The following is a 57,671-nucleotide window of genomic DNA, read 5'->3' on the forward strand; positions in this document are numbered from 1 at the left end:
AATAGATTTAGCCAATCCACCAAGTTCTTTAAGATTTGTAGTTCCGACTCTTTCATAAAGAAAGCCAACCAGTAAAAAAAGCAAGGCGGCGATCAAGCCATGAGATACAACCTGAAATAAAGCACCCTGAATTCCTGCTGTATTTAATGCCCCCAGTCCCATAAGGACAATTCCCATATGAGAGATTGAGGAATAGGCCAGCACGAGCTTGAAATCCGTTTGTTGCAAAGCAAGCCAAGCACCATATAGGAAATTAATGACGCCAAGCAAAGCAATCCAAAAGGCCATCTCTTTAAACTCACCTGGGAACAATCCCATTCCAAATCTGATTAACCCATAAGCACCAATCTTCAGTAATACTCCGGCATGCAGCATAACAATTGCTGGAGGCGCCTGTACATGGACTCGCAGCATCCAGGAATGGAACGGAAAAATCGGCAGCTTGATTCCAAAAGCGATGACAATCCCCGTAAAGAGGATATATTTCAATTCTGTACTGATTGGAGCTAGAAGCGTCTGCCCGCCAACTGATAAGATTTGCCCCAATATCTCAATATTGGCTGTGCCGGTTCTCGCAAAAAGTACCATGATGACAAACAAGAGGATACAAGAGCCTAAGCCGTTATAAATCAAGAAGCTAAATGCGGCTTTTTCTTTGTCGAAATAACCCCATTTCCCAATCAAGAAGAACATGGCCACCAAGGTAACCTCAAAGAAGAGGAAGAATAAAATCAGATTCTGAGATAGGAAGACACCCAGCATACCAACCTCTAATAAGAGAAGAAGAATAAAATAGCCCTTCCATTCTTTTTTTATCTGAAGAACAGAGGCTAGTGCTGCCAATGTTGATAAAATCGCTGTAAGAATTACCATCACAAGGGAGATTCCGTTCAGGCTCAGTTCAAAGGGTATGGCATATAATTGACTTTGCCTAACTCCCCCGCCTCCTAATTGAAACCACTTATGAAAAACCGAAAACACCGTAAATTTCGTTCCAGATAGATATTCACTATATAGGTAGATTGTAAGAATCAATGGTGGAATGGTCCCCAATATACCTAATCGTTTCAGTGCGTTTTCATTGTTTTTCGAAACAAACAGTAATCCAGCTATCCCTAGCAAAGGGGAGAAAACGAGCAAACTAAGAATATATGGGTTCATCTGACATACCCTCCTGTCCATGCAAAGATCACAAGTACGGCAGCCAGGCCAATCAGAGCAATCGTCCCATATATCTGCATTTTGCCATTATGCGCATTGGCACCTTTAGTAGCGCTAAAATTGATCAAGTAAGAAACAGATGACACAATTCCCTGCAGGATATATTTTTCAACCCAGGAGAGAATCATTCCGAAGCCCTTCACCATCCGCACAATTGTAAACTCGTAAAATTCATCGACATAAAATTTATTCGCCAGCATTTGATAAAGCGGTCCTGGAACTTCCTTCTCCACACCGACACTTTTCCTTTTACCGTAGATCAGCCAGGCGGTGCCGCATCCAATTAAAAAGGCAAGTATAGCCACAATAGGAATCCAAATTGGTCCCTCTATATGTACATGGCCCAGATATCGGTTGCCTTCAGCCAGCCAATCTCCAAGAAAAGTTCCAAACCACGGGGTGTTAACATAGCCTGCAAAGATAGAAAGTACAGCAAGTATCATCATCGGAGCTGTCATGGAACCAGGTGATTCCTGCACATCCTTTGTTTCATTACGTGATGGTCCCCAAAATACGATAAAGAACAGGCGGAACATATAAAAAGCCGTCAAAATGGATGTTAGTAATGCAACTATAAATAGGACGATATGGCCGCTCTCCCAAACAGATACAAGAATCTCATCCTTACTAAAGAATCCTGATAGGAGTGGAAATCCGGTTAAGGCCAATGTCCCGATTAAAAACAATGGACCAGTTCGCCGTAATTTTTTCCACAAGCCACCCATCTCGTCGATATTTTGAGTATGAACAGCATGGATGACACTGCCGGCTGCCAGGAACAATAGTGCTTTAAAAAATGCATGAGTCGTTAAATGGAATACACCGGCCACATAGCCTGCTGTCCCAAGTGCAAGCATCATATAGCCGAGCTGGCTGACCGTCGAGTATGCCAAAATCCGTTTAATATCCTTTTGGACTGTGGCAATAGCAGCTGCAAAGATGGCTGTAAACGCACCAACAATCGCTACAGTCAGCATGGCTGTTTCACTCGCTGCAAACAGAGGAAACATCGTTGCGACTAAATAGACGCCGGCTGCCACCATGGTAGCGGCATGGATTAATGCCGATACAGGAGTCGGGCCTTCCATCGCATCAGGAAGCCATGTATGTAATGGAAACTGGCCAGATTTCCCGATAGCGCCAATAAAAATCAACAGCGCTGTGGCTGTGGCCCAGCCTGAAGTCAGGACTCCATTTTCTACAGCTGAGAAAATCGCTTCATACTCAAAGCTGCCTGTTTTCCAGAATAAGAGGATAATGCCGATTAAAAGTCCGATATCTCCAATTCTGGTCATAATAAATGCCTTTTTCGCTGCGCGCCTGGCAGCATCCTTGTAAAAATAAAAGCCAATCAACAGGAATGATCCCAATCCGACCAATTCCCAAAAGATATAGAGCTGCAGGAGATTCGGTGAAACCACCAAACCCAGCATGGCGAATGTAAACAGCCCCAAATAAGCAAAGAAAACAGGCACCCTTCCATCGCCTTGCATATACCCAATTGAATAAATATGTACCAGTAAGCTTACAAGTGAAACAATCACCAGCATCAACGCATTTAATTGGTTTACCTCTACCCCCATTGTCACTTGGTTCTCACCAATTCTTAGCCAATCCACTACAGAGCGATAGTCTGGTGATTGAAGGCGGCCAATGAGAACCAGGAGGGAGAAAAGGAAAGTAAGTAACGTGAAGCCAATCCCTATGTATGCACTCGAAGCCTTCAGCCTCTTTCCAACCACAAGCAGAAGCACAAATGACAGGAGCGGGAAAAGAGGAATGACCCATACAAGCTTCATCATATAAACATTTCCCCTTATGATTGAAGAGCAGCAGTTCCCCTCTTCAATTCGTGTTATCCATTGACGTTAATTTTTCAATGTGTCCATTTCATCTATATTGACAGTTTTTCGATTCCGATAAAGTGAAAATAAAATCGCGAGTCCTACTGCAGCCTCGGCAGCTGCTACTGCAATCGCAAACAAAGCAAATACCTGCCCGGTTATGGCAGGGGCCGGTCCAAGCTTACTGAAAGCTACTAGATTGATATTCACGGCATTTAGCATTAATTCAATCGATACGAGGACAATAATTATATTTCGCTTTGTCAGAGCACCATAAAGCCCAATACAGAATAGTGTCAACGCTAGTGTTAAATAGGCAGGAAGCGGAACTGAAGTCATTTCTCCTCCCCCTCCTTCTGATCATCTTTTTTCGCCAATACGACGGCACCTACCAAGGCAACCAGCAGCAATACGGATACAAGCTCAAATGGAATCACAAATTTCGTATAAATAGCAATCCCAATTTTCTCTGTATTATTTAAATGCAGAGTACTCGATTGGCTGACCAGATCTGTCTCGCCACCTGCTGTATTGACAGTCTCTGCAAAGTTTAAATTGTAGATGCCTGCATAGACTGCACCTGCAAAGCCCAAAACTCCTATTAGGACAAAGGCTTTCCTCCACATGCCTGCCTTTGTTACACTTGGATCCCGGTGATTGGTCAGCATAATTCCAAAAAGCATAATGATTGTGATCGCTCCAGAATAAATCATGATTTGGACTACCGCCACAAACTCTGCTGACAGTAACACATAGATTCCGGCAATGCTGATAAAGGTAAACACAAGTGACACCATCATATGCATGACCTTGGTTAGATGGATCATCAGCACAGCGCCGCAGATTGCTATTAATCCCAGCACAATGAATGCTGTCATTTCTCCACTCATTATTGATTCACCTTTCGAATATTTTCGTCATTTTCATCAAGCCACTCCAGATTCTTAAATAACTCATCCCGGCTATACTCCGCCAGTTCAAAATTATTCGTCATCACAATGGCTTCAGTCGGACAAACCTCTGTGCATAAATCACATAGTATACAAATCTCAAAATTTATATCATAGGTATCGATAATTTTGCCTTTTTTAGTAGAGTCAGGGTGTTTTTTACCTGTCAGATGAATACAATCTGTTGGACAAATATTCATACATTGATTACATACAATGCATTTTTCGGGATAAAATTTTTGAATGCCGCGGAAACGATCGGGTACCATAATCGACTCATTTGGATAATCGTAGGTCACTTTTTCACGAGATAAATTCTTCAGTGTGTACTTCAGACCCTTAGCTAAACCGAACATTTTTTTCTCCCTCCCTCTATTACTCTCTCTATCTTAGGCTATTATTTTTATGACTAATGCTGTTACAAAGATATTTAGTAAGGCAACCGGCAATAACACCTTCCAGCCAAACTCCATTAAATGATCTGCTCGTAAACGTGGGAACGTCACACGAATCCAAACTAGGAAAAACGTGACCGCAAACCATTTCAAGCTGAACCAAACGGCACCTGGAATCCAATCAAGGAACGGGAGAGGCTGCCACCCTCCAAAAAACAGGATTACAGTCAATGTGGCCATCGCAAACATGTACACATACTCTGAAAGCATAAAGAATGCCCATCTAAAACCCGAATATTCAACATGAAATCCTGCTACCAGCTCCGATTCAGCCTCGGATAAATCAAAAGGAACGCGATTTAATTCTGCTACTGCCGCTATCAGAAAGACAACAAACGCAATTGGCTGGCGGATAATATTCCAAACACCTGCCTGGGATTCTACAATATCATTTAAATTTAAGCTGCCTGTTAAGAGAACAATCCCAATCACAGACATGACGAGCGGAACCTCATAGGAAATCATTTGTGCACCTGCACGCATCCCGCCCATTAAGGAATATTTATTATTGGAAGCCCATCCTGCTGCCAATATCCCAACTGTACTAACCCCAGATACTGCAATATAATAGAGCAACCCTACACCCAAATCCGCAAATTGCAGAGCTTCTGTGAATGGCAATGTAGCTACAACAACCATCGCAGGTGCAAACGCAATAAAGGGAGCCAATTTAAACAATGGTTTATCAGCCTGATCCGGAATCGTATCTTCCTTAAGTAGCAATTTGAGGACATCTGCAACTGTCTGGAGTAAGCCCCATTTCCCTCCAAGCTGATTGGGTCCATGGCGCAGCTGCATATACCCCATAACCTTTCGCTCTGCTAAAATGGCAAATGTCACGAATCCCAGTATGACGAACATGAGTACAATTGCCGAACCAGCAAAGACTGCAAATGAACTCCAGCTCGGAGTTGAGGTAAGTAAATTTTGAATCATTACCCATCAACCTCCCCAAGGACAATATCAATTGCACCCAATATTGCAACCAGATTGGCGATATTTTCTCCCTTTAATAACTTCGGCAAAATTTGCAGGTTGTAAAAAGACGGGCGCCTGAATTTAAGACGGTACGGCTCTTTTTTTCCCTCGCTCGCTATGTAACAACCGATTTCTCCTCTTGGTGATTCAATTCGGACGTACCCTTCCCCTTTTGGCGGCTTTATTATTTTTGGAACCTTAGCCATAACAGGCCCATCAGAAGGAAATTGTTCAATACATTGTTCAAGAATCTTTAAGGATTCTTCGATTTCATCCAGACGAATTTCATATCTGGATAACACATCCCCTGTTTCACGTGTAACTATTTTAAAATCAAAACGGTCATAAATCGAATAAGGAGCCGTTTTTCGTAAGTCCTGTTTCACACCTGTGCATCTTAAATTTGGACCGCTTAATGAATAGGCAATCGCTTCTTCAGCGGAGTAAATTCCTATACCCTTCACCCGTGTCAAAAAGATCTCATTTCCGCTTACCAGTTGACGGTATCCCTGCAGCTGTTCACGCATATATGGAATAAATTCAGCCACCTTTTGAATCCATCCATCCGGTGCATCCCATTTCACACCACCAACACGCATATAATTAAATGTCAGTCGGGCACCAGATAGCTCATTCAGGAAATTAAGAATCATTTCCCTTTCCCTGAATGCATAGATAAATGGACTGGTCGCTCCCAAATCCAGCACGAATGTCCCCCATGCCACAAGATGGCTCGATATCCGCCCCAGTTCCATGGCCATAACCCTTAAATACTCAGCCCGGTCCGGCACTTCAATCTTCATCATTGTTTCGACCGCATGGCAGAGCACATAGTTATTGGTCATGGCAGATAAATAATCAAGCCGGTCGGTGTAGGGAATAATTTGAGTGTATTGCAGGTTCTCCGCCAGCTTTTCCGTTCCTCTATGTAAATAGCCAATAACCGGTTTTGCCTCGGTAATGATTTCTCCATCAATTTTAACGACAATCCGCAAAACCCCATGCGTACTTGGATGCTGCGGTCCTACATTCAAAAGCATTTCTTCCGTTCGAATCATGCCCTCCTACACCTCCACATCATCATACTGCTCATAATCCTTGCGCAGTGGATGACCAACCCAGTCTTCCCCGAGTAGTATTCGCTCTAAGTTCGGATGGCCTGTAAACGTTATGCCCAGCAAATCATATATTTCTGACTCTGCCCAATTTGCACCTATCCATAACGGCACGACAGATTCCAGCTCTGGCTGCTCTCGATCCACCTTGACCTTAATGACAATTTCACGCTGATATGGAAATGAATACAAATATAAATATACCTCGAAATGGGTGACAAAGTCTGTTCCGTGAATCTCAGATAAATAATTAAACTTCAGTTGCTCATTTTTTCGTAAAAATTCGAGAGTTCGATAGTATGCTTCCTTTTTTAAAACAATCGTTGGTACATCCTTAGAAAGCCTATTAATATAAGCATCTTCCAAAATTTCAGGTCCAATATTGGTTTCTAGTATCGTTCGATAGGTATCAAGCAGGGATTGATTTGGAGATGGCGCTTCTTCTGATGCAGGTGCGGATGTTTTTTCGGCAAGTTTTGATTTCGCCTTGGCTGCTGCCGCGGCTTTTGCCTTTGCTACTGCAATTGCTTTGGCTTTGGCTTTTTCTGTTTCTTCTAGTGGTTTGGTGGATTCGGTGTCTCCCTCTGTCCGTTTTTGCTTCGCTAATGCAGCTGCCTTTGCCTTGGTCGCCGCTGCCGCTTTTGCTTTCGCGATAGCGATTTCTTTTTCTTTTTTTGTTTCCTCTGGCGATGTGGTGGATTCAGAGTTTGCTTCTCCCTCTGTTCGTTTTTGCTTCGCCAATGCAGCTGCCTTTGCCTTGGCTGCGGCTGCCGCTTTTGCTTTCGCGAGGGCGATGGCTTTTTCTTTTTCTGTTTCCTCTGGCGGTGTGGTGGACTCAGAGTTTGCTTCTCCCTCTGTCCGTTTTTGCTTCGCTATTGCAGCTGCCTTTGCCTTGGCCGCGGCTGCCGCCTTTGCTTTCGCGAGGGCGATCGCTTTTTCTTTTTCCTCTGGCGGTGTGGTGGACTCAGAGTTTGCTTCTCCCTCTGTCCGTTTTTGCTTCGCTATTGCAGCTGCCTTTGCCTTGGCCGCGGCTGCCGCTTTTGCTTTCGCGAGGGTAATTGCTTTTTCTTTTTCTGTTTCCTCTGGTGGTGTGGTAGATTCAGAGTTTGCTTCTCCCTCTGTTCGTTTTTGCTTCGCCAATGCTGCCGCCTTTGCCTTGGCTGCGGCTGCCGCTTTTGCTTTGGCGAGGGCGATGGCTTTTTCTTTTTCTGTTTCCTCTGGCGGTGTGGTGGACTCAGAGTTTGCTTCTCCCTCTGTCCGTTTTTGCTTCGCTATTGCAGCTGCCTTTGCCTTGGCCGCGGCTGCCGCTTTTGCTTTCGCGAGAGCGATATCATCTTTATCTTGATGAGGATCTGCTTTAGGTGATTGCTCGGAGGATTGCTTTTCAGCAAGCTTTTGTTTGGCTGCTTCCTTCGCCTTTTCTGCTGCCTCTTTCTTTTGCTGGGATAAGTCTTTTTCGCTCAACTACAACACCTTCTTCCCAGTTTTCGCCTCATATTTAATCTTTTCCTTCAATTTATTGATTCCATATATGAGAGCTGCAGGATTGGGAGGACATCCTGGTATATAGACATCAACCGGCACTATTTGGTCGACTCCCTTCACTACACTATAGGAGCGCACATATGGACCTCCTGCGGTAGCACAGGAACCCATCGCGATGACCCACTTCGGTTCAGGCATTTGGTCATACAGTCTTCTTAAAATAGGAGCCATTTTCTTTGTCACAGTCCCTGAAACAATCATGACGTCTGATTGACGTGGAGATGTACGAAAAAAGGAACCAAATCGATCAACATCATAATGCGAGGAACCAACAGCCATCATTTCAATAGCACAGCATGCCAGTCCAAATGTAAGTGGCCATAGGGAATTTCCTCTCGCCCATCCCTTTACCTGTTCCAATGTTGCCAAAAATATCGTACGTTGCAGTTCATCCTTCTCCCTTGGAGAGAGCTCTTCCAATTTTAATTCCATTTCAGCACCTTCTTTTTCCAGGCATAAAGTAATCCAAGTACAAGCATCAACACAAAAATCAGCATTTCAATTAATGCAAATACGCCTAATTTTTCATAGGCTACCGCCCATGGATAAAGAAATACGGTCTCTACATCAAATAAAACAAACAGCAAGGCAAAGATATAATAACGTACATTAAATTGAACCCTTGAATCATGAAAGGGCTCCAAGCCACTTTCGTAGGTTGTACCTTTTGCGTCGGTAGGTTTGTGAGGTCTTAATAACTTCCCTAAAGACAATGCTACAATTGGAAGCAATATTCCAAGGCATAAAAAAACCAGAACGATTATATAATTGTTCTGATACCAATGTAGTGATGCCAATCTCATCCCCCCATTTTTCCCACTAAAATTTTCTAAATATTCAATATGTAACCGTATATATTATAACATTCTGATATATACGTGTCGATATGATATGGTGATTTTGGTCATACCACTTTTATCTCAATTTTATTGGATAGGTGGGGATGATAGGTGACTCATAGGTAGTTGATAGCAGAGCTTTCTACGACCTTTCACACACCTTTGACCGACCTTTACCCCGGTATAGGTGGGGTATAGGTGCCTGATAGGTACCCCAGAGCTCCTTTCCCCCACCTTTCACATACCTTTGACCGACCTTTACCCCGGTATAGGTGGGGCATAGGTGCCTGATAGGTACCCCAGAGCTCCTTTCCCCCACCTTCCGCATACCTATCACCGATCTTTCACCCATCTACCACCGACCTATGACCGACCTCCCACCGACCCAACAGCAAGAGACAAAGTCCTCTCATCCCACTTGTTCCATTCTTCCTTCCTCATTTCCTATATATATTTCTCATTTGCCAAGTTATGTACAAAAAAACTCCAGGGGCCCCTCTCCCCTGGAGTTTATTCAACGTTTAACGTTGTCTTTGTTCAGCAATATCTAGACGGTTTAAAGCACGCTTAAGTGCCAATTCAGCACGATGTGCATCAATTTCAACTTGTCTGTCTTGAAGTCGTCTTTCAGCACGTGCTTTAGCCTGTTTGGCGCGAGCAGTATCAATATCTTCAGCACGTTCAGCTGACTGTGCGAGTATGGTTACTTCTTCACCGTTGACTTCCATGAATCCACCGGATACAGCAACCCATTCTGTATTGTTACCCGTTTTTAAACGAACGGAACCGATATCAAGTGGAGCTACCATTGGAATATGTCCGGCAAGAATACCAAGTTCCCCCGTTTTTGCTTTCGTACTGACCATTTCTACTTCTTCATCCAACACAGGACCGCCAGGAGTAACTACAGAAACTTTAATCGTTCTCATATATGTGCCCTCCTATAAGATCCTTCGGTTAAGCCTCAACGCCCATTTGCTTAGCTTTTTCTACAACATCTTCAATGCGTCCAACTAGGCGGAATGCATCTTCAGGAAGGTTGTCGTATTTACCATCAAGGATTTCTTTGAAGCCTCTAACAGTTTCTTTAACTGGTACATAAGAACCTTTTTGACCAGTAAACTGTTCAGCTACGTGGAAGTTTTGAGATAAGAAGTTTTGAATACGTCGTGCACGGGCAACAACTAATTTATCTTCTTCTCCCAATTCATCCATACCTAGAATGGCAATAATATCTTGCAACTCTCTGTAACGTTGTAATGTAGATTGAACGCTACGGGCAACTTCATAGTGTTCTTCTCCAACGATTTCAGGAGAAAGCGCACGGGAAGTAGATGCCAACGGATCCACCGCTGGGTAAATACCCATTTCAGAAAGTTTACGCTCAAGGTTTGTTGTTGCATCTAAGTGGGCAAATGTTGTAGCCGGAGCCGGATCCGTGTAGTCATCGGCTGGTACGTAAATTGCTTGAATAGATGTAACAGAACCCACGTTAGTGGATGTAATACGTTCTTGTAATTGACCCATTTCTGTAGCCAATGTTGGTTGGTAACCAACGGCAGATGGCATACGTCCAAGCAGGGCAGAAACCTCTGAACCGGCTTGTGTGAAACGGAAGATGTTATCGATGAAGAAAAGTACGTCCTGACCTTGTGCATCACGGAAATACTCAGCCATTGTCAAACCTGTCAAGGCAACACGCATACGTGCACCAGGCGGTTCATTCATTTGTCCGAAGACCATGGCTGTTTTCTTGATAACACCGGAGTCAGTCATTTCGTGGTAAAGGTCATTTCCTTCACGAGTACGTTCTCCAACGCCTGCGAATACGGAGATACCACCGTGTTCTTGGGCGATATTGTTGATTAATTCTTGGATTAATACAGTTTTACCTACACCGGCACCACCGAACAATCCGATTTTTCCACCTTTGATGTAAGGTGCAAGTAAGTCTACTACTTTGATACCTGTTTCAAGGATCTCAACTTCAGTAGATAACTCTTCAAATTTTGGAGCTTCTCTGTGGATTGGATCTTTTTGATAGTTGCCTTCTAAAGGAGCATCTAAATCAATTTTTTCACCCAATACGTTGAATACACGACCAAGTGTTATGTCTCCAACCGGTACAGAAATTGGTGCTCCTGTATCGATTACTTCTGCATTACGGACTAATCCGTCTGTAGAAGCCATTGCAATCGTACGAACCGTATCATCGCCTAAGTGAAGAGCAACTTCCAAAGTAAGGTATTCTGCCTCATCAGCAGGCGCTCCTTTGGAAATGTTGATCTTCAGAGCGTTATAGATCTCAGGTAGTTTGCCGTTTTCAAATCTAACGTCGACAACCGGACCCATGACTTGAGTAACGCGTCCTATGTTCATTCCATTCCCTCCTATTTACTCTATGCCGTGTGAATGTTCGAATCTATATTTCCATTTTATCTATTCGAGTGCAGCGGCTCCGCCGACAATCTCGGTAATTTCTTGTGTAATTGCAGCTTGGCGTGCACGGTTGTATGTCAATGTTAGAGAGCCGATAAGCTCAGAAGCATTATCAGTTGCACTCTTCATTGCTGTCATCCGTGATGCGTGTTCGCTTGCCTTACCATCCAACAATGCGCCATATATTAAACTCTCAGCATATTGTGGCAGTAACACTTCAAGAATCTCTTCCTGGTTTGGTTCGAATTCGTAAAGTGTAGCTACAGCATCGCTTTCTACACTTCCAAGAGGTAAAAGTTTAGTTTCCGTTACTTCTTGGGAAATAGCACTAATAAAGTGGTTGTAGTACATATAGATTTCGTCAACAGTTTCGTCTGCGAATAACTTTACCGTACTGGCGGTTATTTCTTTAATGTCATCAAAGCTTGGCTGATCAGACAATCCGACCATTTCCTGGATAACGTTCATACCGCGGATACGGAAGAATTCACTTCCCACCCGCCCAAGAACGATAATACCGTATTCATCCGGGGATTTATGGCGTTCATTGATTGTCTGATAAACTTTTCTTAAGACACTACTATTATATGGTCCAGCTAATCCGCGATCGGAAGTGATAACCAGATATCCGGTTCTTTTCACAGGACGAGTGACCAGCATCGGATGAGATGCATCCGAGCTTCCATTCGCAATGCTCGCTACGACCTCTTGGATTTTCTCCATGTACGGTACAAAAGCTTTCGCGTTTGCTTCGGCACGATTCAATTTGGAGGCGGAAACCATTTGCATGGCTTTTGTGATTTGGCTCGTCTTTTTCGTTGATTTTATACGCGCATCTATATCACGTAATGATGCCATTTCTTCTCACCATCCTTTATTAAATGCCTATCCTGTTATTCCGATACAACAAATTGTTTTTTAAATTCAGCGATTGCTGCTTTCATATCCTCTTCTTTTGGCAGATCGCCAGTAGTGCGGATATGTTCAAATAATTCGTTGTGGTTACGTGCAGTCCATTCAATGATTTCAGCTTCAAAACGCCTGATATCAGCCAATGGAATATCATCTAAGAATCCACGAGTCAAGCAGTATAGAATTAATACTTGTTGTTCTACACGCAATGGCTTATGAAGATCTTGTTTTAATACTTCAACTGTACGTTGACCACGATTTAATTTCGCTTGAGTTGCTTTATCCAAGTCAGATCCGAATTGGGAGAATGCTTCAAGCTCACGGAATGATGCCAAGTCCAAACGTAGAGTACCGGCAACTTTTTTCATTGCTTTAATTTGCGCTGATCCACCTACACGGGATACGGATAGACCCGCATTAATCGCAGGACGTACGCCGGAGAAGAATAAATCAGATTGCAAGAAGATTTGTCCATCTGTGATGGAGATAACGTTTGTTGGGATATAAGCGGAGATATCTCCAGCTTGTGTTTCAACGAACGGTAATGCTGTGATTGAACCCGCACCAAGTGTGTCGTTCAATTTAGCAGCACGCTCCAATAGACGGGAGTGCAAGTAGAATACATCCCCTGGGAATGCTTCACGGCCTGGAGGACGACGAAGCAACAAGGAAAGCTCACGATATGCTGCTGCTTGCTTAGATAAATCATCATATACAACAAGGACATGCTTGCCTTGGCGCATGAAATATTCACCCATTGTTACCCCACTGTAAGGAGCCAAGTATAGCAATGGAGCTGGTTGAGATGCAGATGCTGAAACAACGATTGTGTAATCCAATGCACCATGCTTACGGAAAGTTTCAACTGTTCCACGAACTGTTGATTCTTTTTGACCGATTGCTACATAGATACAAATCATGTTTTCATCTTTTTGATTCAAAATGGTGTCAATCGCTACAGATGTTTTACCTGTTTGACGGTCACCAATGATTAATTCACGTTGTCCACGTCCGATAGGAACAAGGGCATCGATCGCTTTAAGACCTGTTTGTAAAGGCTCGTGTACAGACTTACGATCCATTACACCCGGTGCATTGTTTTCGATCGGTAATGTTGCAGTTGTAGCGATTGGACCCATACCATCAAGTGGTTGTCCAAGAGGGTTAACGACACGTCCGATAATAGCCTCACCTACTGGTACTTCCATGATGCGGCCTGTACGGCGTACTTCGTCTCCTTCTTTAATGTCGCGGAAAGGACCGAGGATAATAACACCGACGTTATTTTCTTCCAAGTTTTGCGCCATACCAACTACACCGTTTGAGAACTCAAGCAGCTCTCCGGACATGACGTTGTCCAATCCATGAACACGCGCGATACCGTCACCAACAACGATTACGGTGCCGACTTCACTCATTTCTATATCAGATTGATAGCCTTCAATTTGTTTCTTAATCAGCGCGCTGATTTCTTCAGCTCTGATGCTCATGAATTTCACCCCTAACTTCTAATATTAACCCAGCAAACGACGTTCCAAGCGTTCTAGCTTACCTGAGACCGTACCATCAAAAATACGGTTACCGATTCGCAGCTTGATTCCACCCAGAAGACTGCTGTCTACGATATTTTCAATGCGCAGTGCCTGTTTTCCAATTTTTTGGGCAAAAACCTTTGAAATGCCTTCTTGTTCCTGCTTCGTTAAAGGACGGACAGAATAAACTTTAGCATCGACTACACCTGTGTATTCGTTTACTAATAAAATAAACTCATCTGCCAAAGTAGCCACAATATCCTCGCGATGACGGTCTACAAGAATCATTAACAGGTTTTGAATAGATGGAGACATAGTAGCAAAAGCCGTTCTTATGGCGTCTTTTTTGCTCTCCATAGATACCTTTGGATGCTCAAGGAATAAAGTAAGCTCCTTGTTTGATAGAAATACTTCCTTCAAAGTCCGCATTTCGCCTTCCAAACGGTCTATTTGATTATCTTCCTTGGCAATTTGGAAAAGAGCATCTGCATAGCGTTTTGCTACAACTGTATTACTCATCGCTCTTCTCCTGCCTCTTGAATGTAATCGTTAATCAATTTTTGTTGATCAGCTTCACTAAGTTCTTTTTCAATCACTTTAGACGCAATTAGAACAGACAAGGATGCAACTTGCTCACGAAGTTGAACCATAGCTTGTTCTTTTTGCTGTTCAATTTCACGTTTCGCTGACTCTTTCACACGTTCAGCTTCCTGACGGGCAACAACGATGATTTCTTCGCGTTGTTTTTCACCATGTTTCTTAGCCTCTTCAATAAGAGATAAAGATTCCTGGCGAGCTTCTTTCAGCATAGTACGTTGTTCTTCTAACAAAGCAGCTGCTTCTGCACGATTCTTTTCTGCTACTTCAATTTCACTCGCAACATGTTCTTCACGTTGTTTCATAATGCCCATAAGAGGACCGAATGCGAATTTTTTCAGTAAAAGCATCAAGATGATGAAAGCGACTAATTGGAAGATGATATCTCCCGTATTTAGACCGCTATGCGCTGCAGCTCCAAGTACCAAATTATTAAATAACACCCCTATTTCACTCCCTTCAGAAGTCTTTACGGCTTGCTTTTTTATTGCATATACGTTTAAACCGTGAACTCACGGCCGGATTTTAGTAAACATAAAGGAATGGCGAAGATAATCCCTAGATTCTCCGCCATCAGTATTGTCAATTACATTACCATGAACGCGATAACAACCGCGATGATAGGAATCGCCTCAACTAAAGCTACCCCGATGAACATTGTAGTTTGAAGCATACCACGTGCTTCTGGTTGACGTGCAATTCCCTCTACTGTACGAGATACGATCAAACCATTACCAATACCTGCTCCAAGAGCTGCTAAACCGATTGCGATTGCTGCTGCTATAACTCCCAAATCCATTATGAAGTTCCTCCTTTAATTTGTATAACTATAGTTAAATTTTTTATATTATTAATGGTCTTCGCTGACTTTGTGGGCCATGTAAACCATTGTTAACATCGTAAAGATAAATGCCTGGATTGCTCCGATAAATATACTGAAACCTTGCCATACAATGGTTGGACCAATAGCAAGGGCACTGCTCCAGAAATCTGTTGCAAGAGATCCCGCCAGTAGGCTGAGTAAGATTTCACCCGCATAAATATTACCGAATAGACGCAAGCCCAGTGTGAGGGTATTCGCGAACTCCTCAATAATCTTAAGCGGAAATAAGAACGGCATAGGTGATACAAAGTTTTTACTGTACCCTTTAAAGCCTCGCATTTTGATACCATAGAAGTTTGTAAGGACTACGATCATTACTGCAAGGGTTAAAGCGACTACTGGATCGGCTGTTGGCGACTTCCACCATAGGTCTCCGTTATAAGTAACTGAGAATGGAAGACCAAGCATATTTGAAACAAATATGTACATGATAAGCGTCGTTCCAAGAACTAAAAAGCGCCCGCCAGTGTTCCAGTCCATATTGCTATTAATAATGTTTCTGACGAAGTCAATGACCCACTCCATAAAGTTCTGCATACCAGATGGCTTAACTGCCAATTTTCTTGTCGACAGTACGGCGATTAAAAATACAATCACACTTGCGACCGTAATCATCAGAACGTTACCAAGATTAAAAGTAAGGCCCATTAATTCGACTGTAGGTGCTCCATGATTCAATCTAAATTCACCTCTTTTCCCCCCGCCTTATGTTATGGATTGTTAAATCTATCATAATGACAAGGTAACCCGTCATTAATCCCAATACGACAAAAAATACATTAAATTGATCAGGATATCGCATAGCAATGGCGACAGCTAAAACTGCAGCTGCCATTCTTGAGATTGTCCCAAGTGATTTCATGCTGCTTCCCTCAAGCACTTTCTCACCTAATTGAGCAGTTTTTCTTGATAAAAGCCAAATATTATAAATACCAATTATACTGCCAAGTGTCATTCCCAAGGCTTCTGTTTTATAAGGGGTTACTCCCCATAGGATAACATAAATGGATAATAAGGTGAACGTGTACCTCAGATAGCGTCTGAAAACAATGTGGACTTCTAGCATTTGAATAGGTTTCTCCATTAAGAGTTATTTGAACGGATAGCATATACACCTTTCACTAACTAATCCGATCAGGAGACAATAAGGGGTTCCAATTGTTAGCGATTATGATTATATCCACCTACCAATAAAATTCCGATAGTATTGGGCCGATCAATTATAATAAACCGGCAGACATTGTAAATCGTTGCAGAAAAACACTGCGATTATTATTTTGTATCGAATCAACTCAGATATGTATATTAGAGGTGTATAATCAACACAATTGACAATATAAATGGAAAATTGTCTGTCAATTTGAAAACCCTACCATTTATACCCTATGTAAGAATACAATAGGCAAAAATGATTGTCAATTCAGATAGGTGTGAAATCCATTACCTATACTAGAATAAATTATCAATTATGTTAAAAATAAGTGTATAAATTTTATTCTAACTGAAATTTCAAGTAATTTGTATTCTTAAGCACTACTTTTTGATGGTCTTTTTCAACTTCTGTCACAATTTCGTAATAATTTGAGAGGATATTTTCCGGTAAGTCGACTTTTTGTTTAAGTACCCCTCTTTTAACACCTTTCACTTCTACTAGATCTTTTATGTAAAGAAGTGAATCTGCATTATACAAGGTAAATCTTACAGAATCGGCTCCAAACGGTAAATAAACACTTATTTCCATCTTGCGATCGCCTTTCTCTTGAACAACCTCTACCCCTTCAGCAATTGGGTAATCAGGTTTCGTCATTGCAAAAATGTAAGGGATCTTGCGCACCTTATTTCTTCCCGCTTCATTGAGGTATAGATAACCATCATCTAGTTCACTTTTCTCTTTCCAATTATCCAATTCAAGCTGAACTTCCAGTTTCTTCTTTTGGCCTCCTTCAAGTACAAAAGCTAACGGCAGTTTCCATGTCATAAATCTTTCCTTACGTGGAATAGAAAAATAATATCGCTTTTTTCTACTACTTCTATTTTCTACTACTATATTCGCTTTATACATTCGACCATTGGTTGCCATGCCAAAAGTTACAGATGACGGAGCTAAAAATGTATCCTCTTGCAGTGCATCCTTCACATTTACCCGACCAGCTCCCTGTTCAAATGTATGATATATTTCATCCTTATCATTTTTCAACGATATAGCACTGGTCATTAAAGCCGATTTGATTTTTTCTGGGCTCCAATCAGGATGAACCTCTTTAATCAATGCACACACACCCGCCACATAAGGAGCAGCCATACTCGTTCCTTGCAAAGAAAGATACGTTCCGCCCGGTATCGTACTTTCAATTCTCACACCCGGTGCTACTACATCCGGCTTTATCGCTATGCTATGAATAACCGGACCTCTTGAACTAAAGGAGGCTAATTTCTCTTTTTCTTCTATATCAATTGTCCTACAGGTGAGTTGTCCATTTTCCAGAGCCTTTTTCATTTTTCGCCCATCTTTTTGCGAAACGGTGATTACGGGAATTTTTGAATTCATTTCGAGAGAAGCGCTTAATTCACCAGGTTCATTATTAAAAATAATTACACCCAGAGCTTCGGCATTCACTGCATTTTTTACTTTATCTTTAAATGATATTACTCCCCGCTCCACTAACACAATTTTATTTTTCGCATTGATATTTTCGTAATTCTCCCTTTTACCAAGGCCTGCATAAGTCATGATCATAGAATGTGAAAAATCCCACTCGGGGGAGCCTGCTGTTAATTGAAAATCAATGTCCGCCCATGGTTTCGTAAAATTCAACCTCTTCGATTTACCTGCATCTGAACTCGCCCCTACACTGATCGCTCCCCCTGATGTCCCAGGCGTACCTACCGTCCAAATACCCGGTCCATCATTTCCATTTGCTACAACAGCCACTATTCCCTTTTTAACTACCTTATCGAGCGCTTTACTTGTAGGAAGATCCGGACCATTCATCGTATCTCCCAAGGACAGATTGATAATATCCATCTTGTCCTTTACCGCTCTTTCTATTGAAGCAATGACTTGATCAGTTGTTCCGTATCCTCCCGGCCCTAGTGCTCTGTATGCATAAATGCTTGCTTCAGGAGCTATCCCTTTCATTTTTCCATTAGCCGCAATAATTCCAGCCACATGCGTCCCATGAATGGTTGCTTTTTTAGAGCTCCCCATCGTCTCCATTGGGTCCTCATCTTGATCCACTAAATCATAGCCGCCTTTATAGTTTGCTTTAAGATCAGGGTGCCTATAATCAATTCCCGTATCAATCACTCCGACCTTTACACCTTTGCCCGTAGCCTGAATTGGCTGGTTGAATTGAAGTTGCGGCTGACCTTTTGGCAGAGAATTCTTTTTAATAGTAGCTTTAATTGGACCCGATAGAAAAATAGCTGAAACTGATTCTTCCTTTTTTAATCTCGGTATTAATATAGAAGGTACGCTAGCAGAAAAGCCGTTGCACACTAAATTGAAATAATAGCGCGGTTTGATTGCTGGATACTTTTCTATCAGCTCTTTCGCCACTCGATGAGCTGATGTGTCTTTTACTGTTTCAATCATCACCACCTCTATATCCTCAGCAGAACTATGTGGAGCATATACTATTAATTGAATAAATATGAAAGCTCCAATTAAAATTTGCTTCAATGATTATCACATCCTTGTTTTTAGAATGGATTAACGGCAGTCTCTTATGCATGTAAAAATAAATAGTGGTTGTTCTGTGTTCTCCATTTTCGGGTAATGGATTGATTCTCCTGATTACAAAAAAATGAATGTCCACATTCTTCCTGTTTGTATGTTAAATAGGTCTGGGTATGAGTGTCAGGTATATGAGTAATTTAAGTTAGGATGTGTAGAGTTATGTTTGGTCTGGCCGATCTTACGTCATTAGTGATTTCTGCCTTTATCATCTTGCCTGTCGTTGTTTTTCTTCGGGAGACAGGCTATCTGTTAGTCAGCTGGTTATTTGGCGTAATCAATCCGAGACTTACGATTGGTTCCGGCCCCCGTATCAAAAAAATTGGAATGATCGATATTCGCAAATACTACCACTTATATAGCTGGTTTTCGTATGATGAATTAAAGCGCAAGAGTAAGTTTGCTTACATCTGCATCTATCTAGGTCCGATTTTAATGAACCTATCCATCGCCCTCCTCATCAACTTTTTAATTGCCAACCATTTTATTGAGGAGTTCAAGACATTTTGGGATCGCTTTGCTTTCTATGCGATTTATTATGTTCTGTTTGACGTTATACCAATGCATACAATTAACGGAAAACCTAATAATGGTATGATCATTTATGAAATGATCCGTTACGGAAAAAGGGTTGATTATAATAATGAATCCTTCCTTCCGGCCACATCAGAAGTCGAGGAACAATATCAGGAAGAAATAAAGAGAATTCAAGAAATCAAAAAAGAGCGCGATGAACATTTAAAATCTTAGGCTTTTAATGAAATCAGTTCTGCTATCACAGCATATTTTTATGCCTGAATAGCATATGCTGGAATCCTTAAAGCGGTGTAGTTGAGGTATCGCCCAGAGAACTTACTTGATCTAAGACGAGTCAATTATCCGCAAAAAAAAGAGGTATTCATCAGTCAGAAACGGCTGATGAACACCTCTATAAATTATCTTTATTTTGTTCCGAACAATCTGTCGCCCGCGTCACCTAGACCTGGAACGATATAGCCGTGATCATTCAATTTTTCATCAAGTGCAGCGATGAAAATATCGACATCCGGATGGACTTCTTCCACTGCTTTAACGCCTTCAGGCGCAGCAACTAGACAAACGAATTTAATATTTTTTGCCCCGCGCTTTTTGATTGCGCTAATGGCATCGACAGCAGATCCACCTGTCGCAAGCATTGGATCAACTACAATAAATTCTCTTTCCTCTACGTCAGCAGGAAGTTTTACATAATACTCAACTGGTTTCAATGTTTCTGGATCTCTGTATAAACCTACATGTCCAACTTTTGCTGCCGGAATAATTTTAATCATGCCGTCAACCATACCAAGACCAGCACGTAAAATAGGGATAATGGCTACTTTTTTACCCGCAATTGTTTTAGATGTTGATTTGCTGACTGGCGTTTCAATTTCCACTTCTTCTAACGGGAGATCTCGGGTGATTTCAAAAGCCATTAAAGTAGATACTTCATCTACCAATTCTCTGAATTCTTTTGTACCCGTATTTTTATCACGGATAAATGTTAACTTATGCTGTATTAACGGATGGTCAAACACATAAACTTTTCCCATATGGATCTCTCCTCACTTTTATGTTCCTATTTTTGCACTCGTTTTATTGTACAGAAAATTCTCCATTAGTTCAATTAAGTTTCTGTATGCCAAAATCTACCGCATTCAAGGTTTATTTAATCTAGCTTCAACAGCTAGAAGCTCAGGACATAAGCATGACCTCTGCAGGAGGGAAGTACACCTCCTTCCGAGATCCTGTCTTATACTCCTCGCGGGCCTACAGGATGTAGGTCATGAAGACGTGGCCACAGGACGTGGCGATTTTAGTCTTCGTTCCCTAAATGAGTTTCAGCTTTTTATTCAATCTAGCTTCGGCTCCTAGCTCCTCGAGGTCATAAGTGTAGCCACTACGGGAGGAAAGAGCGCCTCCCTACGTGCCTCCTCTTATGCTTGTCGGAGCTGGGCAGTCGCCTCAGCTTTTTAGTCTTCATTAGTTTTTTAATAAAACATGATTCTATACCTTCTTCTCTATTATCCACTTTTTAAAGTGTTAAAATCGTTAAAGAAACGTAAATGGATGTGAAATTTCCGTGAATTGAGCGGAAATGAGAATTAATTGAGCCAATGCGGCAATTATTCCAGCCAATTTTAATATTAATTCAGCCGAACCACGGATTTTACCAGCCAAAACACTCCTCATTCCAGCCATTCCTAAATTTCCAGGCTCATTGATCCCCATTCAGCATCGTTTTGCCCAAACCATATAAAACGACATGTTATACTGCCAAACATCATAAAAAGAGGTGTCAATAAGTCCTATCAGACTCACCAACACCTCTTCTATTCACCCTTAATACTCAGGGTATAATTCATATTTTCCAGATAGCTTAGTCACTCGCTCTGCAGCTTCTTTCAGTTTCTCTTCGTCCTCATGGTTCTTGAGGGCGAGACTGATGATTGCCGCGATTTCATCCATATCCTCCAATTTGAATCCACGGCTTGTAACAGCCGCTGTTCCAATACGAACCCCACTCGTTACAAATGGGCTTTCTGGGTCAAATGGAATCGTATTTTTGTTCACTGTAATACCAATATCGTCCAGTACCTTTTCTGCTACTTTACCAGTTAAGTTGATGGAGCGGACATCGATTAATAATAAGTGATTATCTGTACCGCCTGAAACGAGCGTAAGTCCTTCCTTCTGCAGACTTTCACCAAGGCGTTTTGCATTCTCTATAATTTCCTTTGCATAATCTGTAAAGGAATCCTGAAGTGCCTCGCCAAATGCCACTGCTTTTGCAGCAATTACATGCATTAGAGGTCCTCCCTGAATACCAGGGAAAATGGACTTGTCTATTTTCTTGGCAAACTCTTCTCTGCAAAGGATCATTCCTCCGCGTGGTCCGCGCAATGTCTTGTGAGTTGTCGTCGTGACGAATTCCGCATAAGGAACTGGACTTGGGTGCAAACCGGCTGCAACAAGCCCTGCAATATGAGCCATGTCCACCATTAAATAGGCGCCTACTTCATCTGCAATTTCACGGAATTTCTTGAAATCAATTGAACGTGGATACGCACTCGCACCGGCAACAATCAATTTAGGCTTACATTGGATTGCTTTCTCTCTAACATCCTCGTAATTTATAAGATGGGTTTTTTCATCAACACCGTATTCAACAAAATTGTATTGGATTCCGCTGAAGTTTACAGGGCTTCCGTGAGTTAAGTGGCCTCCGTGGGATAGGTTCATTCCAAGTACCGTATCTCCTGGATTCAAAATCGTAAAGTAAACAGCCATATTTGCTTGAGCGCCTGAATGTGGCTGTACGTTTGCATGCTCCGCGCCAAATATCTTTTTGGCACGTTCCCTAGCCAAATCCTCAACTACGTCCACATATTCACAGCCGCCGTAATAGCGTCTGCCTGGATATCCTTCCGCATACTTATTCGTAAGCACGGATCCTTGAGCTTCCATTACTGCTTCGCTGACAAAGTTTTCTGAAGCAATCAGCTCAATCTTACCGCGTTGTCTGTCCAATTCTTGTTGAATTGCATCAAATACTTGCGAGTCTTGCTTTTGCAAATGCCTCATCTTATAGCTTCCTCCCTTTTCGTCAAAACGGACAAATCTTCAATTTAATCCCTTCAATTCTAGCACGAAAAAGGACAATAGTCATTTATTCCATTGACGTATAATTCTTACATTTCTCTAATATTTACTCTATCATATTGAGCTCTCGGCCCACCTATCAGTTTCGGCCGGGTCATAGCAAATGTTACATGCGCCTTCCCAATCTCTCTAATCGCTGAACGCAACGGGACTGCAACATGCTTCAGATGCATTCCAATCATTGTATCCCCAATATCGATGCCTGCATCAGCACAAATATGCTCAACCACAACTGCATTCTCGAAATTAGCAAATGCACAAGCGGCCAATGCTCCACCCGCATTCCGGGCAGGCACAACTGATACTTCATCCAGATTATATTGAATAGCTGTCTTTCGTTCAATAATCAGAGCCCTATTAATATGTTCACAACCCTGAAAAGCCAAGTAGACTCCCTTTTGTTTAGAAAAATCATATATGGCCTCAAAGATTGCTTGTGCCACTTCCATCGTCCCGCTTGTACCAATTCGCTTTCCGATTACTTCACTTGTACTGCAGCCAATTACCAACAAACGGCCATTCATCGGAAAATGAGCTTCCAAATCTTCGAGAATGGCAGTCACCTGAGTTTTTATTTCTTTTAAATTAATCTCACTCATTCTTCTACTGCCCTTCTAAGATTTATTTTTCTGCCTCAGCTATTTTTCCAATCCGTGTTTCATGGCGGCCGCCTTCAAATTCCGTTGTCAGCCAAACGCGGGCAATTTCTCTAGCTAAACCAGGACCAATTACACGCTCTCCCATTGTTAGTACGTTACTGTTATTATGAGCTCTTGTAGCTTGGGCACTAAACATATCATGTACCAATGCTGCACGAATTCCTTTTACTTTATTCGCCGCGATACTCATTCCGATTCCAGTACCGCAGATCAAAATCCCTCTGTCAAATTCTCCTTTTGCCACTCTTTCAGCAACAGGCAACGCATAATCCGGATAATCAACAGATGTTTCACAATCGCATCCAAAATCCTCATATTGAATCTCAAGCTCTTCCATTAGGTTCATAATTTCTTTTCTTATATTTATTCCACCGTGATCTGATGCAATGATAACTTTCATGGTAACATGGCTCCCTTCAATTTGAACTGCACAGTTTCTATCCTAAATCTAGTCTTTTAATTTTTCCACAAGCTTTTTAATCCATTTAGATAATTCATGGAAAGTTTGCTCATATACTTGTTCATTACCCCCGAATGGATCTGAAATATCTCTGTTCCCAGGATCGTCACTTACAAATTCCTTTAATGTAAACGTCTTTTCAATCGCCTGAGGGTAATGCGAAGCAATTAACTGCTTATGGCCTTCTGTCATCGTTAATACATAGGTTGCCCACTCGATGTCTTCTCCTTTTAATGGAGATGAGGCATGGTCCTGCACAATTTTGTGTTTATCAAGTACCGTAACCGTATACTCAGATGCCGTTTGACCCCCATAGGCATAAACCCCTGCTGATTTTACTTCTATATCAGACAGATTATAATTTCGCAAAATAGCTTCTGCCATAGGACTTCGACATGTATTTCCTGTACAAACGAATAAAATATTCTTCAACGTATTTTCCCTCCTGTCCCCATTATAGAATATTTACGGACAATAAAAAAATGTATCAGATTAATCTGATACACATCTTTATCCATGCAGGTGCAGGATGATCTTTAACCCAACCGCAAACATGATGCTCCCCCCAAAAACAAGGCTGTATTTGCCGAGATATGTATGTACTCTTCTCCCTAACAACAACCCTGACACCGTCAAGAAAAAGGCGGCAAAGCCAAAGCACAGGATGGTCATCAGCGCTCGGGATCCCAGCATTCCGAGGCTCAGTCCAACTGAGAAACTATCCAAACTGACACTTATCGCAAATAGAATCAATCCTGTTCCAACTGGAGCCACAACCGTTTCACCTTTACCCTGAATTCCAGTGAGCAGCATTTGCAAGCCAAGAAATAGTAATAAACCAGCACCGGCGTATGAGGCAAACAATCCAAACTGAGCGGATAATAACTTTCCTGAAAAGATACCCAAGAGCGGCATCCACACATGAAAAATACCAACAGTAAAACCAATGATGAGTACTTGCTTAAGCCTCAGCTTGTACGATCCCATTCCCAATCCAATTGAGAAGGCATCCATTCCGAGTGCGAAAGCCATAAAAAGCAGGCCAAAAAATTCAACCATCGTTTGTTCCATCCAAGTAACCTCCCGGGACCAGCCTAAATAAACATATGCCTGTCCCGGATCAATTAGAACTTGTCTTGTGTGATGATTCTTCCTCCTGCCGCTTTCTTCAAGCGATTCATGATTGCAATCCCAATCCCATCCTCCGGATACACTTCTCCGAAAATTAGATCTGGCTGCTCTTTATCAAATTGGCGCAGCACTCCATACATTTTTTCAGCCACAGTGTCCAGCTGCTCACGGCTTCCGCCAGTAATAATAACATCAGCTTCATACAAATGGGCATGTTCGTCAACCGTGTACACACCCACTCGCTTACCTAAGTCCCGCTCTTCATTTATTAATGTTTGGATAAACTGAGGGGTACCCTCAACCAAGGTCAATGGGGCTTTCGGTGCGTAATGTGTATATTTCATACCAGGAGCTTTCGGTGCATCACTGTCCTTCACCAAGCCAGGGTCCACAGACACTTCACCGACTACCTTCTCCAGTTGTTCACGCGTAATACCACCAGGTCTAAGTATTTGCGGAATACTGCCAGTCACATCAAGTACTGTTGATTCCAAGCCAACCCCAGTTGGACCTCCATCCACGATCCCAGCAATTTTACCATCTAAATCCTCGCGAACATGCTCTGCTGTTGTCGGACTTGGTTTACCAGACAGATTTGCACTTGGCGCGGCTGTGGGACAGCCCGCCTTTTTCAGTAAATCCAATGCCACCGGATGATCCGGCATTCGGATCGCTACTGATGAAAGACCTGCTGTTACAACATCCGGGAACACGCCCTCTTTCTTTTGGAAAATTAGCGTCAACGGACCTGGCCAAAATTGTTCCATTAGTTTATCTGCGACTGCAGGAATTTCTCCCACCAATCCATGAACCTGTTCCTTTTCTCCAATATGGACGATTAAAGGATTATCACTCGGTCTTCCCTTCGCCTCATAAATAGCTGCTACAGACCCTCCAAGTAAAGCATTTGCTCCAAGTCCATAAACCGTTTCAGTCGGAAAAGCAATCAGCTCTCCGGCTTTCAATTTTTGGGCCGCATCCATCAATTGTGGATAACCCTCTTCTTTATCCACAGTTTTATCCACTGTCCACATTTTTGTTTCCACTATTATCACCTGCCACCAATCTACAACATTCTCTATAAATTACTTATTAAATAAGGATTCCTCGACATTTTTCACAAAATCACCTTGCAAGTATAAAAGAATTTATACAATAAAACAAGCTTTATCCACAGTCTGTGAATAAAGCCAATAAAATCGTGGATAATTTCATCCTTATAGGGCTCTTTCCATGATATATGTTTCATTTATTGTCCACACCTTTTCCACAACCGAGGAATCTCTTACGTCTTTAGGAATCTCCCCGTTTTTCACTCTTTCAAATTGAAGAGCCTCAAAAAATCCTAACGCTTGCAGTTTATTCGATATCAGAAATATCTTTTTCAACCCTTTTTCCTTTGCTAAAGCCAAGATCGTTTCAAACAGGGCAGGTACTTGCACCTGAGCCTCCTCTTTAAACAGAAAAGACCTAAGCACCCCATAATCTCCACATGGCTCCAGACCAATCATTCCTTTAATAGAGCCTTCTTCTTTTAATAAAACAAATTTTCCTGAACTAATGTCTTCATGATGCAGCTCAACTCCTTGAGGTGCCGCAAACCGCTCAATTCCTTCAATATCGGTACTTTTTGATATAGATAAATAATACACCTTCTATTCTCCCTTCACTATCAAATCACAACTACTATATGGATATGAATTAATAGGGAAAATAGAACCGGATCAGGCTGATTATCCGGTTGGCTGCTATTTTGGCAAATTCAGCTGAATTCTATGCCAGTTCGGCTGAATTCTGTTCAACTTCGGCTGGTATTTCCCAGTTTCCCGCTCTATTCTGAAACCACTTCGGCTCCAGCACAACACTTCCTATTTGTACTTTTAACTTGATTTGCTCCGAGTACTATTCTGTTTCTCAAAACAAATCCTTCAAGATCTCTTTTAAAAAGAATTTCACCTTAACCGGCTCTTCATCCTGATTTTCATAAACAGGAGGGGCGATATCTTGTCCGGCTTCTTCAGACTGGTTCTCGTAATCCATTTGCGTTTCTTGATCTTCTGCCTTTTCAATCGATTTATCCGTTTGGGCGGCAGTCTTAATCGGTTGTATTTTTTGATCATCCGTTTGCGTTTGTTCTGCAGTTTCCTCGTTCATACTATTATTAACTGGCTCAACTTCTTCAGCTGACTCTTCATACGCTGAATCATTTGCTACAGCTGTTCCGCTGTTGAAATCCAGAAAGCATAGCGGCGGGAAAAGGACGCACCACCAGTTCTCACCTTGACCCTCACCCAATGTGATTTTAATAGCTTCATACTTGCCTGCCGGATATAAATATTGTCCATATAGCTTAGTTGGAAAAACAGTTTCACCAAAATCAACCTGTATCTTTTGTACATTACCTTCTTTGACCATAACATCTTCAGCTATAGCTTCTATATCAGACAAACGGGAACCAATCACTTTTCTGGCTTCCTCAATTGAAGTTAATTCTGCTACCCATTTGTTAATTTCTTTATTGACCTCATCCCTGATGGATCGTTTCAATTCCTGGTCAGCTTCTTTATTACTGTTTGCTAAGATCCGTAAGCGGATCGCTTCATTCGGGATTACTTGAACCTCTGTTTCTGTCGCAGAAGAACTGTTTTTCGGTGTAATCATTCCAGTCATTGTTGCCGCACAAAGTAATACAATATATATTAAAGGCAAATATTTTTTTGCCATCATCGTAAACACCGTCCCTTCACTTACAAACAGTGTGGACAGTTTTTTTCTATCTTAAACTATAATTATCTGAATTTTATTTCTACTGCGTTTTATTTACCGCATTCTTGAAATTAAGGGAAGGGAGAGTATAAAAATGGATAATTTTTTGATGGATGATGGTGGGTTCTTTGGCATTTTTTTAACTGGATTTCCAATCATCTTTGGTATTATTTTTATTTTAGTCATTGGCACTTTTCTATTTATTATCATCAAAAGCCTATCTAAATGGAGTCATAATAATAAACAGCCCAGGCTGAATGTAGTTGCTAAGGTTGTCACCAAACGATCAGAGAGCAGAGGAAGTGACAATTCGTCCAGTACCTGGTATTATGCGACGTTTGAGATGGAAAGCGGCGACCGAATGGAATTGACTTTAAGTGGAAAAGACTACGGGATGTTAGCAGAAGGAGATATTGGGAATCTATCTTTTCAGGGCACACGGTATCTCGGATTTTTGAGAATCTAGCTTCGACTCCTAGCTCCTCGAGGTCATAAGGATAGCCACTACGGAGGTCAACAGGAAGTTGATCACAAAGACGTTGCCACACGATGTGGCGTTCTTAGTCTTTGTTCCTTAATAGCCTCCCTTCATGCCTCTCCTTATGCTTGTCGGAGCTGGGCAGTCGCCTCAGCTTTTTATGTAATCCAGCTTCTGGGCCTAGGAGCTCGAGTCATAAGCAAATACTCTACAGGAGGGAAGAACGCCTCCCTCCGAGTATTCATCTTATGCTCGTCGCGGGCCTACAGGATGTTGGTCATGAAGACATTGCCACAGGACGTGGCGTTCTTAGTCTTCGTTCATCGATACAGGCTCTTCAGCTTTTTATGTAATCTAGCTTCAACGGCTAGAAGCTCAGGACATAAGCATGACCTCTGCGGGAGGGAAGAGCACCTCCCTCCGAGCCCCTGTCTTATGCTCCTCGCTTCTGATCAAGCCGTTTCAGCTTTTTATTTCGCCAAAGACCATTCGATCTTTTCCGTTGATATCGAACAGGACTTCTACATGGGCTTCAGGGTAAACAGCTTGCATTAGTTCTGCTACTTGCTCTCCCTGACCGGCGCCTACTTCAAATCCAACCAATGCTTTGTCTGCAAGTACACTTGGCAGATCTGATGTAATTTGGCGATAACAATCCAAGCCATCATTTCCAGCAAACAAGGCGAGATGAGGTTCATGGTTTTTAACCACATCCGAAAGGATTGCATGATCTGATTCAGGAATATAAGGAGGATTAGAAAGAAGAACATTCACCCTTTTACCAGCATCTATTAATGGTTTGAGCAAATCCCCCTGCAAGAACGCCACCTCAGCCTGAAGGCGTTGAGCATTTTCAGCTGCCTGTTTCAATGCTTTCTCTGACAAATCGACAGCCGTCACTTTCATACCTGGGCATTCCAAGGCCATCGTAATCGCAATAATCCCGCTGCCTGTCCCAATATCAGCCATGTCCAGCTTCTCTTCAGGATTGAAAAGCTTTTTTAGTTTAGCTAAGGCATGAAATATCAGCTCTTCCGTTTCAGGACGCGGAATCAATACATCTCCATTCACCAGAAATGTCCTGCCATAAAACTCCTCGCTGCCAATTATATGCTGCACAGGTACTGCTTCGATTCCATGCTTTTTTACATCCTTTATAAAGATAGCTTCTTCCTCTTCCGTTAACTCATCATGCATATTCGCAAGCATTTGAGCACGGGATAGACCCAGCTGATTCATCAACAGCCATTCTCCAGCATTTTCATCACGGCCATTCTCCCTTAAAAAAGAAGAAGCCCATCGAAGAGCTTCATACACTTTCATCATTCTTAATCCTCCGCATTTTGAAGACGGCTAGCCTGGTCCTCAACAATCAATGCATCAATCACTTCATCCAATTTGCCTTCCATGATTTGATCCAGCTTTTGAATGGTTAATCCAATGCGGTGATCTGTAACACGGTTTTGCGGATAATTATACGTACGGATACGTTCTGAGCGATCCCCTGTTCCGACTGCAGATTTACGAGCACTGTCATACTCAGCCTGTGCTTCCTGCTGGAATTTATCATAAATACGAGCACGCAATACTTTCATTGCTTTCTCTTTGTTTTTAATCTGGGATTTTTCATCCTGGCAGGATACAACAATCCCCGTAGGAACGTGAGTAAGACGTACAGCTGACATGGTAGTGTTAACACTTTGTCCGCCCGGTCCGCTGGATGCAAACGTATCTACACGGATATCTTTGTCATGAACTTCAACCTCAACCTCTTCTGCCTCCGGTAAGCAAGCCACAGTCGCTGTTGATGTGTGAATACGACCGCCTGATTCTGTTTCAGGGACACGTTGTACACGATGGGCACCGTTTTCGAATTTCATCTTGGAGTATGCGCCATTTCCATTAATCATAAAGATGATTTCTTTATAACCGCCAAGCCCCGTTGGATTTGAATCCATTACATCAATCTTCCATCCTTGTGCCTCAGCATAACGGCTGTACATTCTATAAAGACTTCCTGCGAATAGGGCCGCTTCATCACCGCCGGCTGCTCCGCGAATTTCCATAATAACGTTTTTATCATCATTAGGATCTTTGGGAATTAGCAATACTTTAAGCTTTTCTTCCAACTCTTTCATTTGTCCGGAAAGTTCATCTACTTCTTCCTTCACCATTTCACGCATTTCAGCATCCAGCTTCTCTTCAAGCATTGCTTTCGCATCAACAAATTGGGAACGTACATCTTTATATTCTCGATACGCAAAGACAGTCTCCTGAATATCTGATTGTTCCTTGGAATATTCGCGAAGCTTCTTAGTGTCATTTACGATTTCCGGGTCACTCAAAAGCTCATTTAATTTGTCATATCGGTCTTCTACCGCTTGTAAACGATCGATCAATTTCTTCACCTCATTAACAGGTTTTTAAAAGAGGTTTTTACCTCAGTATTTGATTTGTTTATTGTACCACAATCAGACGGAAACGAAAAAAAGAGACGGCAAAGATGAACATACATCCTTTAATCTGCCATACCCTTTTATTTCTGACATACAAAAACACCCCCAAATTCCACTTATTCCTCCGGAGGTGTTCATTCCTTTTAAAGCCTGTTTGTTTTTATGTTTTCGATACCACCGTTAATCGGTGTATGTACCGTTTCTTGTTTGCCTGGTACTTCATGATGATGACGGCATCTTGGCTCATAGGATTCCGATGCACCCACTAAAATAACAGGGTCCTCATAGCCTGCAGGCTTCTTATCAATCAAACGCTGCGTCCGGCTTGCAGGGGATCCGCATACGGAACAAACTGCCTGTAGTTTTGTTACCTGTTCTGCCAGGCACATTAACTCCGGCATCGGCCCGAATGGCTCTCCTCTAAAATCCTGATCAAGGCCAGCCAGGATTACTCGATAGCCGCTGTCTGCCAAATGCTGAGCAACCTGTACAATTTCTTCGTCAAAAAACTGCACTTCATCAATGGCAATTAAATCTGTATCTAAATCTATATGATCGAAGATATGGGATGAATGCGTAATGCCTTTGGCAATAACAGAAGTTCCATTGTGGGAAACCACCGCTTCCTCACTGTATCGATTATCAATAGCCGGTTTGAAAACAGCAATGGATTGCTTAGCAAAGACCGCTCTCCTTACCCTGCGAATCAGTTCTTCAGATTTTCCGGAAAACATGCTGCCACAAATTAATTCTATCCAGCCAAATTGTTTCGTTTCGTACATGTGTTGGGGTCTCCCTTCCTGTCTTTACTAGGTTCATTAGGATTTTGCTTGTAACATTCCTGCATTTACTATACCAATAGATAATTATACATCATAAACTGCTCAAGAAAAGATTTTTTATCATTTGTTAATAGAGACCTTTGTTGTTAAAAAATTGATATAACTCCTCTAAAAACATACAAACACAGACCAACATGTTTTTCTCAGTACATTAGCCTGTGTCTGCCTTAAAGCAAAAAAACAGGCAAGCGGCTTACCCGCTGCCTGTTTCCGAAAATCAAAATTATTGTTCTTGTTGTTGGGATTTGAAACCATACTTCTTGTTGAAACGCTCAACACGTCCATCAGCAGAAGCAAACTTTTGACGTCCAGTGTAGAATGGGTGGCATTCATTGCAAACCTCTACGCGCACCTCTTCTTTAACAGAGCCAGTTACAAATTCATTACCACAAGCACATTTAACAGTTGCTGTTTTGTAATTAGGGTGAATTCCTGTTTTCATCTTTTCCACTCCTTCCGCCCTGAGTCTTTCGAAACAGAGTTATCAAGCGTGCTCTTTTTAGTATAAGCACACTCAAGATATTATAACAGACGTGTTATTTTAAATCAACAGCTACTGCTACTATTACAAGATTCTTTTCGATCCGCCCGTTGACTTTTTCATCTCGTCATCGAGGTATTGAAAGAATTCTTGGTTGGTTTTAGTTTGTTTAAGTTTTCGTAACAGACGCTCAGCAAAATCAGGCATATCTGACATCGTTTTGCGAATAGCCCATAATTTTTCCAAATGGTCTTTCGGAATAATAAGCTCCTCTTTCCTTGTCCCAGATCGGCGAATATCAATAGCAGGGAATATTCTTCTTTCTGCTAGTGAGCGATCCAGGTGAAGCTCCATATTACCCGTTCCTTTAAATTCTTCGTAAATAACGTCATCCATTCTTGAACCTGTATCCACAAGAGCTGTTGCTAAAATGGTTAAGCTACCGCCTTCTTCAATATTACGGGCAGCTCCAAAGAAACGCTTCGGACGGTGAAATGCCGCCGGGTCAATCCCACCTGACAATGTTCTGCCGCTTGGAGGGATTACTAGGTTATAAGCACGTGCCAATCTTGTTATACTATCCATTAAAATAATAACATCTCGTTTATGCTCAACCAGACGCATAGCACGCTCTAATACAAGCTCTGCTACTTTGATATGGTTTTCAGGAACCTCATCAAATGTTGAGCTGACTACATCTGCCTGTACAGATCGCTCGATATCTGTTACTTCCTCAGGACGCTCGTCAATTAAAAGGACGATTAATTCCGCATCCGGGTGATTCGTTGTAATGGCATTGGCGATTTCTTTAAGAAGCATCGTTTTACCAGCCTTTGGAGGTGCGACAATCAATCCACGTTGCCCAAAACCAACAGGTGCTACGATATCCATTACACGTGTAGATACATTGCGGGGAGTTGTTTCAAGTACAACCTGACGATCAGGATACAGCGGAGTTAATGCAGGGAAATGCACCCTCTCCTTAGCTGATTCAGGATTATCCCCATTCACTGCTTCAACATGCAATAATCCATAATACCGTTCATTTTCTTTTGGAGGACGTACCTTACCGGATACTTTATCACCGTTTCTTAGATCAAATCGGCGAATCTGAGATGCCGAAATATAGATATCCTCTGAACTTGGTGAGTAATTGATCGGTCTTAGGAATCCAAACCCTTCAGATGGAATGATTTCTAAAACACCTTCCATGAATAGGTACCCATCTCGCTCCGCCTGAGCTTTTAAGATGGCAAAGATCAATTCTTTCTTTGTCAGCTTACTATAATAGGACACTTTATACTTTTTAGCTTGTTCATAAAGCTCTTTTAGCTTTAAATTCTCTAAATCGGAAATTGTTAATTCCATTATGACACCACACTTCAGTAAATTAATTAGATTGATTTTAGTGATTTGTTTATTACTACATGGATAGGGTTATCAAGAAGAAAATATTTAGGAAGGTAAAAGGATGAGTTGCGGTTTAAATCCACGTAAACCATTTGTTGCTTTCATTAGCAATTATATTCTATTCTATTTTTTTCTCAAAAACAAATCCATTTTACTCGCTTTTGATTCAGACTTCAACTATTAACATCACATAGAGGTTTTTAAAACTATTGCAACATTCTCAATATATCACAATTTCATAATTTTTATAATAAAGTCCTCCAGATTTTCACCTGGAGGAACTACTATTTTTATCTAAATTACGTTTTCATAACCAAATTTGGTTTCTTATTTAGATTGTTACATTAAGAATTCTTAAGCTGCTCAATCTCTCTCGGCGATAATTGTTCTCTCCATATGGTCGCTCCCAGTCCTGAAAGCTTGTCCACTATAAAGCTGTATCCCCGATCGATATGCTCGACACCGGTTATTTCGGTAACTCCCTCTGCTAATAGACCAGCAATAATTAAAGCAGCTCCGGCGCGCAAATCACTTGCCTTCACTTTTGCTCCATTAAGCTGAACAGGTCCATTAATAATTGCAGAACGGCCTTCTACCTTAATATCGGCGTTCATCCTGCTTAATTCATCTATATGTTTAAATCGAGATCCATATATGGTATCCGTAACAACGGAAGATCCAGTAGCCTTCGTCAATAATGCTGTTAAGGGCTGCTGTAAATCCGTAGGGAAACCAGGATATACAAGGGTTTTTATATCTACTGCTTTTAATTTTTCAGCCTTCGGTATATAAATCTGGTCGTCCCGCTCTTCAATATCAATTCCCATTTCTCTTAGCTTTGCAATCAGGGATTCAAGATGCTGCGGTATTACATTATCAATCAATATACCTTCTCCAACTGCTGCGGCAACAATCATATAGGTTCCTGCCTCGATACGGTCAGGAATAATGGTATGTCTGCAACCATGAAGTTTTTCGACACCCTCGATACGAATGACATCCGTACCTGCACCTTTGATACGGGCTCCCATATTCGTTAACAATGTTGCAACATCGATAATTTCCGGCTCTTTCGCAGCATTTTCAATAATGGTTTTGCCTTTAGCTAATACAGCTGCGAGCATGATATTAATCGTTGCTCCTACGCTGACAACATCCAGGTAGATTCGGGCTCCACGTAATTCTTCAGCACGCAAATAGATTGCCCCCTGCTCATTTGTTACCTGAGCACCGAGAGCTTCAAATCCTTTGATATGCTGATCAATTGGGCGAGGTCCCAAATAGCATCCCCCCGGCAAGCCAATAACTGCTTTCTTAAATTTACCGAGCATCGCTCCCATTAAATAATAGGAGGCACGTAATTGTTTGACCCTTCCGTTTGGAAGAGGCATTGATATCATCTTACTCGGATCAACAGTCATTTCAGTTGAGTCAAGTGTTACCTGACCGCCGATTTCTTCAAGTAATCCTTTAAGCATTTCTACGTCAGAGATATTTGGAAGCCCCTCAATTGTTACAGATGAGTCAGCAAGAATAGTTGCTGGTATTAAAGCAACTGCACTATTCTTTGCACCACTTATGCGAACTTCCCCTTTTAGCGGATACCCACCCGCTATTTTAAGCTTTTCCATAATAACTCCCTTCTGCGCCCTTGATGTGATTTTATCCGTCCGGCGAGAATAAGGTAAATATTACCACAAAAATCACCTGAATTAAAGCTAGTCTGTCAAATTGTTTCACAAGCTCGGATCATTCATACATATTTTACCACGATTATTTTTCTGTTCTTGTTTCCCAATCCTTAAGGAATGCTTCAATTCCTTTGTCTGTTAGCGGATGCTTACAAATTTGAAGAATTACGTTATAAGGAACCGTTGCAATATGTGCGCCGCGAAGTGCTGCTTGCGTCACATGCTGTGGATGACGGATACTTGCTGCAATAATCTCTGAATCGATATCATGGATTGCAAAGATTTCTGCAATTTCAGCTATTAAATCAAGTCCATTTTGTCCAATATCATCTAATCTTCCGATAAAAGGAGAAACATATGTTGCACCTGCTCTAGCAGCTAATAAAGCCTGATTGGCATTAAAAATTAAAGTTACGTTTGTTTTGATTCCTGCTTCAGTCAATGCATGAACTGCTTTTAATCCGTCTGGAGTCATTGGTACTTTTACTGTGATGTTCGGAGCAATCTCAGCTAATTCTTTACCCTCACGAATCATACCTTCCGCATCCAGTGCAATAACCTCTGCACTTACAGAACCAGGTACCAACGCTGTTATTTCACGCAGACGATCATGGAAAGAAACATCTTTTTCCTTCGCAACTAATGATGGGTTCGTTGTTACACCTGCCAAAATACCAAGTGCATGGGCCTCTTTAATTTCATTTAAGTTTGCTGTATCTATAAAAAACTTCATTTAAATTCCTCCTTGAATGAATTTCTATGTCTTTTATATTGTGTCATTGTTCTCCATTTTGAGCAAATAATTTCACCTTTAAAAACGTATGATTTAACCAAAATTATGTATAGTAAAAAAGAGGATCCCATGATGAGTGGCATCCTCTCGTAAAGATATCTTTTATGCTTTGTTATTAGAACCGAATTCACGAATTTTACCGATAACCGTTTCTTTAATTGCTTCACGAGCTGGTCCAAGGTATTTACGTGGATCGTATACTTCTTTGTCCGCAGCCAATACTTCACGTACCGCTTTAGCAGAAGTGATTTGGTTTTCAGTATTTACATTAATTTTAGCTGTTCCAAGAGAAATGGCTTTTTGGATATCGTGTAAAGGAATACCGGATCCACCGTGAAGTACTAATGGCATACCAGTTTCTTTTCCGATTTCTTCCATCTCTTTGAAACCTAATTTCGGTTCACCTTTGTAAGGTCCGTGAACAGAGCCTAACGCTGGAGCAAGACAGTCGATATTTGTACGTTTTACAAGATCTTTACACTCTTCAACGTCAGCATAGATAACGCCATCAGCTACTACGTCATCTTCTTGTCCGCCAACTGTTCCAAGTTCTGCTTCAACAGAAACACCATTTGCATGAGCATATTCAACCACTTTAGAAGTAATTTCAATATTCTCTTCGTATGGGTGATGAGAAGCATCAATCATAACGGAAGTGAATCCTGCATCAACAGCTTCTTTACATTTTTCAAAGCTGGAACCGTGGTCTAAGTGAATAGCAACTGGAACTGTTGTCTTGTATTCTTCCATTAAGGCTTTTGTCATTGCTACACACACTTTAAAACCGCCCATGTAACGAGCTGCCCCTTCAGAAACCCCTAAGATTACTGGAGATTTTTCTTCCTCAGCAGCTTGAAGAATAGCTTGGGTATACTCTAGATTATTGATATTAAATTGTCCAACTGCATATCCTTCTTCTTTTGCTTTGTTCAGCATTTCAGTCATTGATACTAAAGGCATTTTTCTTCCTCCTTGTTAATAATAAGCTCGAGCCAAACGGCTTCCCTTATCATTTTCCCTAATGGATCGATATGTATTCCCCCTTCTGCAAAAAGCGTCAGAGGGAAGTTATCTCTAGCATATCAACTTGTCCTCAAACTATCAACAAGTGTGCAAAATGTACATTTAACTGTCAATTTTAGCAACCGGTAAATGATCCTTTACCGCTTTCCTAATATCATCAATATCAAATGGTTTTGCAAAATGAGTCAAGGCTCCCAGGTTCATCGCTTCCTGAATCATATCTAATTCTCCATACGCTGTCATAATTAATACACGAATGCCCTGATCTTCTTCTTTCATTCTTTTTAAAATCTCAATTCCGTCCATACCGGGAATTTTCATATCCAGCAACACTAAATCTGGTGATTCACTTTTCTGGAGCGCCAATGCCTGCTCTCCATTTGCCGCCAGAAATGTTTGATATCCTTCCTGCTGCAGTACTTCATTCAGCAAAATACGGATGCCAAATTGATCATCAACAATTAAAATTTTTTCATTCATTTTACACAGCTCCTTCTTTCCGTTAGCCTGTATAAATAAGACACTTAAATCTATAAGTTCTACTAATAGGTAAATAATACCTTTATTCAAACGAAATTGTCTTTCGACAATTTACGTTCAAGCATTTATACTTTGACAGGAACTTATCATTTTAATGCTGTAAAAACAGTAAAAATGAAAGCATCTATTACTATTAAAATCAGGAGTTGACCCAAATGCTGAAAATATATTTAACTCAATTAACTGGTATTTATAAAAAAATTGAACAAGATGAACAGGAAAATATGGAGGACGCAGCGAGATTATTAGCTCAGGCTTTAGTCAGCCATGGTATTGTTTATCTTCATGGTTTTAAAGAAATGGATGGGATTATCAGCCAGGCAATCGATGGACCTGAACCGATCAAGGGCGTGAAGCGATTGTATAACGGCCAATATATGGCTCAAATCGAGCAACGAGACCGCGCCATCATTTTTGCACGAACTGCAACCGAACCGGAAGCAGTTGCTTTAGCTGAATCCTTAAACGGACAGCGTATCCCTTTTGTTGCCGTTTCCCTGGCTCCTGCTGCAGATGATATCAATACGCCGAACCTTGCCAATCTGGCAGATATCCATATTGATTTAAAAGCAACACGAGGTCTTATTCCAAATGAGGATGGAACAAGAAGCGGGATTCCCACCCTTGCAGCCGCCCTCTTCGTTTATCAGGGAATCACTCTGTCAATCGATGAAATCATTAAGGAATATGAAGAAGAATAATTATCCTGCTTGGCCAAAAAATAACTTTACATTACGTAAGCGCATACCAGCAAGTTTCTTGTCTGTTTTTGTTTGATAAAAGTTTTCTGATAATGATTTCGTTTACTATATAAAGTTGTAAGTTTGGACGATTGAGATTAGTTGAAATTTTATAATTTCAACTAATTGAATAGCCTTTTCAGATGAGCGTTTTCCAATTTATTGAACCTTTATAGGACGAATTGTATATTTAATCGCCCTTATGAGTACAAATATCACTTTTGAGTAAAAAATCACTCGAAAATAAAAAAGGTGTACAGAGCTATCAGTAGTAACTGATTTTCTGTACACCTTTATTTTTATTATTTTTCGCCTAGTGATGCATGAATGAATTCACGGAACAATGGCTGCGGACGCTGTGGTCTTGATTTGAATTCTGGATGGAATTGAGAAGCAATGAACCAAGGATGATCCTTCAATTCAATAATTTCTACCAGACGTCCATCCGGGCTGGTACCTGAGAAGATAAAGCCTTGTTTCTCCATATCTTCGCGGTAATGGTTGTTGAACTCATAACGATGGCGGTGGCGCTCATATACCACTTCATCTTGATAAGCTTCAAATGTTTTCGTTCCAGGAACAATTTTACATGGATATAAACCAAGTCTAAGAGTCCCGCCAAGGTCCTCGATATCAATTTGTTCAGGAAGTAAGTCAATGATTGGGTTTGTCGTTTCCGGATTAAGCTCAGAAGAATGAGCATCTTTTAACCCAAGAACGTTACGTGCAAATTCAATGGATGCTAACTGCATACCAAGACAGATTCCAAAGAACGGCTTTTTGTTAGTGCGGGCATATTCGGTTGCCAGGATTTTTCCTTCAACACCACGGTCTCCAAATCCGCCCGGCACCAAAATACCATCCACATCATCAAGCATTTCATTTACATTCTCTTTATTTACATGCTCTGCGTTAATCCATTTAATCTTCACATCTGCATCAAATGCATAGCCGGCATGTTTTAATGCTTCTACTACAGAAATATAGGCATCTTGAAGCTCTACATATTTTCCAACAAGACCGATTTTCACTTCTTTGGTCAGATTCGTTACTTTATGTAGCAACTCTTTCCATTCTGTCATATCTGCATCGTTTGTTTGCAATTTCAAATGGTTACAAACAATTTCGTCCATTCCTTGTGCCTGAAGATCCAATGGAATGGAATATAAAGTTTCTGCATCACGGCACTCGATGACAGAATTTTTATCAATGTCACAGAACAGAGCAAGTTTGTCTTTCATATCCTGAGAGATTGGTAATTCTGTACGCACGACGATAATATTTGGCTGAATACCTAAGCTGCGCAATTCTTTAACACTGTGCTGTGTAGGCTTTGTTTTCATTTCACCAGCAGCTTTAAGGTAAGGAATCAATGTACAGTGAATGTATAGAACGTTATCGCTGCCAATATCACTCTTAATTTGACGAATCGCTTCCAGGAATGGCAAGGATTCAATATCCCCTACTGTTCCGCCAATTTCGGTAATAACGACATCCGCATTTGTATCATGGCCAGCTTTCAAAATCCGCTCTTTAATCTCATTCGTAATATGCGGGATTACTTGCACCGTTCCGCCTAAATAGTCTCCGCGGCGCTCTTTCTTTAACACGTGAGAGTAAACTTTACCTGTTGTTACATTGGAAAGCTTAGATAAATTGATATCAATAAAACGCTCATAATGGCCTAAGTCTAAATCTGTTTCTGCACCATCATCTGTTACGAAAACTTCACCATGTTGATAAGGACTCATCGTTCCCGGGTCCACATTGATGTATGGGTCAAATTTTTGGATTGTCACTTTCAAGCCTCTGTTTTTCAATAAGCGGCCAAGTGAAGCAGCTGTAATCCCTTTTCCTAAAGAAGATACAACTCCGCCTGTAACAAAAATATATTTTGTCATCTATAAAAACCTCCTAAAAGATCGTATTGATTTCATTTGGTAAGCACAAATCTATTAATAGTGATTAGTTTTTGTTTTTTCATCGGGCCTATCCCCTAAAAAAAAATAAAAAAGCCCCCTTGCAAGCAAGGGAGCTTAAAATCGCTTAATAGTGTTTCCTTTATTTTAAAGGAGCCCAATGAATATTCTACAAAGATTGACACTTTAAGTCAAGGTTAAAGGATTAGCGATTGTCGTCCTCTTCTTCTTCGTCAATCACAAGATCTTCTTCCTCTTCTTCTTCGTCGTCAAGATCATAATCATCCTCAACGATAACTTCGTCCTCGATTAGATCCTCGTCATCATCATCCTCATCATCATCGATGTCATCGATATCGTCGAAATCATCAATTAAAGAATCATCCTCATCATCGTCGTCATCGAAGTCATCAAGATCATCAAAATCAAGAACTTCATCCTCATCATCAAAGTCATCAACGAGTGCTTTTTTGCCTTTTTTCTTCTTCTTCACTTTAGAAGCTGGAACTGTTTCTTCTTCAACTTGTTCAACAGGGTACCATCCTTTTAGTCCCCAGCGATTGTCTCCAATACTGATAAAACGGCCGTCTACATTTAGATCTGTATAGAATTGGCCCATTTTTGCACTAACTTCTTCATCTGTCAAACCAAGTAATTTTTGGATTTTATCCATCATTACCTTAAAATCTATTGCTTCTTTCTTTTCTATAAGTAACACGTTCGCAATTTCAATGTAAGCCATTTCACTTACTTCTTCCTTAGACAGGTTGGCTAGTTTCATTGTTCGCACTTCCTTTCTATCAAATCAACATGAATGCCCAATTATGCATATCCCATTATAACCAAACGATTCATCTTTTTGCCACTTTATTTTATCCGTTCTATCCTTTTTCCTCTTGCGGCTTTATAAGAATATAAATAAAAAGCCATCACAAGGACTTAAAGGGGCACTGATCGGTCTTTGTTCAACCCGTTTCCAGTATCCTCTCGTTTCTCCATTATAACCTGCTTTTATGTATCTTATAATAAAAAGCTTCTACTTTTTTATCCTACCATACAACCAGCTATTAATGTTCAATCCCATACACAAATATTGAGCAAATGATCAATCCTTTGAATGTCATCCTAAAAAATCAGAGTACAGACATTAATTAGTCTGTACTCTGGTAGCACAGAAACTTACATATTTCTGCGATATTGCCCTCCAACTTCATATAATGCATGGGTGATTTGGCCAAGACTGGCTGTTTTAACAGTTTCCATCAGCTGTTCAAATATGTTCTCTCCATTAATGGCAGCCTCTTTGAGTTGAGTTAGAGCATTTTCTGCAGCCATTCCATGAATCTCCTTAAATTTATCTAGATTAGCAATTTGTAAATCCTTTTCATCCTTTGTGGCACGGGCCAATTCCATATTGTTTACTTCATCTTCACTCGGCGGATTAGGATTTAAATAGGTGTTCACACCAATAATCGGAAGCTCACCCGAATGCTTTTTCATTTCATAAACAAGAGATTCATCCTGAATTTTGCCACGTTGATACTGCATTTCCATTGCTCCAAGGACTCCACCTCTGTCGTTGATTCGTTCAAATTCGCGGAGAACCGCTTCTTCTACTAAATCCGTTAATTCCTCAACAATGAAGGAACCCTGAAGAGAATTTTCATTCTTCATCCAGCCAAATTCTTTCGTAACAATCATCTGAATGGCCATGGCCCTTCGTACGGATTCCTCCGTTGGTGTAGTGATTGCTTCGTCATAGGCATTGGTATGCAGGGAGTTACAATTATCCTGCAAAGCAAGCAAAGCCTGCAGAGTCGTACGGATATCATTAAAATCAATTTCCTGAGCATGCAGGGAACGTCCCGAGGTTTGGATATGATATTTCAGCTTTTGGCTTCGTTCATTCGCACCGTATTTATCTCTCATAACAATTGCCCATATTCGCCTTGCCACACGTCCGAGAACAGTATATTCTGGGTCCAGTCCATTTGAGAAAAAGAACGAGAGATTCGGTGCAAACGAATCAATGTCCATACCTCGGCTTAAATAATATTCTACATACGTAAAGCCATTCGACAGTGTAAATGCTAATTGTGAAATGGGATTTGCTCCTGCCTCAGCGATGTGATAACCGGATATGGAGACAGAATAATAATTTCTCACCCGATTTTTTACGAAGTACTCCTGGATATCGCCCATCAGTTTTAATGCGAACTCAGTAGAAAAGATACATGTATTCTGTCCCTGATCTTCCTTTAAAATATCTGCCTGAACGGTTCCTCTGACAATCTCCAGGGTCTCTTTTTTTACAGTTTCCTTTTCCTCAGAAGTAAGAGTTCTTTTAAGCTCTGCTTGCTTTTTCTCTATTTGTTGATCAATGGCGGTATTCATAAACATAGCAAGAATGATGGGAGCAGGGCCATTGATTGTCATAGAAACGGAAGTACTTGGTGAACATAAATCAAACCCATCATAGAGTTTTTTCATATCCTCAAGGGCACAGACACTTACACCGCTTTCCCCAACCTTCCCATAAATATCTGGGCGTATATGCGGATCCTCGCCATATAGTGTGACCGAATCAAAAGCCGTGCTCAGCCGTTTGGCCGTATCATCCTTTGATAAATAATGAAAACGGCGGTTCGTTCTCTCCGGTGATCCTTCTCCGGCAAATTGCCGCTTCGGATCCTCTTCCTGTCTTTTAAACGGAAACACACCTGCAGTGAACGGAAATTTCCCGGGAACATTCTCTTTCTGTACCCAGCGCAGGATTTCTCCATAATCCTGAAACTTAGGTAAAGCTACTTTCGGTATGGTCAGACCACTTAATGTACTAGTCCTCAATTCTGTCTTAATTTCCTTATTTCGTACTTTCGTAATCAGTTCTGTTTTTGAATATAATTCCTTCTGATTATTCCAGCCATCAAGAATGGCTTTTGACTCATTGGTTAGATTTTGCCTGTATCCCTTTTGAAGCTCGCTCAGCGGCTCTGTTCCATCCGCTGAATATCCCTCTTCCTCTAACGCCTGTATGGTACCTTCTATTTGAAATAATCGCCTGGCAATCTGTTGTTGCTCAAGTGAGGCGGTATGATATTGCTTTACTGTTTCAGCGATTTCCCGTAAGTAATATTGACGGTCGGGAGGGATGATGACATTTTGCTTTTCTGAACGCACAGATGTATTAAAACGGCTTTTGTATTCCTGACCTGTTTTCTTCTCAATGACTTCAAGCAACGCAGCAAAAAGTGCGTTTGTACCCACATCATTAAACTGGCTCGCAATCGTTCCGTACACCGGCATTTCAGCCAGATCCTTATCAAATAGATTGCGGCTGCGCTGGTATTGTTTTTGAACCTGGCGCAATGCATCCTCTGATCCTTTTCTTTCAAATTTATTAATAACAATTAAATCAGCAAAATCAATCATATCTATTTTCTCAAGCTGTGAAGGGGCTCCAAACTCACTTGTCATGACATACATGGATATATCACATACTTCCGTTATTGCCGCATCTCCCTGGCCAATTCCGCTTGTTTCAATAATTACAGCATCAAATCCGGCTGCTTTTACGACAGCTATTGCATCTTTTATCGAATTGGAAAGCTCAGAGTGTGAGTTCCGCGTCGCCAAGCTCCTCATATACACACGCGGATGAAAAATGGCATTCATTCGTATTCTGTCTCCAAGCAACGCTCCGCCTGTTTTTTGCTTCGTTGGGTCAATCGAAAGAATTGCTATGTTTTGTTCAGGGATTTCATTAATGAATCGCCTTATTAATTCATCTGTAAGCGAGCTCTTTCCCGCTCCCCCAGTACCGGTTATCCCAATTACCGGAATATGATTAACCTGTTTATCATCTATTTTTTGCAGTTCATCTGACAAAGCAACGGCTTCCTGCCCAGCCAGCAAGCGATTTTCCACCATCGTAATCGCGCGTGCTACAGTTAATGGGGCCGATACGGATAGATTCCCCTCATTCAACTCTTCAAGCGGGGGCAGTGGATAATCACATTCACGTATTAGCAATTCCATCATGCCCTCAAGGCCCATATCTCTTCCATCATCCGGTGAAAAAATCTTTGCAATCCCATATTCATGCAGCTCTTTAATCTCCCTTGGTATGATGACTCCTCCGCCGCCCCCATAAATACGAATATGGCCGGCTCCTCTTTCCTTGAGCAAATCGTACATATACTTAAAAAATTCTACGTGACCACCCTGATAGGAAGAAACAGCAATCCCCTGAACATCCTCCTGAATAGCTGCATTAACAATTTCCTCAACAGAACGATTATGACCAAGGTGAATCACCTCCGCTCCTTTTGCCTGAAGAATTCTTCTCATAATATTGACACTGACATCGTGCCCATCAAATAAACTCGAAGCCGTCACAAAACGGATAGGGTGTTTCGGTTTATATCCTTTATTCATCTTTTTTCATTCCCCTTTGCTTATCTGTTTTCCCCATTGGCTAAACCGCTTAAAAGAAGATGCGATTGCATTTCAATATATTGATCGATTGTAAAGCTTTTTCTAAGTCCCCATCTCCTGAATGCCCACATTTGTCCATGAACAATAATGTTATGTGCAAGCAGGTGAATTTGTATCGGGCTTAAATCAATTTCCTCATGCTGTACACATGTCTGAATAAGTTCCTCAAACATTTTCGTCATTTCATTTTCTTTATTTAATACATATGGCAGTGCTGCCCTACTCAACGATTTTGCTTCCTGGTACATCACCAATACTTCATCCTGCATTTCATCACAAATTTTAAAATAATAGGCGATACCTAAGCGCAGTCCGGCAAATGTCCCCTCGCTTTCTTCAAGCGCCTTTTGAAGCCGGTCCTTCACCTCATCGTAAATATTGTCACAAACGAGATATAAAATATCATCCTTGGATCTGATATATTCATAGAGCGTTCCAATACTGAATCCTGCTGCCTTCGCTATTTCCCTTGTTGTTGTTCGGTGGTAGCCCTTCTCTATGAATAAAGAGACCGCCCCTTTGATCATCTCGTCCCGGCGTTTTTTCACTAGCCTCTCATCCTTTACTGAGGCATGGACTACGATTCTCTTCACCCTTTCACCCACCTACCTACAAGTATTTCTTTTAAAAATCAATTCTCCCCGGATAAAGATAGCCGGGAAGAACCCTATAAAAATTTGAAATTAGTTTTTGGTGAGCATTCTTGAGATAACAAGTCTTTGGATTTCCTGTGTTCCTTCATAAATTTGTGTTATTTTCGCATCACGCATATAGCGTTCAACCGGATAATCCTTTGTATATCCATACCCGCCAAATACCTGTACCGCTTCTGTTGTGACCTTCATTGCTGTATCGCCGGCAAATAATTTGGACATAGCCGACTCTTTTCCATACGGAAGTCCCTCGGATTCCAGCCAAGCCGCCTGATAGGTTAAAAGTCTTGAAGCCTCTATACTGGTTGCCATATCTGCAAGCTTAAAGCCAACTCCCTGCTGGGCAGAAATTGGTTTGCCGAACTGAACTCGCTCCTTCGCATAATCCACTGCAGCGTCGAGCGCTCCCTGAGCGATTCCAACAGCCTGCGCAGCAATGCCATTTCTTCCTCCATCAAGGGTCATCATGGCGATTTTAAATCCTTCTCCCTCTGTACCTAATAGATTCTCCTTCGGTACTTTACACTCTTCAAAAATAATCTCTGTTGTTGGAGATGAACGAATCCCGAGTTTCTTTTCCTTTTTTCCAACACTAAAGCCAGGGAAATCTTTCTCCACAATGAATGCGCTTGTACCTTTATGTTTAGAGGACGGATCTGTCAATGCAAAGACCACATATGTATCCGCCACGCCCCCATTTGTAATGAATATTTTAGAGCCATTTAAAACATAATGATCTTCTTCCAGACGGGCAGTTGTTTTCATAGCTCCCGAATCCGAGCCCGATCCCGGCTCCGTCAGCCCATACGCTCCAATTTTCTCTCCCTGCGCCATAGGTCTTAAATATTTTTGCTTTTGTTCTTCATTGCCAAATTTATAAATTGGCCAGCCAGCCAATGATGTATGAGCAGATAGCGTAACACCTGTTGAAGCACAGACACGCGAAAGTTCTTCAATGGCAATGCAATAGGCTACATAATCACTGCCGATTCCACCATACTCCTCTGGCCAAGGAATACCTGTAAGCCCGAGCTCCGCCATTTTGTTAAAGATTTCCCTGTCAAAACGCTCTTCCTCATCCCGTTCGGCCGCAGTCGGTGCGACTTCATTCCGGGCAAAGTCCCTAACCATTTTGCGAATCATTTCATGTTCCTCTGATAATTTAAAATTCATTCCTATTTCCCCCTGTTCTATTAGCCCATCAAATGCTTACTGATTACTATTCGTTGGATTTCGCTTGTACCTTCGTATATTTCTGTCACCTTTGCATCCCTGAAATAACGTTCTACTGGGTATTCCTCGGTATAGCCATAGCCTCCAAAAACCTGGATTGCTTCGGTCGCCACTTCAACTGCCGTACGCGAGGCAAACAGCTTTGCCATGGATGCCTCCTTTGTACAAGGCTGATTCGAACTTTTTAAAGCAGCTGCCTGATAAACCAGTAATTTTGAAGCCTCAACCATTGTCCCCATATCGGCGAGCTTAAAGCCTATTCCCTGCTGAGCAGAGATTGGTTTCCCAAATTGGCTGCGATTCTTTGCATATTGGACAGCATGCTGAAAAGCCCCTTCCGCTATTCCAAGTGCCTGTGCTGCAATCCCAATCCGCCCTGTATTCAGGTTATTCAGCGCGATGGACATTCCCTGTCCTTCTTCCCCTAGCAGATTCTCGGCCGGTACTCTCATATCCTCAAAGATGAGCTGAACTGTTCTTGATCCATGCAAGCCCATTTTATTTTCATCCTTGCCGATGATAAGTCCGGGCGTGTCTTTGTCTACAATAAAAGCGCTGATTCCCTTATTTCTCTTAGAAGGATCCGTAGAGGCAAAAACAATATAGACATCTGCCTCACCGCCATTCGTGATAAATATTTTTGAACCATTGACGATATACTCCCCATTTTTTCTTACAGCTCTTGATTTCAGGGAGCCTGCATCTGATCCGGCACTTGGTTCAGTTAGACAGAAAGCACCCAGATATTCGCCACTTGCAAGCTTCGGTATATACGCCTTTTTTTGTTCTTCATTACCAAAATTCAAAATCGGGTAGGTTCCAACAGATGTATGGACGGATAAAATCACGCCGACTGTCGGACTTATTTTCGATATTTCATGTATCGCTGTAATGTAGGAGATATAATCCATTCCGGCCCCGCCATATGACTCCGGTATCGGAATCCCCATCAGTCCAAGCTCCGCCATTTTGGATACAATCTCCCTCGGAAACAATCCAGCTTCCATCTTTGGTACAAATGGCTCGATTTCCTTGACGGCAAATTCACGAACCATTTTTCTCATCATTTGCTGCTCATCCGTAAACGTGAATTCCATTGCAGCCAGCCTCCTTTTTGACAAACTTAGTTGTATTGGTAAAATCCTCTGCCGGATTTCTTGCCGAGCCAACCGGCACTTACATATTTACGTAGCAGCGGACATGGCCGATATTTGTCATCTCCAAGACCTTCATGCAAGGTTTCCATAATGTACAAACATGTATCAAGCCCAATAAAATCAGCGAGCTGCAGCGGACCCATTGGATGATTCATCCCCAGCTTCATCACTTCATCAATGGCTTCCTTGGAAGCAACCCCTTCATATAGGGTGAATATGGCTTCGTTGATCATCGGCATGAGTATGCGGTTTGAAACAAAGCCAGGAAAATCATTTACTTCTACCGGAATCTTTCCGAGCTCTTTAGCGGTCTCTTCAATTTTTTTATATACTTCTTCAGAAGTTGCGAGACCGCGAATGATCTCCACAAGCTTCATGACAGGCACAGGATTCATAAAATGCATACCGATTACCTGCTCCGGACGTTTTGTTGCTGCTGCAATTTCCGTAATTGGTAAGGAAGAGGTATTCGTAGCGAGAATTGTGTGAACCGACGCAACCTCATCAAGCTCTTTAAATATTTTCTTTTTGATATTCATATTTTCTGTAGCTGCTTCAATTATGAGGTCGACATGACCTGCATTTTTCATTTCAGTTGAGGGTGTTAATCTTTCCAGGATCTCTACTTTTTCCTGTTCACTTAAACGCCCCTTCTCCACTTGCCTTAACAAATTATTTTCGATGGTAACCAGACCCTTTTTTACAAACTCTTCAGTTAAATCGTGCAGAAACACCTCGAACCCTGATACCGCACAAACCTGTGCAATTCCAGACCCCATTTGCCCTGCACCGATGACCATTATTTTTTTAATCTCCATCCCACTTCACCCCGTTTTTTTATTCTTTTGCCTTTGGCACTTCGATCATAATGGCATCTCCCTGTCCGCCGCCGCTGCAGATAGACGCGATCCCTATGCCGCCGCCACGTCTCTTCAGTTCATACATGAGGGTGAGAATGATTCGCGCCCCACTAGCTCCGATTGGATGGCCAAGGGCAACCGCTCCACCATTTACATTCACTTTTTCAGCATCAAGATTGGCAAGCTTGCCACTCGCAAGGGCAACCGCTGCAAATGCCTCATTCACTTCAAATAAATCAATATCATCCAGTGATTTTTCTGTTTTCTTAAGCAGCTCATTAATGACTAAGCCGGGAGTTTTTGGGAAATCCTTTGCTTCCACAGCAATTTCGGCATGGCCGATAATTCCTGCACCAATCTTGTATCCTTCATCAATTGCTTTATCCTCACTCATTAAAACAAGTGCTCCAGCTCCATCATTAATCCCCGGTGCGTTTCCAGCCGTTATTGTTCCATCCCGGTCAAATGCCGGTTTCAAGGAACTCAGCTTCTCCACTGTCGTATCTTTTCGCGGCGCTTCATCGATTTCCACAACAACCGGCTCACCTTTACGCTGTTTGACCGATACTGGAACGATTTCTTCCTGCAGAAGGCCGGATTCAATTGCTCGAATTGCCTTTTGATGGCTCTGATAAGCCCAGTTATCCTGATCACTTCTTGATAATTCCAGGTCCTCAGATGTGCTGTTACCGTAAGACCCCATATGTACACCGGTAAAGCTGCATGTCAAACCATCATGGACCATCATATCGACCAGCGGCGTATCTCCCATACGAGCTCCCCACCTTGCTTTCGGAAGAATATATGGAGCATTGCTCATTGATTCCATCCCGCCGGCCACGATAACTTCTTCTTCACCAAGCCGAATGATCTGGTCTCCGAGCGTGACGCTTCGTAAACCCGATGCACATACTTTATTAATCGTCTCTGTCTTTACTGACCATGGAAGCCCTGCATGTCTTGAGGCCTGACGAGAAACGATTTGCCCTTGGCCACCCTGTAATACACATCCCATAATGACTTCATTCACATCTGCCGCATTTACACCTGCACGTTCTATAGCCTCTTTGATTGCTATTCCGCCTAACTCCGAAGCTGTTAAACTGCTTAATGCTCCTCCAAATTTTCCAAAAGGCGTCCTAGCTCCATCAATAATTACGGTTTTCCCCATCGTTATCCCTCCGCTTTTAAATTTCATACTTTGGTTAATTGACTGAACGCTCGCTCGTCGTTGGCAGAAAATATGTAAGCGCTTTAATTTGGTATATTTGTATTTTACTGTAAATAAGAAAGAAACGGAAATATTTACACAATATTTCGAAAACAAATAGTTGTGTAAATTTCCGTTTCTGTCTCATCTATTACTATATGAACCCCTTCATATATCGGTGAAAATTAAGATGCAAGCTCCCTATGTTCCCCAAATACCGCTTTTTCAAGCAGTTCTGCCACATCGTATGTTTTAACTTCTTCTTCAACTTCCTTCGCCTTTGTGCCGTCACTTAACATAGTTAAGCAATATGGACAGCCTGAGCTGATAACTGTCGGATTGACCTCAAGAGCTTGTTCCGTACGGGCAACATTGATACGGTGGCCTGTTTCCTCTTCCATCCACATCAAGCCCCCACCCGCTCCACAGCACATTCCATTTTCGCGATTTCTTTCTATTTCTACAAATGAAGCTCCCGGAATTGCTTTTAAAATATCCCTCGGTGCATCATAGACATCGTTGTACCTTCCCAAGTAACAAGAATCATGGAACGTAATTTTTTCATTAACGGCATAAGTTGGTTTTAATCTGCCTTCCTTCACTAGATCAGCCAGCACCTGTGTATGGTGATAAACCTCTGCCTGTAAGCCGAAGTCCGGATATTCATTTTTGAAGATATTGAAAGCATGCGGATCGATTGTAACAATCTTTTTGACCTCATTTTTTTCGAACTCTTCAATATTCTTTGTAGCCAGCTCCTGGAACAGGAATTCGTTCCCAAGACGTCGCGGTGTATCTCCGGAGTTTTTCTCCTTATTACCGAGAATCGCAAATTTAACGCCGGCTTCATTTAAAAGTTTCGCAAATGATAAAGCAATTTTTTGTGAACGGTTGTCATAGGATCCCATTGAGCCGACCCAGAATAAGTATTCAAACTCTTCACCAGACTTCTTCATTTCCTTCACAGTCGGTACAACTACATCCTCACGAGCTTCACGCCAATCTTCACGCTCTTTACGGTTTAATCCCCAAGGGTTTCCCTGACGTTCGATATTTTGCATCGCACGCTGAGCATCAGCAGGTACTTTACCTTCCGTTAATACAAGAAAGCGACGCATATCAATAATGGTTCCAACATGCTCATTCATAACCGGACACTGATCCTCACAGTTGCGGCATGTAGTACATGCCCAAAGCTCTTCCTCTGTAATAACCTCACCCACCAAAGCTGGATTGTACAATTCAGCTGCTGCCGCAGACTCCGCAGCACCCGCACCCTGTGCAGCCACCGCGATTTGATTGCCTTTCGTATTGCTGAATACAAATCCCGGCACCCATGGCTCTTTCCTTGTAACTGCAGCTCCCGTAAACGTTAAATGGTCACGCATTTTAATTAGAACATCCATTGGTGACAGCATTTTTCCTGTCCCGGTTGCCGGACACATATTGGTGCAACGGCCACACTCTACGCATGCATATAAATCGATGAGCTGCAGATCTGTAAAGTCCTGAATCTTTCCTGCTCCATATGTCTCCTGTGTTTCATCCTCAAAATCAATTTTCTTTAATTTTGGCGGAGTTAATCTGTGCAAATATACATTGGCTGGTCCGGCAATTAAATGTGCGTGTTTAGATTGCGGGATATATACCAAGAACGTCAAAATGAAAAGTAAGTGTATCCACCAGGCCACATAGAATACAGCTATGGCAGCTGTATCATTCATCCAGCCAAGCGCCATCGCAATCGTAGAAGCGACAGGCTCTGACCAATGAAGCTCACCGCCATGCCATATAATAGCAGCCCCGTTCGCTACAAGTGTTGCTAGCATTAATCCTCCGATAAAGATCAGAACAAGCCCGGCTTTAAATCCCCTCTTTAGCCGAACAAGCTTCTCAATATAACGGCGATAGAATGCCCAAACAACAGCCACCAGTACCAGGAGTACAACTATCTCCTGGAAAAAAGTAAAAATCGGATATATAGGTCCCAATGGCAAATGAGATCCCGGTTTAATCCCTTTCCAAATTAGATCAATCGCTCCAAATTGGACAAGGATAAACCCGTAAAAGAAGAGCACATGCATCGTTCCGCTTTTCTTATCCTTCAGTAATTTTTTCTGCCCAAATACAAATACCCAAATCTTTTCCAGCCTCTTCTTTACGTCATTATCAAACTCAGTTTTCTTGCCAAGTTTAATATAGGCAATCCTTGTTCTGATCAGATACGTGAACAGCCAAACTGCGTAAGCGGTTACAAGAACAGCTGCAACTAAGTTGATCCATAGAAGACCATTCATCTCCATCCCCGTCTTCCCCCTTTTGCTACCGAAAGCATGATTTAAAAGTTACCTACAACATAAAACGACACTAAACCCAATATAGTATAACTATATTTTATATAATGAATGAGCATTCAGTCAATCAATAACTTACATATTTTAGATTAATTATTAAAACATGGTAAATATAATCTAGTTTGTCGAATAGATCATTTGAGATTTATTTTTATATTTTTAGTCATACTAAGATGAGTAGATATTGGTTAGAGGAACTACTTTGAGGTATACATTGATTCAGTTTCAATCCATATCCAGGAAGTATTTTACAGTTTAATACCAATACCCTGCCGCATAGCTTAATAAACGGCTACTACTTAAAAACATGGAAAGGAGAGGCCATTATTTATGGATATTCGATTTGGATATGTATCCACTGCTTTAAATCTTTGGAATTCAACCCCCTCCAAAACCATCACCTATACACGATGGAGCGGACTATCTCAAGAAGAGCAAATCGAACGATTACTCGCAATTACTAAACAAAATATCGAAACCACCAAACGAATTCTCCATTATAATATTGCACATGAAATACCGATCTATCGTTTCTCAAGCTCGATTGTACCGCTTGCAACTCACCCTGATGTTAAGTGGGATTTTATTACACCTTTCAAAAAAGATTGGGCTGAAATTGGCAAACTGGTACGGAAACACAAGCTTCGTGTCAGCTTCCACCCGAATGCCTTTACACTTTTTACCTCTCCTAATCATGATGTGACAGATAAAGCGGTTGAAGATATGGTTTACCATTATAAAATGCTGGAGGCTATGGGAATGCCAGACCAAGCACTCATTAATATCCATGTCGGCGGATCATATGGAAATAAACAAACGGCTATTCAACGGTTTTATGCCAATAGCCAAAAAATCCCTGAATCCATTAAGCAGCTCATGACACTCGAAAATGATGATAAGACTTATACAACTGAAGAGACTCTGCAGGTTTGTGAGCATGAGGATATCCCGCTTTTATTTGATTACCATCATCACGTGGCAAATCCTTCTATGACTCCATTGGAAAAATTGTTGCCCCGTATTCTTCTGACATGGGAATTAAGAGGCTGGAAGCCTAAAATCCATATTTCTTCTCCCCGTTCGGAGCGTGAAATTCGCGCACACGCATCCAACGTCGATGTTGACTTTATCATGCCATTTATCCAAATGCTGAAGCAAATAGGAATTTCTGAAATTGATTTCATAATCGAGGCGAAAAATAAGGATATCGCGATGATGAAGCTAATTGAGGATTTGGCCTCATTAAGAGGAATCAATCGAATCAGCGGCGGAAGCATCAGGATAAGATAATATTTGTTAGCAGTCTGTCACTAGACTAACAAAAACAACCCACACCTCTCTTATGGTGTGGGCATTTTATTAGTATGAGATTACATTTTTTCTGGAGCAGATACACCAATTAGTTTTAATGCATTTGCCAATGTAATTTTTGTTGCCTGAACAAGAGCAAGTCTAGCTTTACTTCTTTCAGGCTCTTCCTGATCTAATACTTTATCAGCATTATAGAAGCTATGGAATGTGGAAGCCAGATCAAAGATATAATTCGTGATTCTGTGCGGCATACGTTTTTGAGCCGCTTCTGCAACCGCTTGTGGGAATTCACCAAGTTTCTTCAGAAGGTCAATTTCTTTTTCAGAACCCAATCGGCTAAGCTCTGCGTCGCCTTCCAATGTAATACCCACTTCAGCTCCCTGACGAAGGATACTGCAAATACGAGCATGTGCATATTGAGCGTAGTACACTGGATTATCATTGGATTCGGATACAGCCAGATCAAGGTCAAAGTCCATATGCGTGTCCGCACTTCTCATCGCAAAGAAATAACGCACGGCATCTAAACCAACTTCCTCCATCAAGTCTCTCATTGTGACAGCTTTTCCTGTACGCTTGGACATTTTCATTTTCTCACCATTTTTGAACAGGTGAACAAGCTGGATGATTTCTACCTCCAACGTATCTTTTCCGTAACCCATCGCCTGAATCGCAGCTTGCATACGAGGAATATACCCATGATGGTCTGCTCCCCAAATGTTGATTAATTTTTCAAATCCGCGTTCCAGCTTATTTTTATGGTATGCGATGTCTGGTAGGAGATAGGTGTATGAACCATCATTCTTAATTAATACACGGTCTTTATCATCGCCAAAATCAGTAGATTTGAACCAGGTAGCTCCATCCATCTCATAGATATATCCTTTTTCTCTTAACAGCTCCAATGCAGGCATAATTTTGCCATCTTCATAAAGAGATGTTTCAGAGAACCATACATCAAATGGGACACGGAAGCTCTCAAGGTCTTTTTTCAATTTTTCCATTTCATATTTCAACCCGTACTCACGGAAAAATTTAAAGCGCTCTTCTTCATCAGCATTTACATATTTATCGCCAAATTCTTCAGCCATACGTTTACCGATATTGATAATGTCTTCTCCATGATAGCCATCTGCAGGCATTTCTTTCTCCATTCCAAGCGCCTGTAAATAGCGAGCTTCAACTGAATATGCCAGATTATTGATTTGGTTACCCGCATCATTAATATAGTATTCACGGGATACATCCCAGCCAGCTTTAGCCAGGATATTGGATAAAGAATCCCCAACTGCCGCACCGCGGGCATGACCCAAGTGAAGATCTCCTGTTGGATTCGCAGAAACAAACTCAACCTGAATTTTTTCTCCTCCGCCTACATTAGATTCACCATAAGCTTCCCCTGACTCCAAAATAGCGGGAATCAGATTTGTTAAGTATCCATTGTTTAAATAAAAATTGATAAATCCCGGTCCGGCAATTTCAATTTTTTCAATTGATGCCTTTGAAGTATCAAAATGATTAATGATTTCCTCTGCTATTGTCCGAGGTGCCTTCTTAGCAATACGGGCAAGCTGCATAGCCATATTAGTAGAATAATCTCCATGTGTTTTATCCTTTGGCAATTCAAGAATTACACCTGGAATCACTGCTTCTTCCGCTAATCCAGCCTTAATTACTGCCTGCTTAATCTCTTCTTTAATCTGATCCTGAATCTCTGTTACGATGTTCATCTTGTCTTTTCCTCCTTGACCGTCAATGTAAGTGAGTAGTTGCCCACATTCTCTTGTTGTAAAAATAGGTTGTAGGAAACATGGAAAATCTCTTCCTTCGTTTCCGGATGGACGGTATGCTCCAGCTTATTTGTACGTGTCGTTAAATCCAGTGTACCATGAATGCTTTCATAAGAGCCGCTGGTTTCTGTGCCAATTTTGTAAAGCTGTCTCATTTTAACCGCGCCGCTTCTAATAATTAGCATTTCATCCCCGTCATATTTAACAGTTGTATTGATTTTCCCATTGTTTTCAACGTGCTCAATATAGCGGATATATGTGGCATTTGGCATGTGATGCAACGTGCCAAATGTAATTAGCTCGATGTTCTCTTCATCGTCAACATATTGGATATGCGTCTTTAGCCGTACCATGACCTCTATGGGTGCGTTGCTTTTTTCCTCGGTCATTTAATGAATTCCCCCTGGAATTGATTATTTTACTCAATCATACAAGTATAAGGTAAAGAAAAACTCTCTGGCAACTTGTCCGAATCTTTTTTTCTAAAAAAAATCCCCTTGCTCTACTATCATAGACAGGGGATTGCTAGTCTTATTCAATTACAGGCGTTTATTTACCCAACCTAAAAGAATTTCGCGAATAAATTTAGCTGCAGCAATTTGTGTTTGTTCAGAGGAATCATAAGCAGGAGCAACTTCTACAAGATCTGCTCCCACCACATTTACGCCAGAGTTTGATATAGCAGTTATAGCCTCAAGCATTTCTTTAGATGTAATACCGCCTGCTTCAGCAGTTCCCGTACCCGGTGCATGTGCTGGGTCAAGTACATCAATATCAATGGTGACATACACATTTCGGCCGGCAAGGGTGGGCAGTACTTTTTTTAATGGCTCCGCCACATCAAATTTATACATATGCATTCCGGAATCCTTGGCAAATTGAAACTCTTCCCTCATACCTGAACGAATGCCGAAAGAATAGACATTCTCTGCACCAATCAAATTACAAATCTTCCGAATCGGAGTTGAATGGGAAAGCGGCTCGCCTTCATATTCTTCTCTCAAATCTGCATGAGCATCAAAATGGATAATAGCCAAATCCTCATACTTCTTATGAATTGCTTTTATAATCGGCCATGTAACGAGATGCTCGCCGCCCATACCAAGCGGGAATTTCCCTTCTGCCAAAAGGGTTTCAATGTACGCCTCTATCATATCAATGCTTCTTTGCGGATTTCCAAAAGGGAGCGGAATATCGCCCGCATCAAAAAATTTAACAACCTCTAAATGTCGATCGATATAAGGGCTGTATTCTTCCAAACCAAGGGATACTTCTCGTATACGCGCTGGGCCAAACCTGGATCCAGGACGAAAGCTAACTGTCCAATCCATTGGCATTCCGTAGAGAACCGCCTCTGAATCTTTAAAATTGGGATGACTTCCTATAAAAACATTACCGGAATAGGCTTCATCAAATCTCATAATCTGCACTCCTTTAATCCTCATCTATATGTTCATTTCTGTTTATTTTAAAAGATCAGCTACAAATTTAGGCAGCACAAAGGCAGCCTTATGAAGCTCCTTTGTATAATACTTTGTTTCCATTTCAATGAATCTATCATCACAAATCTCTAAAGGATGGTGTTTTTTTGAACCAATTGTAAAGGTCCATAAACCGCTCGGATAGGTTGGGATATTAGCCGTATATAGGCCGGTAATCGGAAAAATCTCTTTTACATCTTTAAAGACCGATTGAATTAAATCCGCTTTAAACCAAGGGTTATCCGTTTGTGCAACAAAGATGCCATCTTCCTTTAATGCCTGATAGATTCCTGCATAGAAGCCCTTCGTAAACAAATTTACGGCCGGTCCAACCGGCTCTGTAGAATCTACGATAATTACATCATATTTATTTTCGCTTTTGGCAATATGCATAAATCCGTCATCAACCAGTACTTCAACCCGATGGTCAGTCAGGCTTCCTGCAACTTCTGGTAAAAACTGTTTTGAGTACTCAATGACTCTGCCATCAATCTCTACCAAAGTAGCTTTTTTTACATTCTCATGCTTAAGCACTTCACGGATTACGCCACCATCCCCGCCTCCTACAACGAGGACATGCTCTGGACAAGGGTGCGTATGTAGGGGAACGTGGGCTACCATCTCATGATAGACAAATTCATCCTTCACAGATGTCATCACCATATCATCCAGCAACAGCATCTTACCCCACTCTACTGTCTCTACAATATCCAGTTTTTGAAAGTCTGTTTGTTCCGTATGCAAGGTACGACTTATCTTCATGGTGATTCCAAAATGATTTGTTTGCTTCTCCGTGAACCAAATACCCATGATGAACCTCTTTTCTTGTTTCAGTTTCAGCGGCCCAATTATCATTCACTATCTATTAAACTTAGAAGAGTATAGTGCATTCTTATAAAAAAGTAAAGATTTTCCGATATTTCCAATATTATCGTTTCTATGTCTGTTTTACGTTTAAAAATGTTGGTTTGTTTTCATACTACTAATATGAATAATTTCACAACAGATC

At 41.5% G+C, this 57,671-nt stretch carries 56 protein-coding genes (1 of these 56 cut by a window edge); 4 read left to right on the forward strand and 52 right to left on the reverse strand.

Features of this window, described 5'->3' with window-relative positions; translation table 11 throughout:
• The 20 genes from F7984_RS17950 to F7984_RS18045 all read right to left on the reverse strand — a co-directional run.
• A protein-coding gene (locus tag F7984_RS17950; RefSeq protein WP_140461888.1) for an NADH-quinone oxidoreductase subunit M crosses the window boundary here: on the reverse strand, nt 1–1,161 show its 5' portion. 357 nt of this gene lie to the left of the window's left edge; the window shows 1,161 of its 1,518 coding nt (coding positions 1–1,161); the start codon lies at nt 1,159–1,161; its stop codon lies beyond the left edge, outside the window.
• Complete coding sequence (gene nuoL / locus F7984_RS17955) at nt 1,158–3,023, reverse strand: NADH-quinone oxidoreductase subunit L (protein WP_140461889.1); 1,866 nt, start codon at nt 3,021–3,023, stop codon at nt 1,158–1,160. Before nuoL ends, F7984_RS17950 begins: the two co-directional genes overlap by 4 nt.
• A gap of 66 nt (nt 3,024–3,089) precedes the next feature.
• On the reverse strand, nt 3,090–3,404 hold the full coding sequence (gene nuoK / locus F7984_RS17960) for an NADH-quinone oxidoreductase subunit NuoK (RefSeq protein WP_066103278.1): 315 nt from the start codon (nt 3,402–3,404) through the stop codon (nt 3,090–3,092).
• On the reverse strand, nt 3,401–3,955 hold the full coding sequence (locus F7984_RS17965; RefSeq protein ID WP_139892085.1) for an NADH-quinone oxidoreductase subunit J: 555 nt from the start codon (nt 3,953–3,955) through the stop codon (nt 3,401–3,403). Before F7984_RS17965 ends, nuoK begins: the two co-directional genes overlap by 4 nt.
• Entirely contained in the window at nt 3,955–4,371 is a 417-nt protein-coding gene (gene nuoI / locus F7984_RS17970) for an NADH-quinone oxidoreductase subunit NuoI (protein ID WP_066103287.1), read from the reverse strand. Before nuoI ends, F7984_RS17965 begins: the two co-directional genes overlap by 1 nt.
• Nucleotides 4,372–4,404: 33 nt before the next feature.
• A complete protein-coding gene (gene nuoH, locus F7984_RS17975; protein ID WP_139892084.1) occupies nt 4,405–5,406 on the reverse strand; it encodes an NADH-quinone oxidoreductase subunit NuoH in 1,002 nt (333 codons plus the stop codon).
• Nucleotides 5,406–6,506: an NADH-quinone oxidoreductase subunit D gene (locus F7984_RS17980; RefSeq protein WP_066103293.1), complete on the reverse strand. Its 1,101-nt coding sequence runs from the start codon at nt 6,504–6,506 to the stop codon at nt 5,406–5,408. Before F7984_RS17980 ends, nuoH begins: the two co-directional genes overlap by 1 nt.
• A gap of 6 nt (nt 6,507–6,512) precedes the next feature.
• Nucleotides 6,513–8,027 carry an NADH-quinone oxidoreductase subunit C gene (locus F7984_RS17985; RefSeq protein ID WP_140461890.1) on the reverse strand — a complete coding sequence of 505 codons (1,515 nt, stop codon included), beginning with the start codon at nt 8,025–8,027 and terminating at the stop codon, nt 6,513–6,515.
• Nucleotides 8,028–8,540 (reverse strand): NuoB/complex I 20 kDa subunit family protein, encoded by a 513-nt coding sequence (locus F7984_RS17990; RefSeq protein WP_066109280.1) that lies wholly within the window; start codon nt 8,538–8,540, stop codon nt 8,028–8,030.
• Nucleotides 8,531–8,905 carry an NADH-quinone oxidoreductase subunit A gene (locus F7984_RS17995; protein WP_175354321.1) on the reverse strand — a complete coding sequence of 125 codons (375 nt, stop codon included), beginning with the start codon at nt 8,903–8,905 and terminating at the stop codon, nt 8,531–8,533. Before F7984_RS17995 ends, F7984_RS17990 begins: the two co-directional genes overlap by 10 nt.
• A 563-nt stretch (nt 8,906–9,468) precedes the next feature.
• Entirely contained in the window at nt 9,469–9,876 is a 408-nt protein-coding gene (locus F7984_RS18000) for a F0F1 ATP synthase subunit epsilon (RefSeq protein WP_066109289.1), read from the reverse strand.
• Nucleotides 9,877–9,904: 28 nt separating this feature from the next.
• Nucleotides 9,905–11,326: a F0F1 ATP synthase subunit beta gene (gene atpD, locus F7984_RS18005; protein ID WP_066109291.1), complete on the reverse strand. Its 1,422-nt coding sequence runs from the start codon at nt 11,324–11,326 to the stop codon at nt 9,905–9,907.
• A gap of 60 nt (nt 11,327–11,386) precedes the next feature.
• Complete coding sequence (atpG, locus tag F7984_RS18010; RefSeq protein ID WP_066109294.1) at nt 11,387–12,244, reverse strand: ATP synthase F1 subunit gamma; 858 nt, start codon at nt 12,242–12,244, stop codon at nt 11,387–11,389.
• 35 nt (nt 12,245–12,279) lie between these two features.
• Nucleotides 12,280–13,788 carry a F0F1 ATP synthase subunit alpha gene (gene atpA, locus F7984_RS18015; RefSeq protein ID WP_066109298.1) on the reverse strand — a complete coding sequence of 503 codons (1,509 nt, stop codon included), beginning with the start codon at nt 13,786–13,788 and terminating at the stop codon, nt 12,280–12,282.
• Nucleotides 13,789–13,812: 24 nt separating this feature from the next.
• The gene (locus tag F7984_RS18020; RefSeq protein WP_066109301.1) at nt 13,813–14,349 is read right to left on the reverse strand and encodes a F0F1 ATP synthase subunit delta; all 537 of its coding nucleotides are present in this window, start codon (nt 14,347–14,349) and stop codon (nt 13,813–13,815) included.
• Nucleotides 14,346–14,870, reverse strand: a complete 525-nt coding sequence (gene atpF / locus F7984_RS18025) for a F0F1 ATP synthase subunit B (RefSeq protein ID WP_066109304.1) — start codon at nt 14,868–14,870, stop codon at nt 14,346–14,348. Before atpF ends, F7984_RS18020 begins: the two co-directional genes overlap by 4 nt.
• A 143-nt stretch (nt 14,871–15,013) precedes the next feature.
• Nucleotides 15,014–15,220, reverse strand: a complete 207-nt coding sequence (gene atpE / locus F7984_RS18030) for a F0F1 ATP synthase subunit C (RefSeq protein ID WP_066109752.1) — start codon at nt 15,218–15,220, stop codon at nt 15,014–15,016.
• Between the two features lie 57 nt (nt 15,221–15,277).
• Nucleotides 15,278–15,988 carry a F0F1 ATP synthase subunit A gene (gene atpB, locus F7984_RS18035; protein ID WP_066109305.1) on the reverse strand — a complete coding sequence of 237 codons (711 nt, stop codon included), beginning with the start codon at nt 15,986–15,988 and terminating at the stop codon, nt 15,278–15,280.
• A 7-nt stretch (nt 15,989–15,995) separates the two neighbouring features.
• Complete coding sequence (locus tag F7984_RS18040; RefSeq protein WP_077248192.1) at nt 15,996–16,394, reverse strand: ATP synthase subunit I; 399 nt, start codon at nt 16,392–16,394, stop codon at nt 15,996–15,998.
• Between the two features lie 408 nt (nt 16,395–16,802).
• On the reverse strand, nt 16,803–18,992 hold the full coding sequence (locus tag F7984_RS18045) for a S8 family serine peptidase (RefSeq protein ID WP_140461891.1): 2,190 nt from the start codon (nt 18,990–18,992) through the stop codon (nt 16,803–16,805).
• Between the two features lie 216 nt (nt 18,993–19,208).
• Between F7984_RS18045 and F7984_RS18050 the strand changes: the two genes are divergently transcribed.
• Nucleotides 19,209–19,796, forward strand: a complete 588-nt coding sequence (locus F7984_RS18050; RefSeq protein WP_066109314.1) for a hypothetical protein — start codon at nt 19,209–19,211, stop codon at nt 19,794–19,796.
• A 191-nt stretch (nt 19,797–19,987) separates the two neighbouring features.
• Here F7984_RS18050 and upp read toward each other — a convergent pair whose 3' ends face one another.
• The 10 genes from upp to spoIIR form a co-directional block, all read right to left on the reverse strand.
• A complete protein-coding gene (gene upp / locus F7984_RS18055) occupies nt 19,988–20,617 on the reverse strand; it encodes a uracil phosphoribosyltransferase (protein WP_066109318.1) in 630 nt (209 codons plus the stop codon).
• Nucleotides 20,618–21,116: 499 nt separating this feature from the next.
• Complete coding sequence (locus tag F7984_RS19230; protein WP_192796827.1) at nt 21,117–21,296, reverse strand: hypothetical protein; 180 nt, start codon at nt 21,294–21,296, stop codon at nt 21,117–21,119.
• A 111-nt stretch (nt 21,297–21,407) separates the two neighbouring features.
• Nucleotides 21,408–22,649: a serine hydroxymethyltransferase gene (gene glyA / locus F7984_RS18065; protein WP_066109321.1), complete on the reverse strand. Its 1,242-nt coding sequence runs from the start codon at nt 22,647–22,649 to the stop codon at nt 21,408–21,410.
• 107 nt (nt 22,650–22,756) lie between these two features.
• Nucleotides 22,757–23,326, reverse strand: coding sequence for a TIGR01440 family protein (locus F7984_RS18070; RefSeq protein WP_066109323.1), 570 nt, complete (start codon nt 23,324–23,326; stop codon nt 22,757–22,759).
• Nucleotides 23,327–23,348: 22 nt separating this feature from the next.
• Nucleotides 23,349–23,786, reverse strand: a complete 438-nt coding sequence (rpiB, locus tag F7984_RS18075; protein ID WP_066109324.1) for a ribose 5-phosphate isomerase B — start codon at nt 23,784–23,786, stop codon at nt 23,349–23,351.
• Nucleotides 23,787–23,834: 48 nt separating this feature from the next.
• On the reverse strand, nt 23,835–24,278 hold the full coding sequence (locus tag F7984_RS18080; RefSeq protein WP_139892078.1) for a low molecular weight protein arginine phosphatase: 444 nt from the start codon (nt 24,276–24,278) through the stop codon (nt 23,835–23,837).
• A 78-nt stretch (nt 24,279–24,356) separates the two neighbouring features.
• Complete coding sequence (locus tag F7984_RS18085; protein ID WP_066109327.1) at nt 24,357–24,917, reverse strand: manganese efflux pump MntP; 561 nt, start codon at nt 24,915–24,917, stop codon at nt 24,357–24,359.
• A 53-nt stretch (nt 24,918–24,970) separates the two neighbouring features.
• Nucleotides 24,971–26,023 (reverse strand): L-threonylcarbamoyladenylate synthase, encoded by a 1,053-nt coding sequence (locus F7984_RS18090; protein WP_140461892.1) that lies wholly within the window; start codon nt 26,021–26,023, stop codon nt 24,971–24,973.
• Nucleotides 26,024–26,194: 171 nt separating this feature from the next.
• Nucleotides 26,195–26,629: a GNAT family N-acetyltransferase gene (locus F7984_RS18095; protein WP_066109331.1), complete on the reverse strand. Its 435-nt coding sequence runs from the start codon at nt 26,627–26,629 to the stop codon at nt 26,195–26,197.
• Nucleotides 26,630–26,891: 262 nt separating this feature from the next.
• A complete protein-coding gene (gene spoIIR / locus F7984_RS18100) occupies nt 26,892–27,704 on the reverse strand; it encodes a stage II sporulation protein R (RefSeq protein WP_306821554.1) in 813 nt (270 codons plus the stop codon).
• Between the two features lie 133 nt (nt 27,705–27,837).
• On the opposite strand from spoIIR, the gene F7984_RS18105 reads away from it, so the two are divergent.
• Entirely contained in the window at nt 27,838–28,209 is a 372-nt protein-coding gene (locus F7984_RS18105; protein WP_066109332.1) for a DUF2500 domain-containing protein, read from the forward strand.
• A 474-nt stretch (nt 28,210–28,683) separates the two neighbouring features.
• On the opposite strand, the gene prmC is transcribed toward F7984_RS18105, so the two are convergent.
• From prmC to F7984_RS18150, 9 genes are all read right to left on the reverse strand, one after another.
• The gene (prmC, locus tag F7984_RS18110) at nt 28,684–29,544 is read right to left on the reverse strand and encodes a peptide chain release factor N(5)-glutamine methyltransferase (RefSeq protein ID WP_066109759.1); all 861 of its coding nucleotides are present in this window, start codon (nt 29,542–29,544) and stop codon (nt 28,684–28,686) included.
• A gap of 5 nt (nt 29,545–29,549) precedes the next feature.
• Nucleotides 29,550–30,620, reverse strand: coding sequence for a peptide chain release factor 1 (prfA, locus tag F7984_RS18115; RefSeq protein WP_066109335.1), 1,071 nt, complete (start codon nt 30,618–30,620; stop codon nt 29,550–29,552).
• Nucleotides 30,621–30,820: 200 nt separating this feature from the next.
• Nucleotides 30,821–31,459, reverse strand: coding sequence for a thymidine kinase (locus tag F7984_RS18120; protein ID WP_066109338.1), 639 nt, complete (start codon nt 31,457–31,459; stop codon nt 30,821–30,823).
• A 283-nt stretch (nt 31,460–31,742) separates the two neighbouring features.
• On the reverse strand, nt 31,743–31,961 hold the full coding sequence (gene rpmE, locus F7984_RS18125) for a 50S ribosomal protein L31 (protein ID WP_066109340.1): 219 nt from the start codon (nt 31,959–31,961) through the stop codon (nt 31,743–31,745).
• A gap of 123 nt (nt 31,962–32,084) precedes the next feature.
• Nucleotides 32,085–33,368: a transcription termination factor Rho gene (gene rho, locus F7984_RS18130; protein ID WP_066109343.1), complete on the reverse strand. Its 1,284-nt coding sequence runs from the start codon at nt 33,366–33,368 to the stop codon at nt 32,085–32,087.
• 386 nt (nt 33,369–33,754) lie between these two features.
• On the reverse strand, nt 33,755–35,041 hold the full coding sequence (locus F7984_RS18135) for a UDP-N-acetylglucosamine 1-carboxyvinyltransferase (protein ID WP_066109346.1): 1,287 nt from the start codon (nt 35,039–35,041) through the stop codon (nt 33,755–33,757).
• A gap of 142 nt (nt 35,042–35,183) precedes the next feature.
• On the reverse strand, nt 35,184–35,834 hold the full coding sequence (fsa, locus tag F7984_RS18140) for a fructose-6-phosphate aldolase (protein WP_066109349.1): 651 nt from the start codon (nt 35,832–35,834) through the stop codon (nt 35,184–35,186).
• Nucleotides 35,835–35,996: 162 nt separating this feature from the next.
• On the reverse strand, nt 35,997–36,854 hold the full coding sequence (locus tag F7984_RS18145) for a class II fructose-bisphosphate aldolase (protein ID WP_066109352.1): 858 nt from the start codon (nt 36,852–36,854) through the stop codon (nt 35,997–35,999).
• A gap of 165 nt (nt 36,855–37,019) precedes the next feature.
• Nucleotides 37,020–37,397, reverse strand: coding sequence for a response regulator (locus F7984_RS18150; RefSeq protein WP_066109355.1), 378 nt, complete (start codon nt 37,395–37,397; stop codon nt 37,020–37,022).
• 215 nt (nt 37,398–37,612) lie between these two features.
• On the opposite strand from F7984_RS18150, the gene F7984_RS18155 reads away from it, so the two are divergent.
• Nucleotides 37,613–38,158 (forward strand): DUF2529 family protein, encoded by a 546-nt coding sequence (locus tag F7984_RS18155; protein WP_066109358.1) that lies wholly within the window; start codon nt 37,613–37,615, stop codon nt 38,156–38,158.
• 341 nt (nt 38,159–38,499) lie between these two features.
• Here F7984_RS18155 and F7984_RS18160 read toward each other — a convergent pair whose 3' ends face one another.
• From F7984_RS18160 to F7984_RS18200, 9 genes are all read right to left on the reverse strand, one after another.
• Nucleotides 38,500–40,098 carry a CTP synthase gene (locus F7984_RS18160; RefSeq protein ID WP_066109361.1) on the reverse strand — a complete coding sequence of 533 codons (1,599 nt, stop codon included), beginning with the start codon at nt 40,096–40,098 and terminating at the stop codon, nt 38,500–38,502.
• Between the two features lie 223 nt (nt 40,099–40,321).
• Entirely contained in the window at nt 40,322–40,897 is a 576-nt protein-coding gene (gene rpoE, locus F7984_RS18165) for a DNA-directed RNA polymerase subunit delta (protein ID WP_066109364.1), read from the reverse strand.
• Nucleotides 40,898–41,295: 398 nt separating this feature from the next.
• The gene (gene icmF, locus F7984_RS18170) at nt 41,296–44,553 is read right to left on the reverse strand and encodes a fused isobutyryl-CoA mutase/GTPase IcmF (RefSeq protein WP_140461893.1); all 3,258 of its coding nucleotides are present in this window, start codon (nt 44,551–44,553) and stop codon (nt 41,296–41,298) included.
• Between the two features lie 20 nt (nt 44,554–44,573).
• On the reverse strand, nt 44,574–45,206 hold the full coding sequence (locus tag F7984_RS18175) for a TetR/AcrR family transcriptional regulator (RefSeq protein ID WP_139892075.1): 633 nt from the start codon (nt 45,204–45,206) through the stop codon (nt 44,574–44,576).
• Between the two features lie 90 nt (nt 45,207–45,296).
• Nucleotides 45,297–46,439, reverse strand: coding sequence for an acyl-CoA dehydrogenase (locus F7984_RS18180; RefSeq protein WP_140461894.1), 1,143 nt, complete (start codon nt 46,437–46,439; stop codon nt 45,297–45,299).
• Between the two features lie 20 nt (nt 46,440–46,459).
• The gene (locus F7984_RS18185) at nt 46,460–47,596 is read right to left on the reverse strand and encodes an acyl-CoA dehydrogenase (protein ID WP_140461895.1); all 1,137 of its coding nucleotides are present in this window, start codon (nt 47,594–47,596) and stop codon (nt 46,460–46,462) included.
• A 26-nt stretch (nt 47,597–47,622) separates the two neighbouring features.
• Nucleotides 47,623–48,474, reverse strand: coding sequence for a 3-hydroxybutyryl-CoA dehydrogenase (locus tag F7984_RS18190; protein ID WP_140461896.1), 852 nt, complete (start codon nt 48,472–48,474; stop codon nt 47,623–47,625).
• 19 nt (nt 48,475–48,493) lie between these two features.
• On the reverse strand, nt 48,494–49,687 hold the full coding sequence (locus tag F7984_RS18195) for an acetyl-CoA C-acetyltransferase (protein ID WP_140461897.1): 1,194 nt from the start codon (nt 49,685–49,687) through the stop codon (nt 48,494–48,496).
• Between the two features lie 224 nt (nt 49,688–49,911).
• A complete protein-coding gene (locus F7984_RS18200; protein ID WP_140461936.1) occupies nt 49,912–52,023 on the reverse strand; it encodes a (Fe-S)-binding protein in 2,112 nt (703 codons plus the stop codon).
• A gap of 387 nt (nt 52,024–52,410) precedes the next feature.
• On the opposite strand from F7984_RS18200, the gene uvsE reads away from it, so the two are divergent.
• The gene (gene uvsE / locus F7984_RS18205; protein ID WP_140461898.1) at nt 52,411–53,370 is read left to right on the forward strand and encodes a UV DNA damage repair endonuclease UvsE; all 960 of its coding nucleotides are present in this window, start codon (nt 52,411–52,413) and stop codon (nt 53,368–53,370) included.
• Between the two features lie 80 nt (nt 53,371–53,450).
• Here uvsE and argS read toward each other — a convergent pair whose 3' ends face one another.
• From argS to speE, 4 genes are all read right to left on the reverse strand, one after another.
• Complete coding sequence (gene argS, locus F7984_RS18210; RefSeq protein WP_140461899.1) at nt 53,451–55,121, reverse strand: arginine--tRNA ligase; 1,671 nt, start codon at nt 55,119–55,121, stop codon at nt 53,451–53,453.
• A complete protein-coding gene (locus F7984_RS18215; protein ID WP_066109390.1) occupies nt 55,118–55,570 on the reverse strand; it encodes a YwiB family protein in 453 nt (150 codons plus the stop codon). Before F7984_RS18215 ends, argS begins: the two co-directional genes overlap by 4 nt.
• Nucleotides 55,571–55,720: 150 nt before the next feature.
• Complete coding sequence (gene speB, locus F7984_RS18220; protein WP_140461900.1) at nt 55,721–56,602, reverse strand: agmatinase; 882 nt, start codon at nt 56,600–56,602, stop codon at nt 55,721–55,723.
• Nucleotides 56,603–56,644: 42 nt separating this feature from the next.
• Nucleotides 56,645–57,472, reverse strand: a complete 828-nt coding sequence (gene speE, locus F7984_RS18225; RefSeq protein WP_140461901.1) for a polyamine aminopropyltransferase — start codon at nt 57,470–57,472, stop codon at nt 56,645–56,647.
• Between the last annotated feature and the right edge of the window lie 199 nt (nt 57,473–57,671).

This window comes from Pradoshia sp. D12 (assembly GCF_008935075.1).
Classification (GTDB): Bacteria; Bacillota; Bacilli; order Bacillales; family Pradoshiaceae; genus Pradoshia.

What these genes read in the sequence shown, in the direction of transcription:
- nuoL (WP_140461889.1), bottom strand. Translation starts at nt 3,023, where the DNA reads ATGATGAAGCTTGTATGGGTCATTCCTCTTTTCCCGCTCCTGTCATTT.
- nuoK (WP_066103278.1), bottom strand. Translation starts at nt 3,404, where the DNA reads ATGACTTCAGTTCCGCTTCCTGCCTATTTAACACTAGCGTTGACACTA.
- F7984_RS17965 (WP_139892085.1), bottom strand. Translation starts at nt 3,955, where the DNA reads ATGAGTGGAGAAATGACAGCATTCATTGTGCTGGGATTAATAGCAATC.
- nuoI (WP_066103287.1), bottom strand. Translation starts at nt 4,371, where the DNA reads ATGTTCGGTTTAGCTAAGGGTCTGAAGTACACACTGAAGAATTTATCT.
- nuoH (WP_139892084.1), bottom strand. Translation starts at nt 5,406, where the DNA reads ATGATTCAAAATTTACTTACCTCAACTCCGAGCTGGAGTTCATTTGCA.
- F7984_RS17980 (WP_066103293.1), bottom strand. Translation starts at nt 6,506, where the DNA reads ATGATTCGAACGGAAGAAATGCTTTTGAATGTAGGACCGCAGCATCCA.
- F7984_RS17990 (WP_066109280.1), bottom strand. Translation starts at nt 8,540, where the DNA reads ATGGAATTAAAATTGGAAGAGCTCTCTCCAAGGGAGAAGGATGAACTG.
- F7984_RS18000 (WP_066109289.1), bottom strand. Translation starts at nt 9,876, where the DNA reads ATGAGAACGATTAAAGTTTCTGTAGTTACTCCTGGCGGTCCTGTGTTG.
- atpD (WP_066109291.1), bottom strand. Translation starts at nt 11,326, where the DNA reads ATGAACATAGGACGCGTTACTCAAGTCATGGGTCCGGTTGTCGACGTT.
- atpG (WP_066109294.1), bottom strand. Translation starts at nt 12,244, where the DNA reads ATGGCATCATTACGTGATATAGATGCGCGTATAAAATCAACGAAAAAG.
- atpA (WP_066109298.1), bottom strand. Translation starts at nt 13,788, where the DNA reads ATGAGCATCAGAGCTGAAGAAATCAGCGCGCTGATTAAGAAACAAATT.
- F7984_RS18020 (WP_066109301.1), bottom strand. Translation starts at nt 14,349, where the DNA reads ATGAGTAATACAGTTGTAGCAAAACGCTATGCAGATGCTCTTTTCCAA.
- F7984_RS18040 (WP_077248192.1), bottom strand. Translation starts at nt 16,394, where the DNA reads ATGGAGAAACCTATTCAAATGCTAGAAGTCCACATTGTTTTCAGACGC.
- F7984_RS18050 (WP_066109314.1), top strand. Translation starts at nt 19,209, where the DNA reads ATGTTTGGTCTGGCCGATCTTACGTCATTAGTGATTTCTGCCTTTATC.
- upp (WP_066109318.1), bottom strand. Translation starts at nt 20,617, where the DNA reads ATGGGAAAAGTTTATGTGTTTGACCATCCGTTAATACAGCATAAGTTA.
- F7984_RS19230 (WP_192796827.1), bottom strand. Translation starts at nt 21,296, where the DNA reads ATGGGGATCAATGAGCCTGGAAATTTAGGAATGGCTGGAATGAGGAGT.
- glyA (WP_066109321.1), bottom strand. Translation starts at nt 22,649, where the DNA reads ATGAGGCATTTGCAAAAGCAAGACTCGCAAGTATTTGATGCAATTCAA.
- F7984_RS18070 (WP_066109323.1), bottom strand. Translation starts at nt 23,326, where the DNA reads ATGAGTGAGATTAATTTAAAAGAAATAAAAACTCAGGTGACTGCCATT.
- rpiB (WP_066109324.1), bottom strand. Translation starts at nt 23,786, where the DNA reads ATGAAAGTTATCATTGCATCAGATCACGGTGGAATAAATATAAGAAAA.
- F7984_RS18085 (WP_066109327.1), bottom strand. Translation starts at nt 24,917, where the DNA reads ATGGAACAAACGATGGTTGAATTTTTTGGCCTGCTTTTTATGGCTTTC.
- spoIIR (WP_306821554.1), bottom strand. Translation starts at nt 27,704, where the DNA reads ATGATGGCAAAAAAATATTTGCCTTTAATATATATTGTATTACTTTGT.
- F7984_RS18105 (WP_066109332.1), top strand. Translation starts at nt 27,838, where the DNA reads ATGGATAATTTTTTGATGGATGATGGTGGGTTCTTTGGCATTTTTTTA.
- prmC (WP_066109759.1), bottom strand. Translation starts at nt 29,544, where the DNA reads ATGAAAGTGTATGAAGCTCTTCGATGGGCTTCTTCTTTTTTAAGGGAG.
- F7984_RS18120 (WP_066109338.1), bottom strand. Translation starts at nt 31,459, where the DNA reads ATGTACGAAACGAAACAATTTGGCTGGATAGAATTAATTTGTGGCAGC.
- rpmE (WP_066109340.1), bottom strand. Translation starts at nt 31,961, where the DNA reads ATGAAAACAGGAATTCACCCTAATTACAAAACAGCAACTGTTAAATGT.
- rho (WP_066109343.1), bottom strand. Translation starts at nt 33,368, where the DNA reads ATGGAATTAACAATTTCCGATTTAGAGAATTTAAAGCTAAAAGAGCTT.
- F7984_RS18135 (WP_066109346.1), bottom strand. Translation starts at nt 35,041, where the DNA reads ATGGAAAAGCTTAAAATAGCGGGTGGGTATCCGCTAAAAGGGGAAGTT.
- fsa (WP_066109349.1), bottom strand. Translation starts at nt 35,834, where the DNA reads ATGAAGTTTTTTATAGATACAGCAAACTTAAATGAAATTAAAGAGGCC.
- F7984_RS18145 (WP_066109352.1), bottom strand. Translation starts at nt 36,854, where the DNA reads ATGCCTTTAGTATCAATGACTGAAATGCTGAACAAAGCAAAAGAAGAA.
- F7984_RS18150 (WP_066109355.1), bottom strand. Translation starts at nt 37,397, where the DNA reads ATGAATGAAAAAATTTTAATTGTTGATGATCAATTTGGCATCCGTATT.
- F7984_RS18155 (WP_066109358.1), top strand. Translation starts at nt 37,613, where the DNA reads ATGCTGAAAATATATTTAACTCAATTAACTGGTATTTATAAAAAAATT.
- F7984_RS18160 (WP_066109361.1), bottom strand. Translation starts at nt 40,098, where the DNA reads ATGACAAAATATATTTTTGTTACAGGCGGAGTTGTATCTTCTTTAGGA.
- rpoE (WP_066109364.1), bottom strand. Translation starts at nt 40,897, where the DNA reads ATGAAACTAGCCAACCTGTCTAAGGAAGAAGTAAGTGAAATGGCTTAC.
- icmF (WP_140461893.1), bottom strand. Translation starts at nt 44,553, where the DNA reads ATGAATAAAGGATATAAACCGAAACACCCTATCCGTTTTGTGACGGCT.
- F7984_RS18180 (WP_140461894.1), bottom strand. Translation starts at nt 46,439, where the DNA reads ATGAATTTTAAATTATCAGAGGAACATGAAATGATTCGCAAAATGGTT.
- F7984_RS18185 (WP_140461895.1), bottom strand. Translation starts at nt 47,596, where the DNA reads ATGGAATTCACGTTTACGGATGAGCAGCAAATGATGAGAAAAATGGTT.
- F7984_RS18190 (WP_140461896.1), bottom strand. Translation starts at nt 48,474, where the DNA reads ATGGAGATTAAAAAAATAATGGTCATCGGTGCAGGGCAAATGGGGTCT.
- F7984_RS18195 (WP_140461897.1), bottom strand. Translation starts at nt 49,687, where the DNA reads ATGGGGAAAACCGTAATTATTGATGGAGCTAGGACGCCTTTTGGAAAA.
- F7984_RS18200 (WP_140461936.1), bottom strand. Translation starts at nt 52,023, where the DNA reads ATGAATGGTCTTCTATGGATCAACTTAGTTGCAGCTGTTCTTGTAACC.
- uvsE (WP_140461898.1), top strand. Translation starts at nt 52,411, where the DNA reads ATGGATATTCGATTTGGATATGTATCCACTGCTTTAAATCTTTGGAAT.
- argS (WP_140461899.1), bottom strand. Translation starts at nt 55,121, where the DNA reads ATGAACATCGTAACAGAGATTCAGGATCAGATTAAAGAAGAGATTAAG.
- F7984_RS18215 (WP_066109390.1), bottom strand. Translation starts at nt 55,570, where the DNA reads ATGACCGAGGAAAAAAGCAACGCACCCATAGAGGTCATGGTACGGCTA.
- speB (WP_140461900.1), bottom strand. Translation starts at nt 56,602, where the DNA reads ATGAGATTTGATGAAGCCTATTCCGGTAATGTTTTTATAGGAAGTCAT.
- speE (WP_140461901.1), bottom strand. Translation starts at nt 57,472, where the DNA reads ATGGGTATTTGGTTCACGGAGAAGCAAACAAATCATTTTGGAATCACC.